Annotated in this window: 42 protein-coding genes and 3 riboswitches (2 of these 45 running past the window's edge); of the genes, 34 read left to right on the forward strand and 8 right to left on the reverse strand. The window is 66.0% G+C overall.

What is annotated here, in order from left to right; all coding sequences use genetic code 11:
• On the forward strand, positions 1–12,118 hold the 3' portion of the coding sequence (locus IVB41_RS17350) for a leukotoxin LktA family filamentous adhesin (protein WP_247433163.1). 4,208 nt of this gene lie to the left of the window's left edge; the window shows 12,118 of its 16,326 coding nt (coding positions 4,209–16,326); its start codon lies beyond the left edge, outside the window; it ends in the stop codon at positions 12,116–12,118.
• 11 nt (positions 12,119–12,129) lie between these two features.
• On the forward strand, positions 12,130–13,824 hold the full coding sequence (locus tag IVB41_RS17355) for a ShlB/FhaC/HecB family hemolysin secretion/activation protein (protein WP_247433166.1): 1,695 nt from the start codon (positions 12,130–12,132) through the stop codon (positions 13,822–13,824).
• 128 nt (positions 13,825–13,952) lie between these two features.
• On the opposite strand, the gene bluB is transcribed toward IVB41_RS17355, so the two are convergent.
• Genes bluB through cobU form a run of 3 tightly spaced genes read right to left on the reverse strand, consistent with a single transcriptional unit; the run spans position 13,953 to position 15,872 of the window.
• Positions 13,953–14,585, reverse strand: a complete 633-nt coding sequence (bluB, locus tag IVB41_RS17360) for a 5,6-dimethylbenzimidazole synthase (protein ID WP_247407776.1) — start codon at positions 14,583–14,585, stop codon at positions 13,953–13,955.
• Between the two features lie 4 nt (positions 14,586–14,589).
• Positions 14,590–15,372, reverse strand: coding sequence for an adenosylcobinamide-GDP ribazoletransferase (gene cobS / locus IVB41_RS17365; protein WP_247407778.1), 783 nt, complete (start codon positions 15,370–15,372; stop codon positions 14,590–14,592).
• Positions 15,369–15,872 carry a bifunctional adenosylcobinamide kinase/adenosylcobinamide-phosphate guanylyltransferase gene (gene cobU, locus IVB41_RS17370; RefSeq protein ID WP_247407780.1) on the reverse strand — a complete coding sequence of 168 codons (504 nt, stop codon included), beginning with the start codon at positions 15,870–15,872 and terminating at the stop codon, positions 15,369–15,371. The genes cobS and cobU overlap by 4 nt, the downstream gene beginning before the upstream one ends.
• Positions 15,873–15,993: 121 nt before the next feature.
• Between cobU and cbiB the strand changes: the two genes are divergently transcribed.
• Together cbiB and cobD are read left to right on the forward strand one after the other, a co-directional pair.
• The gene (cbiB, locus tag IVB41_RS17375) at positions 15,994–16,935 is read left to right on the forward strand and encodes an adenosylcobinamide-phosphate synthase CbiB (RefSeq protein WP_247433169.1); all 942 of its coding nucleotides are present in this window, start codon (positions 15,994–15,996) and stop codon (positions 16,933–16,935) included.
• An 11-nt stretch (positions 16,936–16,946) separates the two neighbouring features.
• On the forward strand, positions 16,947–17,909 hold the full coding sequence (gene cobD, locus IVB41_RS17380; RefSeq protein ID WP_247433173.1) for a threonine-phosphate decarboxylase CobD: 963 nt from the start codon (positions 16,947–16,949) through the stop codon (positions 17,907–17,909).
• Here cobD and IVB41_RS17385 read toward each other — a convergent pair.
• The gene (locus tag IVB41_RS17385) at positions 17,844–19,346 is read right to left on the reverse strand and encodes a cobyric acid synthase (protein ID WP_247433176.1); all 1,503 of its coding nucleotides are present in this window, start codon (positions 19,344–19,346) and stop codon (positions 17,844–17,846) included. The genes cobD and IVB41_RS17385 overlap by 66 nt on opposite strands.
• Positions 19,347–19,355: 9 nt before the next feature.
• Complete coding sequence (gene cobO / locus IVB41_RS17390; RefSeq protein WP_247288992.1) at positions 19,356–19,991, reverse strand: cob(I)yrinic acid a,c-diamide adenosyltransferase; 636 nt, start codon at positions 19,989–19,991, stop codon at positions 19,356–19,358.
• A gap of 40 nt (positions 19,992–20,031) precedes the next feature.
• Positions 20,032–20,250: riboswitch (cobalamin riboswitch) on the forward strand.
• A 94-nt stretch (positions 20,251–20,344) separates the two neighbouring features.
• On the opposite strand from cobO, the gene IVB41_RS17395 reads away from it, so the two are divergent.
• Genes IVB41_RS17395 through cobJ form a run of 7 tightly spaced genes read left to right on the forward strand, consistent with a single transcriptional unit; the run spans position 20,345 to position 28,261 of the window.
• Positions 20,345–20,728 (forward strand): DUF1636 domain-containing protein, encoded by a 384-nt coding sequence (locus tag IVB41_RS17395; protein WP_247433179.1) that lies wholly within the window; start codon positions 20,345–20,347, stop codon positions 20,726–20,728.
• Positions 20,725–21,759 carry a cobalamin biosynthesis protein CobW gene (gene cobW / locus IVB41_RS17400; protein ID WP_247433183.1) on the forward strand — a complete coding sequence of 345 codons (1,035 nt, stop codon included), beginning with the start codon at positions 20,725–20,727 and terminating at the stop codon, positions 21,757–21,759. The genes IVB41_RS17395 and cobW overlap by 4 nt, the downstream gene beginning before the upstream one ends.
• The gene (cobN, locus tag IVB41_RS17405; protein ID WP_247433188.1) at positions 21,759–25,007 is read left to right on the forward strand and encodes a cobaltochelatase subunit CobN; all 3,249 of its coding nucleotides are present in this window, start codon (positions 21,759–21,761) and stop codon (positions 25,005–25,007) included. Before cobW ends, cobN begins: the two co-directional genes overlap by 1 nt.
• Entirely contained in the window at positions 25,004–26,167 is a 1,164-nt protein-coding gene (gene cobG / locus IVB41_RS17410) for a precorrin-3B synthase (protein WP_247433191.1), read from the forward strand. The genes cobN and cobG overlap by 4 nt, the downstream gene beginning before the upstream one ends.
• Positions 26,167–26,796: a precorrin-8X methylmutase gene (locus IVB41_RS17415; RefSeq protein ID WP_247433194.1), complete on the forward strand. Its 630-nt coding sequence runs from the start codon at positions 26,167–26,169 to the stop codon at positions 26,794–26,796. The genes cobG and IVB41_RS17415 overlap by 1 nt, the downstream gene beginning before the upstream one ends.
• Before the next feature lie 2 nt (positions 26,797–26,798).
• Entirely contained in the window at positions 26,799–27,530 is a 732-nt protein-coding gene (locus tag IVB41_RS17420; protein WP_247433197.1) for a precorrin-2 C(20)-methyltransferase, read from the forward strand.
• A complete protein-coding gene (gene cobJ / locus IVB41_RS17425) occupies positions 27,527–28,261 on the forward strand; it encodes a precorrin-3B C(17)-methyltransferase (protein WP_247433200.1) in 735 nt (244 codons plus the stop codon). The genes IVB41_RS17420 and cobJ overlap by 4 nt, the downstream gene beginning before the upstream one ends.
• On the opposite strand, the gene IVB41_RS17430 is transcribed toward cobJ, so the two are convergent.
• The gene (locus IVB41_RS17430; RefSeq protein ID WP_247433204.1) at positions 28,237–28,983 is read right to left on the reverse strand and encodes a cobalt-precorrin-6A reductase; all 747 of its coding nucleotides are present in this window, start codon (positions 28,981–28,983) and stop codon (positions 28,237–28,239) included. The genes cobJ and IVB41_RS17430 overlap by 25 nt on opposite strands.
• Between IVB41_RS17430 and cbiT the strand changes: the two genes are divergently transcribed.
• From cbiT to cobT, 8 genes are all read left to right on the forward strand, one after another.
• Positions 28,982–30,163 carry a precorrin-6Y C5,15-methyltransferase (decarboxylating) subunit CbiT gene (cbiT, locus tag IVB41_RS17435; RefSeq protein ID WP_247433207.1) on the forward strand — a complete coding sequence of 394 codons (1,182 nt, stop codon included), beginning with the start codon at positions 28,982–28,984 and terminating at the stop codon, positions 30,161–30,163. The genes IVB41_RS17430 and cbiT overlap by 2 nt on opposite strands.
• Positions 30,160–30,528 (forward strand): cobalamin biosynthesis protein, encoded by a 369-nt coding sequence (locus IVB41_RS17440; RefSeq protein ID WP_247433210.1) that lies wholly within the window; start codon positions 30,160–30,162, stop codon positions 30,526–30,528. The genes cbiT and IVB41_RS17440 overlap by 4 nt, the downstream gene beginning before the upstream one ends.
• A complete protein-coding gene (gene cobM, locus IVB41_RS17445) occupies positions 30,525–31,307 on the forward strand; it encodes a precorrin-4 C(11)-methyltransferase (protein ID WP_247433212.1) in 783 nt (260 codons plus the stop codon). Before IVB41_RS17440 ends, cobM begins: the two co-directional genes overlap by 4 nt.
• The gene (locus tag IVB41_RS17450) at positions 31,307–32,617 is read left to right on the forward strand and encodes a cobyrinate a,c-diamide synthase (RefSeq protein WP_247433216.1); all 1,311 of its coding nucleotides are present in this window, start codon (positions 31,307–31,309) and stop codon (positions 32,615–32,617) included. Before cobM ends, IVB41_RS17450 begins: the two co-directional genes overlap by 1 nt.
• A complete protein-coding gene (gene cobA / locus IVB41_RS17455) occupies positions 32,614–33,345 on the forward strand; it encodes a uroporphyrinogen-III C-methyltransferase (protein ID WP_247359744.1) in 732 nt (243 codons plus the stop codon). The genes IVB41_RS17450 and cobA overlap by 4 nt, the downstream gene beginning before the upstream one ends.
• Positions 33,346–33,390: 45 nt before the next feature.
• Positions 33,391–33,611: riboswitch (cobalamin riboswitch) on the forward strand.
• Between the two features lie 36 nt (positions 33,612–33,647).
• Positions 33,648–34,325, forward strand: coding sequence for an energy-coupling factor ABC transporter permease (locus IVB41_RS17460; RefSeq protein ID WP_247433219.1), 678 nt, complete (start codon positions 33,648–33,650; stop codon positions 34,323–34,325).
• 45 nt (positions 34,326–34,370) lie between these two features.
• On the forward strand, positions 34,371–35,120 hold the full coding sequence (gene cobF / locus IVB41_RS17465; protein ID WP_247433222.1) for a precorrin-6A synthase (deacetylating): 750 nt from the start codon (positions 34,371–34,373) through the stop codon (positions 35,118–35,120).
• Between the two features lie 15 nt (positions 35,121–35,135).
• Complete coding sequence (gene cobT / locus IVB41_RS17470; protein ID WP_247433225.1) at positions 35,136–36,188, forward strand: nicotinate-nucleotide--dimethylbenzimidazole phosphoribosyltransferase; 1,053 nt, start codon at positions 35,136–35,138, stop codon at positions 36,186–36,188.
• Here the strand turns inward: cobT and IVB41_RS17475 are convergent, their stop codons facing one another.
• Positions 36,189–36,761 carry a histidine phosphatase family protein gene (locus tag IVB41_RS17475; RefSeq protein ID WP_247433228.1) on the reverse strand — a complete coding sequence of 191 codons (573 nt, stop codon included), beginning with the start codon at positions 36,759–36,761 and terminating at the stop codon, positions 36,189–36,191.
• Positions 36,762–36,833: 72 nt separating this feature from the next.
• Positions 36,834–37,036: riboswitch (cobalamin riboswitch) on the forward strand.
• Between the two features lie 116 nt (positions 37,037–37,152).
• Between IVB41_RS17475 and IVB41_RS17480 the strand changes: the two genes are divergently transcribed.
• The 7 genes from IVB41_RS17480 (at position 37,153) to IVB41_RS17510 (ending at position 48,050) form a co-directional block, all read left to right on the forward strand.
• A complete protein-coding gene (locus IVB41_RS17480; RefSeq protein WP_247433231.1) occupies positions 37,153–39,516 on the forward strand; it encodes a TonB-dependent receptor in 2,364 nt (787 codons plus the stop codon).
• Positions 39,517–39,527: 11 nt separating this feature from the next.
• Positions 39,528–40,955 (forward strand): PepSY domain-containing protein, encoded by a 1,428-nt coding sequence (locus IVB41_RS17485; protein WP_247433233.1) that lies wholly within the window; start codon positions 39,528–39,530, stop codon positions 40,953–40,955.
• 459 nt (positions 40,956–41,414) lie between these two features.
• Positions 41,415–43,424: a hydantoinase/oxoprolinase family protein gene (locus IVB41_RS17490; RefSeq protein ID WP_247433238.1), complete on the forward strand. Its 2,010-nt coding sequence runs from the start codon at positions 41,415–41,417 to the stop codon at positions 43,422–43,424.
• The gene (locus IVB41_RS17495; RefSeq protein WP_247433241.1) at positions 43,421–45,001 is read left to right on the forward strand and encodes a hydantoinase B/oxoprolinase family protein; all 1,581 of its coding nucleotides are present in this window, start codon (positions 43,421–43,423) and stop codon (positions 44,999–45,001) included. Before IVB41_RS17490 ends, IVB41_RS17495 begins: the two co-directional genes overlap by 4 nt.
• Positions 45,002–45,011: 10 nt before the next feature.
• The gene (locus tag IVB41_RS17500) at positions 45,012–46,307 is read left to right on the forward strand and encodes an aminotransferase class III-fold pyridoxal phosphate-dependent enzyme (RefSeq protein ID WP_247433244.1); all 1,296 of its coding nucleotides are present in this window, start codon (positions 45,012–45,014) and stop codon (positions 46,305–46,307) included.
• Positions 46,308–46,443: 136 nt separating this feature from the next.
• Positions 46,444–47,376 (forward strand): N-carbamoyl-D-amino-acid hydrolase, encoded by a 933-nt coding sequence (locus tag IVB41_RS17505; protein ID WP_247433248.1) that lies wholly within the window; start codon positions 46,444–46,446, stop codon positions 47,374–47,376.
• A gap of 5 nt (positions 47,377–47,381) precedes the next feature.
• Entirely contained in the window at positions 47,382–48,050 is a 669-nt protein-coding gene (locus IVB41_RS17510) for a flavin reductase family protein (protein WP_027569257.1), read from the forward strand.
• On the opposite strand, the gene IVB41_RS17515 is transcribed toward IVB41_RS17510, so the two are convergent.
• Positions 48,047–48,709 carry an aspartate/glutamate racemase family protein gene (locus IVB41_RS17515; protein WP_247289033.1) on the reverse strand — a complete coding sequence of 221 codons (663 nt, stop codon included), beginning with the start codon at positions 48,707–48,709 and terminating at the stop codon, positions 48,047–48,049. The two genes, IVB41_RS17510 and IVB41_RS17515, sit on opposite strands and share 4 nt — an antisense overlap.
• Before the next feature lie 56 nt (positions 48,710–48,765).
• On the opposite strand from IVB41_RS17515, the gene hydA reads away from it, so the two are divergent.
• The 8 genes from hydA to nikE all read left to right on the forward strand — a co-directional run.
• Entirely contained in the window at positions 48,766–50,235 is a 1,470-nt protein-coding gene (gene hydA, locus IVB41_RS17520; protein WP_247433251.1) for a dihydropyrimidinase, read from the forward strand.
• Between the two features lie 16 nt (positions 50,236–50,251).
• On the forward strand, positions 50,252–51,226 hold the full coding sequence (locus IVB41_RS17525; RefSeq protein WP_247433254.1) for an NAD(P)-dependent oxidoreductase: 975 nt from the start codon (positions 50,252–50,254) through the stop codon (positions 51,224–51,226).
• A 1-nt stretch (position 51,227) separates the two neighbouring features.
• Entirely contained in the window at positions 51,228–51,977 is a 750-nt protein-coding gene (locus tag IVB41_RS17530) for an SDR family oxidoreductase (protein WP_247433257.1), read from the forward strand.
• Complete coding sequence (locus IVB41_RS17535) at positions 51,974–53,410, forward strand: NAD(P)-binding domain-containing protein (RefSeq protein WP_247433262.1); 1,437 nt, start codon at positions 51,974–51,976, stop codon at positions 53,408–53,410. The genes IVB41_RS17530 and IVB41_RS17535 overlap by 4 nt, the downstream gene beginning before the upstream one ends.
• Before the next feature lie 120 nt (positions 53,411–53,530).
• Complete coding sequence (locus IVB41_RS17540) at positions 53,531–55,150, forward strand: ABC transporter substrate-binding protein (RefSeq protein WP_247433265.1); 1,620 nt, start codon at positions 53,531–53,533, stop codon at positions 55,148–55,150.
• A 25-nt stretch (positions 55,151–55,175) separates the two neighbouring features.
• The gene (locus IVB41_RS17545) at positions 55,176–56,210 is read left to right on the forward strand and encodes an ABC transporter permease (RefSeq protein ID WP_027569264.1); all 1,035 of its coding nucleotides are present in this window, start codon (positions 55,176–55,178) and stop codon (positions 56,208–56,210) included.
• Complete coding sequence (locus tag IVB41_RS17550; RefSeq protein ID WP_027569265.1) at positions 56,207–57,055, forward strand: ABC transporter permease; 849 nt, start codon at positions 56,207–56,209, stop codon at positions 57,053–57,055. The genes IVB41_RS17545 and IVB41_RS17550 overlap by 4 nt, the downstream gene beginning before the upstream one ends.
• Positions 57,052–57,671, forward strand: partial view of an ABC transporter ATP-binding protein gene (gene nikE, locus IVB41_RS17555; RefSeq protein WP_247433268.1) — the 5' end (the start) only. It continues 1,051 nt past the right edge of the window; only the first 620 of its 1,671 coding nucleotides appear in the window; its start codon is at positions 57,052–57,054; its stop codon lies beyond the right edge, outside the window. Before IVB41_RS17550 ends, nikE begins: the two co-directional genes overlap by 4 nt.

The raw sequence follows: 57,671 nt of genomic DNA on the forward strand, positions 1-57,671 counted from the left end.
GATCGAGGTCGATGCCTATCAGACCACGAACATCGCGATCGGTGGCGGTTCGCTCTATCTGTCGGGCGGCAAGGCCGGTGTCGGCATCGCGCTGACCTATGCGTCGATTGCCGATCCCTCGGGCGGTAATGCCACCGACGCGCATATCCGCAATACGTCGATCTCGAACTATGACAGCCTGCTGGTGCTGGCCGACAGCGCCAGCGTGATTGCGGCGGGTGCGGCCTCGGGCGGGGCAGGGAGCAACGCCAACGGACTTGCCGGGGCAATCGTCGTCGACGAGATTATGCCCACGACGACGGCGTATATCAGCAGCAGCGCGACGGTGAACATCAATGTCGGGCGCGTGACGGTGCTGGCGGACAGTGGCGCTGTGTCGGACCTCGATACGGCGCTCGGAAATCTGGTCAAGAAGTCGAATAGCGGTCATCTCGCATCGGACACGTGCACGGCCGCCGCCGGAAACGGCACGGCGAATTGCATAGATTTCAGCGCGGCGGCGCTCAACGGCGGCGCGGGTAACGGTCCGGGCGCCGGCATCGTCTCCGTTGCGGGCACCATCCAGGCCGGCAAGAACAATGTCGGCGCTTCGATGGTGTACGACACCATCGCGACGACGCATTCGGCCTATATCGCCAACGTCCGGATGTCGGCCCTCGGCACAGTCAGCGTGAATGCGGTCGACACCACGAAGATCCAGTCGGTCACGATCGGATTCGGTCTGGCGAGCGGCCAGTTTGCCGGCGTTGGCGGCATGACGATCAGCTCGATCGCCAATACTGTTTCGGCGGCTATCGGCAACAACCAGTCCGACACGACGCAATCGACCGTGACGGCCTCCAACATCTCCGTCACCGCGACCGAGAATTCCAGCATCATCGGAGCCGCCGCCGTCGCTGGGGGCTCGACGCAAGGCAGCGCCGCGGGCCTGGCGCTCGTCTACAGCAGCATTGCCAACAATGTCAGCGCCGGCGTCACCGGCTCCAAGCTGACCGCCTCGGGCAATGTCGCCGTCAACGCGAACTCGAACGCCAGCATCTCGACGGTTGCCGTGGGTATCGCGATTTCTTCGCAGATCGGCCTTGCAGGTTCGGTCGCTACCAATCTGATGGGAACCAACGTCACCGCCAGCATTGCCGGCGGGGCCGACGTCATCGCGAACAACAACGTTGCCGTGCTAGCCGGCAATAATGACAAAGCGGGTGTTTTCGCCGGCGCCGTGTCCATCAGCAAGGGCGCGGCCGGCGGCGCGGGCTCGATGGTCACGAACAAGATCACCGGCACCACCGCGGCCTATATCAGCGGGACGACGACCAAAGTGGATGCGCGCGGAACCAGCACGAGCGACGTGCTTTCGGTCAACAGCGGCACGCTCGCGCACGCGATCGATCTCGGCGGCTTCAGCGCGCCCACCGACACCACGCCCGATCTGAGCGAGACTCAGGAGAGTGTGCGCGGCCTCGCCGTCGTCGCCAGCTCGCACCAGGCCGTTGTCACCAACGTCGCCACCTTGTCCGCGGGCTCGGGCATCTCCATCATGATCAATCCGATCACCAATGTGATGAGCGGATCCACCAAGGCCTATATCGACGGCGCGGCAATCGACACGCGGCTGGCAAGTTCGACGCTGGACCCACAGATCGACGTGGCCGCCAGCAGCTTCTCCTATTCGGGCGCGTTCGGCGCCGGCGTGGTGCCGCCAACCGGGAGCGGGGGCGGCGGTGCCACCATTCTCAGCACGACGATGTCGCGTGACACCGAGGCCTACATCACCAATGCGACCGTTGGCGGCGTGCAGTCGACGAGCGCAACGGTGGGCGCCGTCACCGTGAAAGCCAATGCCGAGCAGGACGCGTCATCGATCGCGGTCGGTTTCGGCACCGGCTCGGTCGGGCTGAACGTCTTCGTCGCGACTACCGAGGCCTATGTCGACGGCGGCTCCCTCACGGCGTCGTCGCTCACGGTCAACGCCTACGACGCCACAGGTATCGCGTCGGCGAACGGCTCGGGCGCGTATGGCAGCCAGGCCGCGATCGGCGCGGCGTTCCTGGTTCAGGTCTCGGCGAACCGGACGGAGGCCTATGTCGGCGACGAGTTCCACTACCAGGGCAACGGCGCGGCGCACACGACCGCGGTCAATTTGAGCGGCGCGCTCGATGTCGAGGCAACGACGAAGAACCGCTTCCAGGCCTATTCGATCGGCGGGGCGCTTTCGACCGGCACGGCGGCGATCGCCGGCATGGCCAATATCGAGATCGCCAACAACACCACCATCGCGGGCGTCTACGACACCACGCTGCAATCGCCCACGGGCGGCGCGGCTGGCGCGGTCACCATCAACGCCACCGAAGACGTCGCGATCAAGGAGATTGCCGGCGCGCTCTCGATTGCCGCCAGCGGATCCGGCGTTGGCGTTGGCGCGGCGGCCAACGTCATCGTCTTCAAGAGCCAGACCATTGCGGAAAGCCGCAACAGCAACCTCAATTCGTCCGGCGCGATCAATGTCGGGGCGCTCAGCACCAAGGAAGTGTTGTCCTACGCGGTCACCGCCGGCATCGGCGGCAGCGTCGGCATCGGCGCAACCGTCGGCGTCATCATCGTCGGCACCAACACCGCCGATCCGGATACGCAGGGCGAGCAGACCGGCCAGCTCAACCAGGGCAACAACGGCACCCTCGCGTCGGTGAACGCTGGCACCAATTCCTCGCACGGCAGCGACGCGGTCGCGAGCGGCACCTCGGGCAATCCGGGCAACGCCAACGCAACCTCGACCTACGACGTCAGCACCGTCCTGACCGGCGGCAATGACGGCGTCACCGCCCAGATCGCGGGCGGCAATGTGACCGGCACGCAGGTCAACGTCGCCGCCACCAGCGCCAACGCGACCAAGATGTTCCTGCTCGGCGCCGGCTTTGCCAAGAATGTCGGGATCGGTGCCGGCATCGGCTACACCAGCGTCAACAGCAGCGTGCTCGCCAATCTGAGCGCGATCGTCGCGGCGCCTTCCGTGACGGTCGCGGCGCGGGTCAAGGACGCCGACACCGGCCCTTATTCGGGCAAGACCGTCGACAGCGAGGCGATCGCCGGCGGTGCAGCGCTCTACTTCGGCGCGGATGCTGCCGTGGCGGTCGGCAACGTCGCCAACACCGTGACAGCCCAGCTCGGCGGCTCCGTCACCGGCACGGGCGGCACCGGCGTCGCCGTCATGGCGATGGACAGCTCGACGCAGAGCGTGACCGCGGGCGGCGGCACCGGCGGCCTTGCGGCCATCGGGGTATCGATCGCCACCACGGGACGATCCAGTTCGGTCGCGGCAAAGGTGCTGTCGAACGCGACGGTGAACAGCTCGACCCTTGCGGTTGGCGCAGGCGAGGCTGGCGCCATGTCGGCGTCCGCGACCGCGGTCGCCGGCGGTATCGTCGCCGGTGACGGCGCAGTCGCGACGGCAAAGGAAAATTCGACTGTTCTTGCCGAGATTGGTTCCAGCGCCTCGATCACCACCTCCGCGGCCGGCGTCGGCACGCTGGTGTCGGCATCGCTCACCCCCAATCTTTCGAGCAAGGCGATTGGCGTCGCGGTCGGCGGCGGCGCCATCGGCGTATCGGTCGCGGAATCGATGGTGACGGCCACCGTCACGGCCAATGTCGGCGACAACACCACCTTCTCGGGCGGTGCGCTCGCCGTGACCGCGATGGCGCTGGTTCCGACGAGCGGCACGACGACCTACGCCTGGTCACTCGCTGGCGGCGGTGGCTCGCTGATCGGCGCACAGGGCAGCTACGCCAGGGCGTCCGAGAACGCGACGGTGAGCGCGTATGGCGGCACCGGGATTACGCTTCCCAACGCCGACGTGGTCATCACGGCCCAGAACGACAGCAGCCAATACGCCCAGGCGACCGGCCTTTCGACCGGCTTCCTGGCAGTGGGTGCGACGGTCGCCCAGACGTCGTCGAGCGCGCACACTTACGCTTATCTGGGCGCCCCCGACGATATGGATGCGACCCATCTGAATCACGCCGACTACACCGGTATCCTCCAGATCACGGCGACCGGCAAGGACATCAACGTCTCCAATGCGACGGTTGGCGCGGGTGGCACTTATGCCGGCGCTGCCGCGGTCGCGACGACCAGTTCGACCGCCGTGACCAATGCGCGGTTCGACGGCGGCGCAACGGATGACACGCTGTTCTTCGGCGGCCTCAACATCCAAGCCAAGCACACCACGAACTATGCCGCCAGCGGCGATGCCTACCAGGCGTCCACGGCCGGCGTCTCCGGAGGCAGCGCGCAGAACGTCGTCAACGCGACCACGACCGTCGACATTGGACCTCATCTGATCATCAACTCGGCCGGCGGCGACATGGTCGCCATCGCCAACGACATCGTCAACCAGGCTGGTGGCGGCGCGCGGTCGGGCTCCGGTGGCGTGTTCGCGGGTGCTGCGGCACTGAGCAACACGCATGTCACCCAGACCGTCACCACCAATATCGGCGCCGGGACGGTGCTGAGCCTCAACGGCGATCCGCGGACATCGGCGGCGGTGATCAACATCGAGGCCTACAACACGCTGAATACCAACGACACGGCGAGCCTGGCCACAGCCGCGTTCTTCGCCGGCGGCGGCGCCGAATCCAACATGACGGCGAACGCCACGCTCGCGGTCAACATCAATGCCCGCGAACTCTTCAGCGCCGGCAAGATCTATATCGGTACGGCTGCCAAGATGGCGGCGGCCAACAACGCCAATGCCAGTCTCTACGGCGCGATCGCCGGCGTCGGCGCCAGCACCAACAGCTGGGTTCATGCCAACCAGGCTGTCACCGTCGGCAACAACGCCAAGGTCGAGGCCTGGGGCCAGATCAACATCTATGCCGGCATGTCGGGCGACACCATCATCTTCAGCAGCGTTCAGGCTACCGCGACGACGGTCGTCTACAATAACACCGCCATTCCGATCTCGACGCTCTACCGCGGCACGGCCAATGCCGATGACACCACGAGCCTGACGCTCGCCAACACCTCAAGCGTGCTCGGCGTCCAGAACATTTCCCTGGGAGCGACCCAGGGTCAGGTTACGGCCTCCGGCAACGGCAGCAACTACAATCCGTATCTGGACATCTTCAGCGCCAAGAACAGCGACAACCACAGCCATACCAGCGGAACCGGCGACGTCGCACTCAATGGCCTGGTGGTAGCGGGCATCAACAACGATATCACCATTACGATCGACGTTGGTGCGGGCGCACCGACCGCGAGCACGACGAGTCCTTACTCGTCACTGCTGTCCGGCGGTTCGTCGACGCCCACCCTCGAATATGTCGCCGACGTCGATCACTTCAACCCGATGATGAGCTGGAACCACCAGGTGGTCCAGTACACCATCGTCGGCGGCTTCAATCCCTATCAGAGCGTCGTCAACCAGCTCGCCACGCTGACCGGCCTGACCGAGACGCAGATCCGCTCGCAGCTCGCGGCGGCGACGCCCGCGGCGCCCGCCACGATGTCGCCGTCCGGCACCGATCCAACCGGCGACTTCCAGCGCCAGATCAACGCGCTGATCCAGCAGGCACCGTATACCTCCGACGCCGCCGGCAATGCCTTCGCGTTCGGCGATATGCTGGTGTCCGCCGGCAACGTCTCGATCCTGGCGCAGAAGCTGACCGGAAACAGCGGCACGAACCCCGCAGCGCCGGCGGCCATCGCGCGCAGCTCGCCGATGATCAAGATCGAGAACAGGGGCCTCGACTTCATGGACCTGGCCAACCTCACGGTCACCAATATCACCGGAGGAAACATCACCTACCGCCAGATCGACCATGTCGACCCGGATTCGCACTCCAATGTGACCTTCACGGCCACGCCGAGCGCGACGCCGATCATCGACATCTCGGCCACCTACAACCGCCTGGATCCCTCCAGCGGGCTCGGCGTCGACCAGAACGGCAACCAGCTGACCCGCACGCCCGACATCTATTTCGACGGCGTCGTCAACAACGAGAACGGCCTGCTCAAGATCACCAACAATCTCGGCAGCATCGTCGCGTCGCAGTCGCTCAACGCCGCGACTGTCCAGATGGTGGCGCCCAACGGCTCGTTCGTCTTCCTCGGCGGCATCGGCAGCTTCTACACCTCCAACCACGATGTTCTCTCGCAATGGTCGGGTGTCGAATTCAAGCCGGGTGATAACGACACGCTGACGGCGGTGATGGCGGCGGCGACTTATCTCGGCGCCTATGGCGATTACGCGAACAGCCCGCATATCGGCGCGGGCGGCGGTCACCCGTATTCCTACTATTGCTGCGTCGACGGCAATAACGGCGTTCAGCAAACGGCGAGCAACAGCACCATCTTCACCGCGCGCATGCTGGATCTGTATTACGACGGCCTGTCGCTCTATTCGGCGATCTTCCTGCCGATGGGCCAGGGTGCGCCCGGCGCCGGTAACCCGAACGTCGGCGGCGTGCCTAACGCTGCTACGCTCGCGATCATGGAGGGCCCGACGGCTCAGACCATCTCCACCGCGCCGTGGGAGCGAAATACCTATACCGGGCAAGGCGTCTACAGCAACTCGACCTACGATTACACCACGACCTCGACAGACGCACAGGGCAACACCACCACCACCAACCACACGGCTACGTATTACTCGCCATTCAATTGCGCGGGGTGCTCTGCCTACTTCCAGGTCGTCAATATCCAGCCCGACGTGATCACGCCGAAGACCGCGTCTTCGAACTCAGCCGCGAACTCGAGCACGGGGACCAACCCACCGGCTAACGCGCCCTTCATCTTCGGTAAGGCGATCATCATCTCGGCGGGGGTCATCAACATCAACGGCACCATCCAGAGCGGCACGAGCAGCGATTACTCGGTCGACATCGGCGGCTCCACGTTGACCGCCATCAACGACCTCAAGAGCCGCAATGCAGGCGCGGACTTTGCCCAGGCCCAGGTCAACGCCCAGAACGGCAGCTATTACGACATCACGGCGTCTGCGACGACGGAGGCCGCCGGCGACATCAAGATCGGGGTGAAGTACAACGCTCTCACCGACCAGATCCTCGTGAACGGCGTGGTGCAGGGCTCGGGCGGCTACGTCTATCTGAACGGCAAGATCATCTCGACCTCGACCCAGGACGGTGTCTCCCAAGGCACGATCGCGGTCAAAGGTGGCGCCGGCTCGATCACGGTCAACAACACGACCGGTCTGCAGCTCGTCACCAACACCATCAATACCGGCGTCAGCGCGCCGAGCGTGATCGAGATCGTCGATCAGCTCAAGCAGCAGACGACGTGGTACGTCTACAATCCGTCCGCTGCGGGCGGCCAGCAGGTGTCGACGTATCAAACGAGCGGGGTCAATGCGAGCCACTATACCGACACGATGCTGACCGGCCTCAGCGGCACGGCAGGCATCCAGTACGCGACCAAGGCAAACATGTTCTACCAGTGGGTCGATACGGCTACGCTGGATCGTCCGACCAGCTCGACGCAGTTCGACTACGGATGGCACTACACGCCCAACTCGGCGACCGGGCAGAACTGGACCCGCACCATCAGCCTGGTTTCGGACGTGCAGCAGGCCCAGGGCGGCGGCGGCAGCACTGGCCCACAGACCTCGAACTTCCAGGAAGTCGTCACCGCAACCGGTTCCTATCACACCGGTGGCGGCAACACCCATCCCGAGAAGTGCTGCGGCACGGACAACCAATATAACTGGTACCAGAATATCTATGATCACCTGACCCTTACGCTGACCAATACGGTCAAGGCGTCGAACCCGATCAACATCTCGTTCAGCGGCGGCGGCAACAGCACGGTTCTGGTCACGTCCAACTCCGGCATCGTCGTCAACGGTCCGATCAACAACCTCTCGGGCACGACGACGGTCAGCGCCACGGGGGCCAATTCGGCTATCACCAGCGGCACGAACGCGAATAACCCGATGATATCGGGCCGGAGCGTCATTCTCTCGGCGGATGGCGGCATCGGCACGATCGGCGCGAATGGTGTTCCCGTCCAGGTGCAGGTCTATGGCGGCAGCCTGACGGCCAGTTCGATCGACCACGATATCGCGATCGCGGCCGTCGGCTCGCTTTCGATCAACCAGGTGAAGGTGAATTCGGCAGGAAGCACGCCGCAGGGCAGCGTCTTTATCTCGGCGACCGGCGACATCAACTCGGCCTCGCCCTACGACGTGGCCAACCCCGTCGTGATCGGCAAGAACGTCGAGATCAACTCCACCGCCGGCGCGATCGGCGCGACGAGCGCCGTCATCAACGGCGCGAGCACCCTGACCAATATCAATCCGCTGGTGATCCAGGCGACGGGCACGACGCAGGCCGGCGGCACCGTCGACGGCGGGGTTCTCGACAGCGCATCGGCGACCGGCACCTACATCGTGCAGTCCAAGGGCGACCTGCGTCTCGGCACGGTCCAGTCGAGCGGCGGCCCGGTGTTCCTCGAGGCGGCCGGCTCGGACGGCAACCAGGCCAGCATCCTGAACGGAAGGGGGGCGGTTGGTCTCACCCAGGCGCAGAGCCAGCATCTCCAGGACGTCTGGACCAGCCTCGACCTGCTCAGCGGCAACGCCGCCACCAACGCCGTCAACAGCTACCAGTCGATGGTGACGTCGGCCTATAACGACTACTTCCAGCTCAAGAACATCGCCTTCGCGAACGGCAGCACCTACAACCCGACTTCGGTGGGATTGACGGTGCTGCGGGCGCAGGTGGCGGCCAAGCTCGGCATCGATCCCGCAAACGTCTCGACGACGGACATGAAGGTCGAGGCCACGACGCGGTTCCTGAGGGACCAGTTCCTGCTCGGCAAGATCACGACCGACGAGCTCAAGACGTCACTGACGACATTGCTCGGCACGGCACCGACAGATCCGCTGGGGACCGTGTTCGGCAGCTCGTTGTCGTCGACGCTGTTCACGAAGCTGTTCGACGGCGTAACGACAGCCAATCAGCGCCTACCGAGCAATACGGCGCTGCAAACGGCGCTGAACACTTACAATGCGAACTACGCCTATGCGCTCGCGTCGACCGAGCGGGTCTACGGCATCATCACCGCGGGCGCGCAGTGGACGCAGAGCCAGCTCGCCTACACCGTCTCGTCGTCGGCCGTCGGCGCGGCGCCGCCGCCGATCGACGAGAACGTCGTGGCCAATGTCAGCGCCAACCAGATCATGCTCTACGCGCCGCACGGCTCGGTCGGCAATTCGGCAGCGCCTCAGACGTTCACATTCACCAGCGTCGATTCCTCGTCGCTGACGCCGGCGCAGAGGGGATTGCTCGCGACGGCCGGTCCGGGTCAGCTCACCGTCGGCGCGGTCACGGATCCGACCACCCACGTCGTGACCTATACGGTCAGCCTGTCGCAGCAGAACCTCGTCGTCGTCGACAACCCGATCGCGATCTCGGCCAAGGCGCTGACCAACATCTATCTCGGCAGCAAGAACAGCCTCACGCTCGGCGGCATCACCGCGAATTACGGCCCGATCGCGGCGGCGCAGGCCAACGGCATCGAGGTGACCGGCCGCGGCGACGTCAAGCTCGACGCCGTGACCAGCATCACCGCCGCCGCCGGCGTGACCGGTACGCCCGTGATCTCCGGCGATATCGGCAATCTGACTCTGATCGCCGAGCACGGCAATGTCGGTGCCCCCGGCGCTGCCGGAAGCAATCCCGCGACCAACGCGAACGCGATCCAGATAGCCTTTGCCGACCCGGCCAACGACCAGCTCGACCAGGTCTCGTCGGCGCAGGGCATCTATGTGAAGCAGACCACCGGCGATCTCATCCTCGGCAACATCGCCGCCGGCAATGCAATCCAGCTCGCGGCGACCGGCAGCATCTATGCCGAGTCCGGTTTCACGGATCGTACCGCGATCCATATTCTCGGCACCGATCTCGATCTGCGCGCCGGCGGCAGCATCGGCTTCAACGGCTCGACCTTCCAGCCGGTGCAGGTGAATATCTCCGGCGCCGTGACCGGCTCGGCGGGCGGCGATCTCAGCATCCTGGCGGTCACCGGCGACCTCGTGGTCGGCACCAGCGGCGCCTATGGGACGCTGACATCCGGCGGCGCACTGACGCTGAACGTTGCGCGCGGCGCGCTCACCATCAATGCCGACCTCGCCAGCGGTGGCCTGATGCAGCTCCTCGCCAACCGTGGCATGACCTTCGCGGCCGGCACCAGCGCGGCGCCGGTGGTTGCGACCAGCAGCTCCGGCGGGGTGACGCTGGTGGCCGCGACGCTGTCGATGGGAGCTTACTCCGCCATCAACGCGGCCGGCGTGATCTCCGTGACCACCACCGGCGACGCGACCATCGGCCAGCTGAATTCGTCGCTGTCCTATGCGGCGGCCTCGAATGCGCCTTCGATCATCGTCACCGCTGGCGGCGTTGCCTCGCTCGGAGCGATCATCGACAATGGCGACGGCCAGACCAAATTCGTCGCGGCCGGCTCGGGCGCCGAAGTTTCGCTGAGCGCGTCCAACGGCATCGGCAACGCGGCGAGCCGGTTCATCCTCAGTGCCGCGCGGCTGTCGGCAAGCACGAGTGCCGGCGACATCTATCTGAAGTCTCTGACCGACACCGAGGCGAGCCTGCTCTCGGCGGTCAAGGGCAGTGTGGACATCCTCGGCACCGGCGGCCTGACGCTCGACCAGGTGCTGGCAGGTACGGATGCAGGCGCGAGCGGCACCTTCAGCGCCGTCGCGAACAACGGCAGCATCGTCATCGGCACCGCCGACAGCAGCGGCTCGCAGACGGTCCACGCCACCCAGAACGTGACGTTCAAGTCGCTCGCGGCCACCGGCTACAGCGGCGACGTCGGCAACATCAATGTCACGGCCGACAACGGCTTCATCCTGGCGCAGACGGTGATGTCGGGCGGCGTGCCGACGCTGGGCTCGGTCTCGGCCAACGGCTCGGCAAGGCTGATCGCGGCGGGCACCAACACCGGTCATAACCTCACGGCCGCGACCGGCACCGCGGTCCTGAGCGGCACCGTGGTTCATTGGGATAATCTCACGGCCGGCGGCACACTCGACGTCACCGCGACTGCCGGGGGGATTACCGTTGGCACCGCTATCAGCGGCGGCACACAGACCTTGCACGCCGTCAACGACATCGTCTTCAGCCAGCTCACCACGACAGGCATCCCGGGCGACGCTGGCGACCTCAACGTCAAGTCCGACACCGGCTCGCTCCGTGGCGGATCGATCGCGGCCAGCGGAGATACGCATTTCGATGTGGCCGGATCGGTCTCGCTCGACCGGGTCAGCGGTAATGTGATCAAGCTGACTTCATCGGGCGACCTGACCATCGATTGGGTCAGCGTGGTCAAGGAGCTCGATCTCGCCGCCGATACCATCAACGTCAAGGGCGAGCAGGTCCGCTCGAACCCCTCGGTTCCGCTGATCATGAACATCACCGGCCATAACGGCGGCGTCGCGACTTCGGCCAATATCTCGATCGATCCGGACAGCATCATCATCAACCAGTTCAAGGTGGTGGACGCGAACTTCTGGACTGATGCGCACGCGGTCGCGATCCTGAACGGCTATGTCCCAGGCCAGTTGATGCTGACCACGGCAACCCAGCAGGTGCTGCTCAACAACCGTACGCCCGCGCCGTCCAACTGGCCGTCGCTCCAACTCTACCAGCCGGGTGGCGTGTTCACGATGAGCCAGGTCGGGAATGCCAATGTCAGCAACGCCTATGTGGTGTTCTACACCGGCAACGTCTCCGCGACCGTCACCAATTACGGGCCGACCCACACCTGCTGCAACGACTTCACCGGAGCCAGCATGGTGCGCAACATCTCGGTCGACGGCGAGGGCACCGAGAACATCGAGACCTGGCTCGCGAAGAGGGACGGGGGAACGTTCTACCTGCTCGGTCTCTCCGGCAAGGCGCGGCTCGATGCGCTGCTGACGCCGCGGCCGGTCGAGACCATCGGCTCTGGTCCCGCCGTCAACGTCGAGGGACTGAGCGACATGCGCAAGCTGCGCCGGCAGGGTCAGCGCGTGGGACGCGCCGGCTGGAAAGACGCGGCGATTGAGGCGGCGAAGCCGGCCATCGGCCGTCTCGCACAGGCATGGTAACGGGACTCGGGATGCGGATTTGGGGGGCAGCGTTAGGGATTGGGCTAGCAGCTAGCTGGATCGCTCCTGCGCGCGCGCAGGTGCCCTCGATCAATCCCGGCGTGATCCAGAACGACGTCGACCGGCAACGCCGGCAGCTCGAACAGCAGAGCGCGCCGCCCAAGCTCAACGGGCCGGCGGTGATTGGCGGCGAGCGGGAGAAGTCCCAGCTCCTGAAGCCGGGCGGGCCGAAATTCCGCCTGCGCAAGGTCGAGTTCGACGCCTCCAAGTTCATCACGCCGGCCGAGCTCGATGAGATCGCGAAGAAGTACGTCGGCACGAACGTCGACATCGCCTCGCTGCTGCAGCTCGTCGCCGACATCAACGCCATCTATACCGAGCGCGGCATCGTCACGGGCATCGCGACGCTGCCCGAGCAGAATGCCAAGGGCGGCATCGTCCGCGTCAAGCTGACCGAAGGCCGGCTGCAGAAGACGACCATCGAGGGCAACAAACAGACCCGCACCGAATACATCCTTCAGCGCGTGAAGGAGCCCGAAGGCGAGGTCCTCGACGTTCCCAAACTCAATCGCGACGTGATCTGGTTCAACCGAACCAACGACGTGCAGATCAAGGCGCTGCTGCAGCCCGGCACGAGCTTCGGCCTGACCGATCTCCAGTTCGCCGTGATCGAGCCTCCGGTCGACACCTTGCAGCTCTTCACCGACAACCAGGGCGCGGAAAACACCGGGCGTTGGGAGGGTGGGGCCTTCTACAAGCGCCACGGCCTGTTCGGCGTCGACGACCGCCTGACCTTCTACGGCGTTCGTTCCGACGGCAATCTCAACGGCAATGTCGCCTACAGCATCCCGGTCAATCCCTGGGGCGGCCGCGCCGGCGTCAGCTATACCGAAGGCAAGATCAAGATCATCCAGGGACCGTTCGTCGCGCTCGACGTCACCGGACGCTCGAGCCAGGCCGCGGTCAATTTCAGCCAGCCGGTCTGGGTGACGCAGAACTGGCTGGTGCTGCTCAACGCCGCGGAGACCGAGGGCAAGACGGTCAGCCGCTTCGCCACCGTCGCCGTGACTCAGGATCATTACGACAAGGCCACGGCGGGCCTCTCGGTGACCAATTCCGGCAACACCTATTCGATCACGGTCTCGCCGGCGGTGAACTACATCACGTGGCAAGACCACGTGCTCGGCAATAATCGCACGTTCAACACCTATACCGGCTCGATGTTCGCGACCAGCGCCGCAGGGCCTGCAAATTTCAGCACCAATGTGCTGGCGAGCTGGCAGTACACACAGGAGAAGCTGCTGCCGGGCGACCAGATCTTCTCGATCGGCGGTCCGACCACCGTGCGCGGTTATCCCTCCAACTCGGCGTCCGGCGACAGCGGCTATTATTTCAACGCCGAGCTGCACTACAATTGGTCGCAATGGCTCAGGGGTTTCGACACCTACATCTTCACCGACTGGGGTGCGGTGTATTCGACGTTCCCCGGGATCACCGAGTTGGGCTCGGTCGGCATCGGCTTCTCCTGGACCTACGCCTCGTTCATGACGTTCGAGGCGAACTACGCGACGCCGCTGAAGATGGCGGTCTCGACCCAGAACCATTACGAGGCTTATGGCCGTGTCATCTTCCGGCCGTTGTTGATGTTCCAGAAGCAGGAAAGCACTGCGCCTGTCGCGGCAGTGGCCGGCAGGAGCAAGTCGTAGCTGAAGCTCTCTCCGTCGTCTTTGCGAGGAGCTCTTGCGACGAAGCAATCCAGACTGCTTCGGCGGCAAGATTCTGGATTGCTTCGCTGCGCTCGCAATGACAGGCGATGGACTGCGATGCGGTCTGATTAACGCCGCAACGTAAATTCTTCCGCGCCGCGCCGCTGCTCCCACTTCGCCTGTTCCAGCTCGGGCCGGTCGCATTCGACCTCCGGATAGCCGATGCAGAGATAGGCGATGAACTTCCAGGTGTCCGGGACGTCGAGACTAGCGTGGATGCGATCTGGATGGAGGATCGATACCCAGCCAAGCCCGATGCCCTCGGCGCGCGCGGCGAGCCACATCGCGGTGATCGCCGCGACCACGGAATATTCCGTCGTCTCCGGCATTGTCGCGCGGCCGAGGCCGTGACCGATGTCGCTGGCCTTGTCCGCGAACACGGCGAGGTGGCCGGGGGCCTGTTCGAGACCCGACAGTTTCAGCGTCGCATAGCGCGCGGCGCGCTCACCGGCATAGGCATTCAACGCGTCGGCGTTGCACGCTTTGAAGTCGTCGATCACGGCGCGACGCCGTGCGGCGTCGTCAACGATGACGAAGCGCCAGGGCTGGCTGAGGCCGACCGAGGGTGAGAGACAGGCCGTCTCGATCAGGCGATCGATGGCGCCGTCCGGCAGCGGGTCGGTGCGAAAGCGGCGCACGTCGCGGCGCCACACGAACAGCTCGCGCAAGTGCTGGCGGAAGGTGTCGTCGAACTCGACCATTGCGTCAGCCTCCGATCTGGACAGCTGCGGCAACCAGCAGGATCAGGATCTCGCCGGCCTGCTCGAACGCGCCGAGGATGTCGCCGGTCTGCCCGCCGATCTGGCGGATGGCAAGTCGCGCCAGCATCAGGCCGGCGAGGGAGAGCAGGATCAGGCTCACCAGCGCCTTGCCCGGCCCAAGCGCGAGCACGAGCGCGAGGATCCCAACAGCGAATGCGATCGCAACGCTGCGGCCCGGCGGTGATCCCGCACTCGCCGACAGGCCGTCAGATCGCGCAGGCGCGACCTGCGACATGAAGGCCGGCAAGCCCGCGCGGGCCGCAGTATGCGCAGCGCACAGCGCAAGCGCGACCGCCCACGGATTGGCGATCGCCGCGAGCGCGCTCCAGCGCAGGCCGAACGACAGGATCAGCGCGCAGACGCCATAGGTGCCGATCCGGCTGTCGCGCATGATCTCGAGCTTGCGCTCGCGCGTGCGGCCGCCGCCAAGCCCGTCTGCAGTATCGGCAAGACCGTCCTCGTGCAGCGCGCCGGTGACGAGGGCCGTCGCGGCCAGCGCGAGCAGGGCGGCGAGGCTCGATGTCAGTCCGAACCGGCTGGAAATCGCATAAACCAAAGCGCCGGCAAGGCCGACCACCAGTCCCGCAACGGGAAGCGCCCAGGTCGCGCGCGCGATGGCGCCGTCGCCGGCTGGCTCCGACGATGCCACCGGCAGGATCGTGACAAAGGACGCCGCGATCCTGAGATCGGCGATGAGATCCCGCAGAAGCTCGGCGCGCGGCATCATTTCAGTTTCATCGGCAGGCCGGCGACGACGAACTCGACCTCGTCGGCGACATCAGCGATGGTCTGGTTCATGATCCCGGCGGCGTCGCGAAAGCTGCGCGCCAGCGCGTTGTCGGGCACGATACCGAGGCCGACTTCATTGGTGACAAGGACGACGGGGCTCTTCAGGCGGAGCAGGGCGGCGGCGAGCTCGCTCACCTCGCGCTCCCAGTCGCGCTCCGCATGCAAGAGGTTGGAGAGCCACAGCGTCAGGCAGTCGACCAGCCTTGCGCCGCCGCCATCAGTTGCGAGCAGCGACTCGACGAGATCGAGCGGCACTTCGCGTTCGATCCAGTCGGTTCCGCGGCGCGCGCGATGTATGGCAATACGCGTCTCCATTTCCGCATCGAGCGCCTCGGCCGTTGCGACATAGACCGGCTGCCCGGGAAAGGCGCGCGTGCGCGTTTCCGCACGTTTGCTCTTGCCGGACCGTGCTCCGCCGGTGATCAAAATGACGGCCATGAAGTCTCCTGTCGGCCAGCACTAATCACCAAACTTGGGCAAAGACAAAGCCGAAATCCGCCGGCCGGGGGCTTGCGCTCCGGCTGGGGTTTGCGCAACAGGGGCGGGACAGGAGGCGTGCGTGGGTTTTGCCGGTGCGATGGTCGTGGCGATGGCGGTGGATGCCCTGTTGGGCTGGCCGGCGTGGTTGTTCGCGCGGATCGGCCATCCCGTCACCTGGCTGGGCCAGCTGATCTCTGCCATCGACAGCGCCTGGAATCGGCCGTCCGATCCGCCGGCATTTCGCCGCGCCGCCGGCATCGCTGGCGCGCTCCTGGTGATCGCGCTCTCCGTCGCGCTCGGCTGGGCAGTTCAGTCCTTGCTTCCCTTGGGCTGGATCCAGATCGTGCTGGTCGGCGTCCTCGCCTGGCCGCTGGTCGCGCTGCGCTCCTTGCACGACCACGTTGCTGCCGTCGCAAATCCCATGCGGGCCGGTGACATTGCCGGCGCCCGAGACGCGGTCTCGCGCATCGTTGGCCGCGATCCCCTGACGCTCGACGAGGCCGGCATCGCGCGCGCGGCGATCGAGAGCCTCGCCGAGAATGCGTCCGACGGCATCGTCGCACCGGTGTTCTGGGGCGCGCTGTTCGGTCTGCCCGGCATTTTGGGCTACAAGGCGATCAACACGCTGGACTCCATGATCGGCCATCGCTCCGAACGGCACGAAGCCTTCGGCTGGGCCGCGGCGCGCATCGACGATGTCGCCAATTTCATTCCGGCGCGGCTGACCGGATTTCTGTTCGTGCTGCTGGCGCCCCAGCGATCAGAGGCGCTGTCGTGCATGACGCGGGACGCACGCCGTCATCGTTCGCCCAATGCCGGCTGGCCGGAAGCCGCCATGGCGGGTGCGCTCGGCGTGCGGCTCAGCGGTCCGCGGATCTATCACGGCAGCACCACCAACGAGCCCTGGTTGAATGAAGGTGCGCGCGATCCGCTTGCCGCCGACATCGATCGGGGATTGACGGTTTACCGTCGCGCCATGCTGCTGCTCGCCGGCCTCCTTGCGATCCTGGCCTTCGCGTGAAAGAACAGCGCATGCGCGAGCACGGTGGAAATCTCGATCAGGCCCAGCAGCGCTTCGGCGGTCGCGCAGAAGACTGGATCGATCTGTCGACCGGGATCAACCGCCTGCCTTATCCCGTGGGCGAGGTGAGCTCGCGCGCGTGGAGCGCGTTGCCGTCGCGCGCCGAGATCGAGGCTCTGCATCGGGCGGCGCGGCACGCTTACCGCACGAGCGCGGCGGTTGTCGCGCTTGGCGGCGCACAGGCCGCAATTCAATTGCTGCCGCAACTCGCACCACCCGGCCGCGCGCGCATCCTCGCGCCGACCTACAATGAATATGCCGGGGTCCTCTCGGCCGCGGGCTGGGAGGTCCAGGAGGTCGGGGAGCTCGAGGCGCTGGTCGGCGCCGACCTCGCCATTGTCGTCAATCCCAACAATCCCGACGGCCGATGCCACTCACCAAGGGATTTGCTGGCGCTGCTGCCGCGCGTGGGCCGTCTCGTCATCGACGAGAGTTTTGCCGATGTGGCCCCGCAGCTATCGCTTGCATCCGAGGACCGGCCGGGGCTGCTGATCCTGCGCTCCTTCGGAAAGTTTTACGGCCTTGCCGGCCTGCGGCTCGGCTTCGCGCTCGGCAATTCGTCCGACATCGCCAAGCTTGCGGCGATGTCGGGACCTTGGCCGGTCTCGGGAGCGGCAATCGCGATCGGTTGCCGCGCTCTGCATGACGATGCCTGGGCCGAGGCCACGTCCGTGCGGCTCGCGCGTGACTGCGCTCGCCTCGATGGCATGGTGCAGGCGGAAGCCTGGACGGTCATTGGCGGGACGCAGCTGTTTCGTCTCTACGCGACGCCTGACGCGCTTGCCGCGCAGGAGAAGCTGGCGCGTCGCCATATCTGGTCGCGCGTGTTCGCGCGAGAGCCGACATGGCTACGCCTCGGACTTCCGGGCGGCGAACCCGAATGGACGCGCCTGGCCGAGGCTCTGGCGCGCTAGCGCGAGCAGGCCTTCGACGTCGAGATGGCCTTCGATGTGATCGGCAAGGGCATCGAGCGCGCTCTCGACCCTGGCGTGATAGGGCTCGTCGCCGGCAGGAATGTCGAGCTTCGCCAAGAACGCCTTGCGGAACTCATCGGACGTGAACAGGCCATGCAGATAGCTGCCCTGCACGCGTCCGTCGCGCGAGATCGCGCCCTCCGGTTCGCCGTTCAGCTTTGCGAATGGCCGCGCGCGATCCGGACCATCGGTGCGACCGATGTGGATTTCATAAGCCTCAATCGGCTGATCTGTCGCGGCGTGCACGGCCGCAACGCGCGTCAGCGTCTTCTCCGAGCTCATCACCGTTTCCACATCCAGAAGCCCGAGACCCGGAGTGTCGCCGGCGGGGCCCTCGATTCCATCGGGATCGGTGACGCTGCGTCCCAGCATCTGATAGCCGCCGCAGAGGCCGAGCACTTGGCCGCCTCTGCGGTGATGCGCCAGAAGATCGATGTCCCAGCCTTGGGCGCGCAGAAAGGCGAGATCGCCGCGGGTGGATTTCGAGCCGGGGATGATGACGAGCCTGACGTCGCCGGGAATGGCCTCGCCCGGCCGCACCATCACGAGATCGACGCCAGGCTCGAGCTTGAGCGGATCGAGATCGTCGAAATTGGCAATCCGCGACAGCGCGAGACAGGCGATCTTGCATTGGCCCGGCTTGCGCGCATCGCTCAGGCCCAGCGCATCCTCGGCCGGCAGCTCGCCGGCGCGCGCGAACCAGGGCAGCACGCCAAAGCCGCGCCATGCGGTCTTTTTTTCGATCAGCTTATAGCCATCGTCGAACAGCGTGGGATCGCCGCGGAACTTGTTGATGACAAATCCCTGGATCATCGCGGCATCATCCGGGTCGATCACCGCCTTGATGCCGACGAGTTGCGCGATGACACCACCGCGGTCGATGTCGCCGACCAGCACGACCGGCACATCGGCCTTGCGCGCAAAACCCATATTGGCGATGTCGGCGTTGCGCAGGTTCACCTCGGCCGGACTGCCGGCGCCTTCCACCAGCACGAGATCGGCGCGCGCCTTCAGCCGCTCGAAGCTCTCCAGCACAGCGCCCATCAATGACGGTTTCATCGCCGCATATTCACGCGCACGCGCGGTCGCGATGCGTTTTCCCTGCACGATCACCTGCGCGCCGACATCCGTCTCGGGCTTGAGCAGCACCGGGTTCATGTCGGTGTGCGGCTCGACGCCGGCGGCGAGCGCCTGGAGCGCCTGGGCGCGGCCGATCTCGCCGCCGTCGACCGTGACAGCCGCATTGTTCGACATGTTCTGTGGCTTGAACGGGAGCACGCGCAGGCCGCGTCGCACAAAGGCGCGCGCGAGGCCGGCGACGATGAGCGACTTGCCCACGTCCGAGCCGGCCCCCTGGATCATCAATGCGCGCGCCATCGCGAGTTCTTAGAACTCGACGCCGGCTTGCGCCTTGATGCCGGAGCGGAAGGGATGTTTGACCAGCGTCATCTCGGTGACGAGATCGGCGATCTCGATCAGCTCGTCCTTGGCGTTGCGTCCGGTGAGCACGACATGCGTCATCGGCGGCTTCTGCGTCGTGAGGAATTCGACGACCTCCGCGATGTCGAGATAGTCGTAGCGCAGCGCGATGTTGATCTCGTCGAGCACGACCATGCGGAGATTATGGTCGAGGATCAGTTCCTTGGCCTTCTCCCAGCCGGCGCGGGCGGCGGCGATGTCGCGGGCGCGGTCCTGCGTCTCCCAGGTAAAGCCTTCGCCCATGGCGTGGAATTGGCAGAGGTCGCCGAAATGGCCCGTGAGCATGCGGCGCTCGCCGGTATCCCAGGCGCCCTTGATGAACTGCACGACCGCGCAGGGGAAGCCGTGGGCGACACAGCGGACGATCATGCCGAAGGCGGAGGAGGACTTGCCCTTGCCAGCGCCGGTGTGGACGATGATGAGGCCCTTTTCGCCGCTCTTGGTCGCCATGATCTTGTCGCGGGCGACCTTCTTCTTCGCCATTTTCGAGGCGTGACGGGCGTCGGTTTGGTCGCCCGTCTGGGTATCCGGTTCTGACGTCATCGGACGGGGTCCTTCGGCTTGACAAGAGGCGGTCGGGGGCAAATGGTGACCCGGCGTTGGTTCCTGTCCTACGACAGGCGAAGAGGGAATGCGATAGGGTCCGAATCGGCAAGATTTGGTTCCAAAATGCAGCCGCCCCCGCGACCGTGACCGGAGAGATGCCCGAAGCCACTGATCCCCTGGGGATCGGGAAGGCGGGGATCGAAGGGGAAACCCTGCTCCGGAAGCCGGGAGACCTGCCAGCGTGGACGATTTTGGACCGGCGGACGGGGTGTTCCGCGACGGGGAAACGGGCCTTCGCAAGAACGGTTCGTGGGCCTCTTCGCTTCCCGCTGTTTATTCTGGAAGAAGCGATGGCCGTCACACTTCATGTCTGCATTACCTGCCGCGCCGGCGAGACACTTGGCGAGGGCGAGACGACGCCCGGCAAACGCCTGCATGGTGCGATCCTCGAGGCCGGCGTGCCCGATGGCGTCAGCGTGGTTCCGGTCGAATGCCTGTCTGCATGCAACCAGGGTTGCTCGGTCGCGCTCAGCGCGCCCGGCCGCTGGTCCTATGTCTATGGCCGTCTGTCGGATGCGAATGCCAGCGACGTGGTCGCGGGCGCCGCGGCCTACGCGGCCGCACCCGATGGCCTCGTGGCCTGGCGCAGCCGCCCGGAGATCTTCCGCAAGCAATCGCTTGCCCGCATTCCCCCCATTCTCCCCTTGGCCGTCGTGCCGGAGGCCGCCGAATGAATTCGCTCGCAAAAGTCCCCGTCACGGTCGTCACGGGCTTTCTCGGCTCCGGCAAGACCACGCTGATCCAGCATCTGCTTGCCAACGCTAACGGCAGAAAGCTCGCGGTGCTCGTCAACGAGTTCGGCAGCGAGGGCGTCGATGGCGAGATTCTGAAATCCTGCGCCGATGCGAATTGCCCGGAAGAGAACATCATCGAGCTCGCCAATGGCTGCATCTGCTGCACCGTCGCGGACGATTTCATTCCGACCATGGAGAAGCTGCTGTCGCGGCCGGTGCGGCCCGATCATATCCTGATCGAGACTTCGGGCCTGGCACTGCCGAAGCCGCTGCTCAAGGCATTCGACTGGCCGGAGATCCGTTCGCGCATTACGGTCGATGGTGTGATCGCGCTTGCCGACGCCGAAGCTGTCGCCGCCGGCCGTTTCGCGCCCGACCCAATTGCGGTCGAGGCGCAGCGCGCGGCGGACGGCAATCTCGACCATGAGACGCCGCTGTCGGAAGTGTTCGAGGACCAGATCGCCTGCGCCGACATCGTGCTGCTGACCAAGGCCGATCTTGCGGGTGCGGCAGGGCTCGAAGCAGCCAAAGCGGCGATCACCGCCGAGATGTCGCGCCGCGTGCCGATGCTGGCGATTACCGACGGCGCGATCGACGCGCGCGTCATCCTCGGCCTCGGCGCTGCCGCCGAGAACGATCTCGCCGCGCGTCCCTCGCATCACGACGGCGAAGAGGATCATGAGCACGACGATTTTGCGTCTGTCGTGATTGACCTTCCCGAGGTCACCGACATCGACGCGCTGGTTGCATCCGTTCAGCGTCTGGCGCGCGAACAGAATGTGCTGCGCGTCAAGGGTTACATCGCGGTGGAAGGCAAGCCGATGCGCCTCTTGCTGCAGGCGGTCGGCGAGCGCGTACGCCACCAGTTCGACAAGCCCTGGGGCGCGGGCGCGAGGCAATCAAAGCTGGTCGTGATCGGCGAGCATGGCGATATCGACGAGGCCGCGATCAAAGCGGGACTTGGTGTCTGATGCACGTCGTCTTCCGCGAGAGCCGCGGTCTCGAGGAGACCGCGATACCAAGGGACATCGGCCAGGACCCGGCCGATCTCGTGGTGCTCTCGTATTCGGATTCCGATCTTGCCACATTCGCGGCCGGCTGGCGTCGTGGCCGCGACAGCCTGCCGTCGCTACGGCTCGTCAATCTCGCAGAACTCCGTCATCCGCTCTCGGTCGACACCTATATCGAGCGCACGCTTGCGCAGGCGCGCGGCATCCTCGTCCGCCTGATCGGCGGGGAATCCTACTGGTCGTATGGGCTCGGGGCCCTGCAGCAACTGGCGAAGGAGCGCGGCATCGTGCTGGCCGTGCTGCCGGCCGACGGCCGCGACGACACGCGTCTGGATGCGTATTCGACCCTGCCGGTCTCGACGCTGCGGCGGCTCAAGGTGCTCTGCGACACCGGCGGCCCCGTCGCAGCGCAAGCCGCGATCGCGCAGCTTGCGCTGGCTTCGGGCCTCTATGCCGGCCCCGTGATCGGCGAGACGACCGTGCCCGAGATGGGCTTTTACGATCCGGCGCGCGGTGTCATTGCCGCGCCGGCGTCGGGTGAGGGCAGGCCGCGAGCGCTCGTGGCCTTCTATCGCTCCTATCTCACCGCTGCCGACACTGGCCCGGTCGATGCCCTGATCGCCGCATTGCGCGAGAAGGGGTTCGACGCGCATGGTGTGTTCGTCACCTCGTTGAAAGCCGCGGGGGTCGCGGATTGGTTGCGCGAGTATCTGGCGCAAAATCCTCCGGCCGCGATCGTCAATGCGACGGCGTTCTCGGCGATGGGCGACGACGGCACGACGCCGTTCGATGCCGCATCCTGCCCGGTATTCCAGGTCGCGCTCTCCACGGCACGCCGCGAGGACTGGGCGGGTTCGCTCCGCGGCCTCTCGCCCGGCGACCTCGCGATGCATGTGGTGCTGCCCGAGGTGGACGGCCGCCTGTTTGCGGGCGTGGTGAGCTTCAAATCGGCAGCGATGCGCGATCCCGATTTGCAATTTTCGCATCTGGCACACAGGCCGGACGAGGAGCGCGTGAAGGCCGTGGCCGCGCGCGTTGCGGCCTGGCGTTGCCTTGCGGAGAAGCCGGTCGCCGAAAAGCGGATGGCACTCGTGCTCTCGAACTATCCGGGCCGTCCGCATCAGATTGCGCATGCGGTGGGTCTCGATGCGCTGGCGTCGGTCGACGCATTGGTGTCCGACCTCTCGGAGGCCGGCTTCGATGTTGCGCCGGTCCATGGACTGGGCGAGACGCTGCTCGAGCGGACCTTGAGCGGGAGCGTCGCCGATTACCGTGCTGCGCTGTCGCGCCTTCCGCAAGGCTTGCAGGATGATCTCGCGCAAGCCTGGGGCGCGCCGGAGACCGATCCCGGTTGCCGCGACGGCTCATTCCATTTCGCCGCGATTCCATGCGGCCGGTCGATCATCGCGGTTCAGCCGGAGCGTGGCGATGCGACCATGCGCGATGCGGACTATCACGATCTCGCGCGCACGCCGCGCCATGCCTATGTCGCGTTCTATCTCTGGCTCCGGCAGCAGCGCTGTGATGCCGTCGTGCACATGGGCGCGCACGGCACGCTGGAATGGCTGCCCGGAAAATCGGTGGCGCTGTCGCAGGCGTGCTGGCCGGAAGCCCTGATTGGCGATCTGCCCGTCATCTATCCCTTCATCGTCAACGATCCCGGCGAGGCCGCGCAGGCCAAGCGGCGCCTGGGTGCTGTCACGGTCGGCCATCTGCCGCCGCAGCTCGCAGCATCAGCGGTGCCGGACGGGTTGCGCAGGCTCGAACAGCTCCTCGACGAGTACTCGACGGCCGATGGCCTCGATCCGGGCCGCCGCCAGCGTTTGATCGCCGCGATCCGCGACGAGGCACGCGCGGCAGGCCTCGAAGACGATCTTGGCCTCGATGCAACGGCGGCGCCCGCTGAAGCGATCCCGCGGATCGACCGTTTCGTCTGCGATCTCAAGGAAAGCCAGTTCGGCGACGGCCTGCATGTGTTCGGCCGCGGCCCCTGCGGTGACGCGGAGCGCGACGCTTTGCGGGCCGCGCTTGCAGGACAGCGCGTCGCGCCGGGGCCGTCAGGCTCACCCTATCGCGGCCGCCAGGACGTGCTGCCCACGGGACGCAACCTTTTCGCCGTCGATCCGCGCGCGGTGCCGACGCCGTCGGCGCATGCCCAAGGCATCAAGCTCGCGGAAGAGCTGCTGCGCCGCCATCTGCAGGATCATGGCGACTGGCCGAAGAGCCTTGTCGTCGATCTCTGGGGCTCGGCGACGATGCGCACCGCAGGCGAGGAGTTTGCCATGGCGCTGCATCTGGCCGGCCTCGCACCGCGCTGGGATCATGCTTCCGGCCGTGTGACCGGCTACGACATCATCGCGCCTGCCGAGCTTGGCCGGCCCCGCATCGACGTCACCCTGCGCGTCTCGGGCCTGTTTCGCGACGTCTTCTCAAGCCTTGCGCAATTGTTCGAGGCGGCAGCCGAGGCGCTGTCGGCTCGCGAGGACGAGGGCGACGAGAATCCCTATCGCCATCGCACATCGCGCGTGTTCGCGCCGCGCCCCGGACAATACGGCGTCGGCCTCTCGGCAATCCCGGACGCCTTCACGCCCGAGACGCGCGAAGCCGCCGGCGAAGCCTGGCTCTCGGCATCGTCATGGGCGTTTTCGGCCGATGGCGAGATCAGGCTCGATCGTGCCGGTATCGAGAAGCGGCTCGCATCCGCCGATGCTTTCGTGCACGTGCAGGATTTGCCGGAAACCGATCTTCTGCTCGCGGCCGACTATGCCGCGCATGAGGCCGGCATTGCGGCCGCCGCGGCACATCTCGGTGCGGCAGGGCCATCGCTCTATCATCTCGATGCGACGCGCCCCGAGCAGCCGCATGCGCGTACGCTGACCGAGGAAATCTCCCGTGTGGTCCGCGCACGCGCGGCCAATCCGGCCTGGATCGCCGGCATGATGCGCCACGGTTTTCGCGGAGCGGCCGAGATCACCGCAACGCTCGAGCACATGGCGGCCTTCGCGCATCTGGCCGGCGCCGTGCCGCCGCATCTGTTCGACCTCTACTACGATTCGACACTCGGCACCGACGACGTCCGGGCCTTCATGGCGCGCGAAAATCCGGCGGCGCTGGCGGCGATGGAGACGTGTTTCACGCGCCTGCATGAAGCCTCGCTCTGGCGAACGCGCCGCAATTCGATCGCGGCTGCGCTGCGGGAGGCGTCATGAGCGCTTCCGTGGTCAAGGGCTGGTGTCCCGGCGCGCTGCGCCCGATGCAATCGGGCGACGGGCTCGTGGTCCGCGTGCGTCCGTTCGGCGGACGACTCGACGCGGCCCAGATCTCCGGACTGGCCCATCTTGCCGAGCGCCATGGCAACGGCCTGGTCGACGTGACCAGCCGGGCCAATCTCCAGATCAGGGGCGTCAACGAGACCAGCCACAGGCTGCTACTCGACGGGCTTGCGCAACTGGCGCTGCTCGACCCGGATGCTGAGACCGAATCCCGTCGCAACATCCTTGTGACGCCGTTCTGGCGTGCCGGCGACGCGACCCAATCGCTCGCCGCCGAGCTCGAGGAGGCGCTCGCCGACAGCTCGCTCGAACTTCCAACCAAGTTCGGCTTCGCCGTCGACGACGGCACCTCACGCGTGCTTGCGGGCGATTCCGCGGACGTGCGGATCGAGCGCGATTATTCCGGCGCACTGCTGGTCCGGGCTGATGGCGACAAACTCGGCCGCTCCGTCGCGCGTGGCGAGGCCGTGACCACCGCGCTCGCATTCGCCGACTGGTTCGTGATCTCAGGCGGCGCCAGAGGCGGGCGAGGGCGGATGGCGGCGCATCTTGCCACTGGCGCAATCCTGCCGGAGGCATTGCGCGGCGAGGCCGAGCCGGCGCCGATCATGGCGGCGGCGCGTCCCGGCCTCTATTCGCAAGGTGCGATGGTCGGCGTCGCCTTCGGGCAGATGGCGCATGCAACGCTCAACCAGTTCGCCGGTTGCGGACATGCGCTGCGCATGACGCCATGGCGGATGGTTTTGAGCGAGGGCAAGCGCGCGATGCCGGGCGTGACCGGTCTTATCACCGAGGCCTACGACCCTGCGCTGCGCGTCATCGCTTGCAGCGGTGCGCCACGCTGTCGCGAGGCGCATGCCGATACCCGCGGCCTTGCCGCGGCCCTGGCCCCGAACATCGGCGCGGCCGCACGGCTCCACGTCTCCGGCTGTGCCAAGGGTTGCGCCCATTCCGGTCCCGCCGCCATCACTCTGGTTGCGACCAGCGCCGGCTTCGACCTCGTGCGTGCCGGGTCGACGCGCGATGAGCCCATCCTGCGGGGGTTGAACCGCGACGACATCGTCAGAGATCCCTCCATCCTGATGGGAGGACACTGATGCCGCACATTTACGAGACCGACGGCGCAGCGATCTACCGGCAGTCCTTTGCGACCATCCGCGCTGAAGCTGATCTTGCGCACTTCACGCCGGACGAGGAGCAGGTGGTGGTGCGGATGATCCATGCCGCCGGCATGGTCGGCCTGGAGGCGCATATCCGCTTCACATCAGGCATGGCGGTCGCCGCCCGCGCGGCGTTGCAGAAGGGCGCACCGATCCTGTGCGACGCGCGCATGGTCTCCGAAGGAATTACGCGCGCGCGGCTTCCCGCCGCCAACGCCGTCATCTGCACGCTGGGCGACGAGACCGTTCCCGCGCTCGCGCAGTCCATGCGCAACACCCGTTCGGCTGCGGCCCTGGAGCTGTGGCGGCCGCATCTCGACGGCGCGGTCGTGGCGATCGGCAATGCGCCGACCGCGTTGTTTCATCTCCTCAACATGCTGGAGGACCGGAGCTGCCCGCGGCCCGCGGCGATCATCGGCTGTCCCGTCGGCTTTGTCGGCGCGGCCGAATCCAAGGCTGCGCTGATGGCCGATCCGAAGGTGCCGGCGCTCACGGTCGAGGGCCGCCTCGGCGGTTCCGCGATCACGGTCGCCGCCGTGAACGCGCTGGCGAGCCGGAGCGAATAGCGATGGGACGCATCATTTGCTGCGGTCTCGGCCCCGGTGATCCCGATTTGATGAGCGTGCGCGCGGACCGGACGGTGCGTGGCGCCAGGCATGTCGCCTATTTCCGCAAGAAGGGCCGGGCCGGCCAGGCGCGCCGCATCGTCGAGGGCATGTTGGCTGCCGACGTCACCGAATATCCGATGGAATATCCTGTTACGACCGAGATCGCCTTCGACACGCCTGAATATGTCCAGCTGCTTGCCGGCTTCCACGACGAATGGGCGGAGCGACTGGCGCGGCTGGCGCGCGCGGTCGACGTCGTCGTGCTCTGCGAGGGCGATCCTTACTTCTACGGCTCCTTCATGCATCTGCACACGCGCCTGCAGGGCCGCGTCGAGATCGAGGTGATCGCCGGCATTCCCGGCATGGTCGGCTGCTGGAATGGCGTGGGACAGCCGATCGCGCTCGGTGATGACGTGACGACGGTGCTCATGGGCACGCTCGCCGAGGCCGAGCTCGAGCGCCGCATGCGCGATTCCGATGCGCTCGTGATCATGAAGACCGGGCGCAATCTGGCAAAGGTCCGCCGCGCGCTCGCTGCCGCCGGACGGCTGGACGACGCCTGGCTGGTCGAGCGCGGCACCATGCCCGGCGAGCGCGTGGTGCGGCTCGCGGAGATCGATGCCGCCGACTGCCCCTATTTCGCGATCGTGCTCGTGCACGGCAAGGGCCGGCATCCGGACGCCGCCGAATGACGGGCACGCTGACCATCGCGGGCCTCGGGCCGGGCAGCGATGCGCTGGTGACGCCCGAGGTCTCCTCCGCGCTTGCCGCCGCGACCGACATTCTGGGCTACGCGCCCTATGTCGCGCGCGTGCCGCCGCGATCGGGACTCAAACTGCATCCCACCGACAATCGCGAAGAGCTGCAGCGCGCGAGCGAAGCGCTGCGGCTCGCGGCCGAAGGCGGACAAGTCGTCATCGTGTCCTCGGGCGACCCCGGCGTCTTCGCGATGGCCTCTGCCGTGTTCGAGGCGCTCGAACAGGCGCCGCAATGGCAGGAGCTGCCGATCCGCGTGCTGCCCGGCATCACTGCGATGCTGGCGGCTGCCGCGCGCGCCGGCGCGCCGCTCGGCCACGATTTCTGTGCGATCAATCTCTCCGACAATCTCAAGCCGTGGGCGGTGATCGAGAAGCGCCTGCGGCTCGCCGCGGAAGCCGATTTTGCCATTGCGATGTATAATCCGCGCTCGGCGAGCCGGCCGGAGGGTTTTGGCCGTGCGCTCGCGGTGCTGAACGAAGCCAGCTGCGGCGAACGGCTCGTGATCTTCGCGCGCGCGATCAGCGCCGCCGATGAAAAGATCGAGACCGTCAGGCTGAACGAAGCGACACCTGAAATGGCCGACATGCGCACGCTGGTGATCGTGGGCAACTCGCAGACACGCCGCGTCGGCCGCTGGGTCTATGCGCCGAGGCAGGTGCGATGACTGAGCCATTGCATGATCTCGGCCACGCCCTCGACCCGCAATCTTTCCGGCAGTTGCGGTCGTGCGATCATGATCACCGGCAGGCCGAGTACCCGCGCAGCGTCGATCTTGGCGCGCGCGCCGTCGCCGCCCGAATTGCGGGCGACGATCCGGGTGATGCTGCGTTTGCGCATCATCTCCAGCTCGCGCTCAAGCGTGAATGGCCCACGCGACACGATCACGTCCGCGGCAAAGGGCAGGGGCGCATCGGGCGGATCGACGAATCTCAGCGTGTAGGCGTGCTGCGGCTTGGTCGCGAACGGTGCGATGTGCTGGCGGCCGATCGCGAGGAACACATTTGCCGCCGCCTCGGGCAGTGCGGCGACCGCGGCGTTGACATCAGGTATTTCGATCCAGTTGTCGCCGGGCGCTTTGGTCCAGGGCGCCCGCTCCAGAGCGATCAGCGGCGTCCCGGTTTCCGCGCATGCCGCGACCGCATTGCGGCTCATCTCGGCGGCAAAGGGATGGGTCGAGTCGATCACGTGCGTGATCTCTTCCCGACGAATGTAATCGGCAAGACCGCCGACGCCGCCAAAACCGCCGATACGCGTCGGCAACGGCTGACCGGCGGGCGCGCGGGTGCGGCCGCCATAGGAATACACAGCGTCAATGCCGGCGCGCGCGATCTCCGCCGCGAGCAGGCTCGCGTCGGCCGTTCCGCCCAGAATGAGGGCGCGCGTCATGGCTGATCCCTGGCTGACCATCATCGGTATCGGCGAAGATGGCCTTGCCGGGCTGCCCGAGGCAAGCCGAAAGGCGCTCGATGTTGCCGAAACCGTGTTTGGCGGTGAACGGCATCTTGCGCTTGCCGGCGTGACCGGGCGCGGCCGTCCATGGCCGGTGCCGTTCGATGCAGATGTCGTGTTGAGCTGCCGCGGCCGCCCGACGGCGGTGCTCGCCTCCGGCGATCCGTTTTGGTACGGCGCCGGCGCGAACCTCGCCGAAAGGCTGGGCGCCGGCGAGTGGATTGCGCATTCCGCGCCGTCAACGTTTTCGTTCGCCGCCGCGCGACTGGGCTGGCGCCTCGAAGCAATTGCTTGTCTCGGTCTCCACGCCGCGCCATTCGAGCGTCTCGTGCCGCATCTGGCGCGAGGCGCACGCATCATTTGCCTCGTGCGCGACGCGAAGGCGGCAGGCGATCTCGCGAAATGGCTGACGGCGCGCGGATGGGGTGCCTCGACATTCTGGACACTCACCGCGCTTGGCGGGCCGCGAGAAATTATCAACGAGCATCGCGCCGACAGTTTTGCAGGCGATCTTGCCGGGAGCCTGGTGACGGTGGCGGTGGAGGCGAGAGGAGCGCAGGGCCTTCCCCGTAGATCGGGACTATCGGACGAACTCTTCGTCCATGACGGCCAGATCACCAAGCGTCCGATCCGTGCGCTCGCGCTCTCGGCGTTGGCGCCGCGTCCCGGTGAACGGCTGTGGGACATTGGCGCGGGCTCGGGTTCGATCTCGGTCGAGTGGACGCTGTGCGGCGGCACCGCGATCTCCGTCGAGGCGCGCGAGGATCGCGCCGCCAACATTCGCAGCAATGCAGCGGCGTTCGGGTTGGCACATCGGATCACAGTCATCACGGGAAAAGCGCCTGGAGCCCTTGCCGCGCTGGACGCACCTGATGCCGTCTTCATCGGCGGCGGTCTCGACATCGCGATGTTCGACGCGGTCTGGTCGCGGCTCTCGCCCGGTACGCGGCTGGTCGCGCATTCAGTAACGTTGGAAACGGAAGCGCTGCTGGGTGAGCTGCACCGGCGCCACGGCGGCGAACTGATGCGCGTGGAGATTGCGCACGCCGCTTCCCTCGGCCGCTACCGGTCCTGGGAGGCGGCGCGGCCCGTGGTGCAATGGAGCGCAGTCCGATGAAGGTCGCCGGGCTCGGATTCAAAAAGGATGTCACGCTGGCCTCGCTGCGCGAGGTGCTGATGGCGGCCGGTGGTCCCGAAGGCCTCGCAGCAGTGGCGACGGTCAGCGACAAGGCCGGCGCGGAGGTTCTGAAGCAGCTCGCGCGCGAATGCGGCGTGCCGATCAAGGCGGTCGCCGCCGAAATGTTGGCCGGCATCGACACGCCGACGCAGTCAAACCTCATCGCGAAAAAGTTCGGGACGGGATCAGTCGCCGAAGCGGCAGCGCTTGCGGTAGCTGGACCTGGCGCGCGATTGATCGCGACGCGGGTGGTCTCGCAGGATCGCACCGCGACCGCGGCGATCGCGGAAGGAGACGGCGCATGACGGTGCATTTCATCGGCGCGGGGCCGGGCGCCCCTGATTTGCTGACATTGCGCGGCCGCGACCTCATCGCCGCCTGTCCGGTCTGTCTCTATGCCGGCTCGCTTGTCCCCGAAGGCGTGCTGGCGCATTGCCCGCCCGGCGCGCGGATCGTCAACACCGCGCCGCTGTCGCTCGACGAGATCATCGCGGAGATCGCCGCCGCGCAAGCGGACGGCAAGGACGTTGCGCGGCTGCATTCCGGCGATCTCTCGATCTGGTCGGCGATGGGCGAGCAGCTCCGCCGCCTGCGCACGCTCGACATTCCCTACACGGTCACCCCCGGCGTTCCCTCTTTCTCAGCCGCCGCGGCTGCGCTGGAGGCCGAGCTGACGCTGCCCGGCCTTGCCCAGACGGTGGTGCTGACGCGCACGCCGGGCCGCGCCAGTGCGATGCCCGAAGGCGAGAAGCTCGCCGCCTTCGCCGCTACCGGCGCGGTTCTCGCGATCCATCTGTCGATTCATCTGCTCGACAAGGTCGTCGGCGAGCTGACGCCGCATTATGGCGCGGATTGTCCGGTCGCGATCGTCTGGCGCGCGAGCTGGCCCGACCAGCGCATCATCCGCGCCACGCTCGCAACACTCGACGTTGCCGTCGGCAGCGAGATGGAGCGCACCGCGCTCATCCTGGTCGGCAAGACGCTGGGCTCGGCGGTTTTTTCCGAGAGCCGTCTCTATGCAGCTGACTATGACCGCCGCTATCGCCCCGTGGGCGCCGAGCCGCGCTTTCCGGAGGTGTCCTGATGGCGGCAGGGCTCGTCATCTCCGCGCCGGCCTCGGGCGTCGGCAAGACCACGCTGACGCTTGCGCTCGCGCGCGCCTGGCGCAACAGCGGATTGCGGGTGCAGTGCTTCAAGAGCGGCCCCGATTACATCGATCCCGCGTTTCATGCGGCCGCTACGGGACGCGCCTCGGTCAACGTCGACAGCTGGGCGATGGGTCGCGGGACAATCTCGCATCTCGTCAGTCGCGGCATTGACGCCGATGTCGTGCTGGCCGAAGGCTCGATGGGCCTGTTCGACGGCGTTGCCGCGCGCGGCGTCTGCGGCACGGGAGCGACCGCCGATATCGCAGAGATGCTGGACTGGCCGGTGCTGCTGGTGATCGATCCCTCGGGACAGGCACAAACTGCGGCGGCAATCGCGGCGGGCCTTCGCGACTACCGTCCCGGTGTGCGCCTTGCGGGCGTCGTGCTCAATCGCGTTGCCAGCCCGCGCCATGAAGCCCTCGTGCGGCGTGCGCTGCTGGACGCCGGCATCGCCGTGTTCGGCGCGCTGCCGCGCCATGCCGAGATCAGCCTGCCGAAGCGGCATCTCGGCCTGGTGCAGGCCGAGGAGCAGGCGGAAATCGGCAAACTCATCGACGAGGCCGCACGCTTCGTCGCCGAGCATGTCGATCTCGACGCGGTGCTGCGTTCGGCTGCCACCTGGTCGCCGCAACCTGCCGCAAGCGGCGTGAACGTGACGCCGCCCGGCCAGCGCATTGCGCTTGCCCGTGACGCCGCGTTCTCCTTCGTCTATCCGCATATGCTGGAAGCGTGGCGCGCGGCGGGTGCGGAGATCTCGACATTCTCGCCACTGGCGGACGAGGGCCCTGATCCGAGCGCCGATGTGTGCTGGCTGCCTGGCGGCTATCCCGAGCTGCAGGCCGGCAAGATCGCGGCCAATGCGCGCTTCCGCAGCGGATTGCGGGCCTTCGCGGAAACGCGCCCGGTGCATGGCGAATGCGGAGGCTATATGGTGCTGGGCACCGCTTTGACCGATGCCGACGGCATCCGCCACGAGATGACGGGCCTGCTCGGCCTGGAGACGAGTTTTGCCAAGCGCCGCATGCATCTGGGCTATCGTCTGGCCGAGCTCGCCGCGCCGATGCCGGGTCATCAGGCGGGTGCACGCCTGCGTGGCCATGAATTCCACTATTCGACGATCGTCGCGCAACCCGATACGCCGCTGGCGGTCGTGCACGACGCGACAGGCGCCGTCATCGCCGAGACCGGCTCGCGGCGGGGACAAGCCACCGGCACGTTCTTCCACCTGATCGCGGAGGACCGGTGAGCGGTTTTGTGTCCTTTGTCTCCGCCGGGCCCGGCGATCCCGAGCTGCTCACGCTCAAGGGTGCCGCGCGCCTGCGCGAGGCCGACGTCGTGCTCTATGACGATCTTGCTTCGGGCGCGATCCTCGATCTGGCCCGGCCCGGCGCCAATCTCGTCGCGGTGGGAAAGCGGGCGGGACGGGCCTCGACCAAGCAGCACCACGTCAACCGCCTGCTGGTCGACTACGCCGTGACAGGCGCGCGCGTGGTGCGATTGAAGTCGGGCGATGCCGGCATCTTTGGCCGGCTCGAGGAGGAGCTCGAGACGCTGCGTGAAGCGGGCATCGGCTACGAGATCATTCCCGGCGTCACGTCGGCCTGTGTCGCCGCCGCGCAAGCCGGCATTCCGCTGACCCGGCGTCACACCTCGCGCCGCGTGCAGTTCGTGACCGGGGCAGACGTCACCGGCGAGCTGCCGCCAGACCTCAATTGGGCGGCGTTGGCCGATCCGGAGGCGACGACCGTAGTCTATATGGGCCGGCGGACGTTTCCGGCGCTTGTCGTCAAATTGATCGAGCACGGGCTCGCCCCAACCACGCCGGCGTTGTTTGCCGAATCGCTCGGCCGTCCCGATGAGCGACTGGTCCGCACCACCATTTCGGAACTTGCCGAGCAGCTTGCGCGGGGCGGAGCGGCCTCCACGGCGGCCGTCATCCTGTTCGGCGCGCTGGCGGGGGATTATCCGTCATGACGGTCTCGGCCGCCCTTCGCCCCTTGACGCCCGGCTGGCGAAAGGGGCACACAGGAGACGCATGGTGCTCGACGCGGCGCAAAGCGCCGGAGCAGAATCGGGAATGGGGATGGGCGGACCCAGTTGCGGCGCCCAAAACCCCAGCCGCCCCCGCGACTGTAAGCGGTGAGGGACTTCGATCAGCCATTGGGCCGCAAGGTTCGGGAAGGCCGGAGACTCCCAGTGAACCGCGAACCAGGAGACCGGCCGTGCACGTTTTGAGGCCAAGGCCGTCGGGTGTGACGGCAAGAAGGATCTGAGCCATGCATATCGAACCCGGACTAGTCTCGGACGCCAAGCTCGTGCTGAGTTACGCAACCGGCATCGCCGTTGGCGGCGTTGCCTTGAAGCTCGCGGTCGAGACCGTGCGCGAGCAGGGCATCACGTCGTTCGCGGCGCGCACGCTCGCCACCACCGGCCTCGTGTTCGTCTTCTTCGAGATCCTGCCGCACTTCCCGGTCGGCGTCTCCGAAGTGCACTTCATCCTCGGCTCGACCTTGTTCCTGCTGTTTGGAGCTGCGCCTGCGGCCTTCGGCCTCGCGTTCGGCCTGCTGTTCCAAGGCATCTTCTTCGAGCCGCCCGACCTGCCGCAATATGGCATGAACGTCACCACGCTGCTGGTGCCGCTGTTCGGGATCCAGGCAATCGCCACGCGGATCATTTCGAGCAACACGGCCTATGTCGATCTGAAGTACCGCCAGGCGCTGGCGCTTTCGACGACCTATCAGGCGGGTGTCATCGCCTGGGTGGCGTTCTGGGCGATTTATGGCTCCGGCTTCGGCGCGACCAACCTCGCCAACATTGCGACCTTCGCGGCATCCTATGCGCTCGTTATCGTGATCGAGCCGCTCGCCGATCTCGGCGTGCTGGCGCTGGCGAAGTCGCTGCGCGGCGTCACCGCGGCCGCCCTCGTCACTCCGCGTTTGCACAACGCGGCCTAGAGACAAGCGAATGGGCGGCCGTTATGGCCGCCCTTCGCAGCTACGATGCTCACGCTCTCCCTGATAGGCATCGGTTGCGGCGATCCCGAGCAGCTCACGCGCGCCGCGATCACGGCCATCAACGCGGCCGATCTCGTCCTGATCCCGCGCAAGGGGACCGCAAAATCCGATCTCGCCGATCTCAGGCGGACGATCTGCGCCGATGTGCTCACCAGTGACACGACGCGCATCGCCGAGTTCGATCTGCCCGTCCGCGACGCCGCTGAAGCGGACTATCGCAAGGGCGTCGACGATTGGCACGATGCCGTCGCCGCTGTCTGGTCGCAGACGATCGGGGACCATCTCGAAGGCGAGGGCAAGGTCGCGCTGTTGATCTGGGGCGATCCCTCGCTTTACGACTCCTCGCTGCGCATTGCGCGGCGGCTCAATCCCTCGCCCAAGATCGAGGTCGTGCCCGGCATCACCTCGATCCAGGCGCTGTGCGCGGCGCATGCGATGCCGCTCAACGACATCGGCGAGCCGTTTCTGGTCACGACCGGACGCCGCTTGCGCGATGGCGGTTGGCCGGCAGGTGTCGATACCGTGGTGGTGATGCTCGACGGCGGCACGGCGTTCCAGTCGCTTGATCCGGCGGGCCTGCACATCTGGTGGGGGGCCTATCTCGGCATGCCCGATCAGATCGTGATGTCCGGCGCGCTGGCCGAGATCGGCCCGCGCATCGTCGCCGTGCGGCAAGAGGCGCGCGAACGGCACGGTTGGATCATGGACAGTTACATCCTCAAGCGCGGGCTGTGAGGCAAGCGAGGCAGCATGCTCCCCGAATGGGTCACCCAACAATGCCCCGACATCTCCGCAGTCCACCGCGAGGCGGCGGTGGCGCGGCAGGCGCAACTGACGAAACCGACCGGCGCGCTCGGCCGGCTCGAGCAGCTCGCAATCGAGCTTGCGGGTCTGCAAGCGACCGAGCAACCGCGCGCGGCGCGGGTGCCGATCATCATCTTCGCCGGCGATCACGGTATCGTCGCGCAGGGCGTCTCGGCCTATCCGCAGGAAGTGACCATCGCGATGCTGGCGAACTTCGCCTCCGGCGGTGCCGCGATCTCGGTGCTCGCGCGTGAGCTGGGCTCCAGCCTGGAGGTTGTCGACGCTGGCACGCTGGCGCAGGAGGAGATGGCTGGAATCGTGACCGACAAGCCGCGCAGCGGCACGCGCGATTTCAGCATCGAAGCCGCGCTCACCCCCGCAGAGCTGGCATTTGCGTTCGAAGCCGGCCGACGTGCGGTGACGCGCGCGCAGGCCGGGCAGCCCGATCTTCTGATCTTCGGCGAGATGGGCATCGGCAACACCACGACGTCGGCTGCGATTGCGGCGAGCCTGCTCGGCGTGAGCGCTGAGGAGATCGCGGGCAGCGGTACCGGCATCGACGCGGCCGGCCGTGTGCACAAGGCGCGGGTGATCGACGCTGCGATTGCACGCCATGGCATTGCGGGCACTTCGCCGGAAAAGATCCTGTGCGCCGTCGGCGGTCTCGAAATCGCGGCCATCTGCGGTGCAATTATCGCGGCTGCCCAGCGCCGCATCCCCGTGTTGATCGACGGCTTCATCGTGTCGGTGGCGGCGCTGGCGGCGGCGCGGCTCAACCCCTCGTGCCAGCCGTTCCTGCTGGCCTCGCACCAGTCGGCGGAGCAGGGCCATCGGCTGGTGCTGCGCGCGCTGAATGTGCAACCGCTGATCAGCCTCGATCTCAGGCTCGGCGAAGGATCGGGCGCGGCCATCGCGCTGCCGCTGGTGCGCTCGGCCTGTGCGCTCCACAACGGCATGGCGACCTTTGCGCAGGCCAATGTGCCTGATCGTCCGGCCTGATCAAATCGTCCGCTGATTGACGTAGACGACGCGCCAGCCGGTCGCGAGCCGGTCGATCCTGGTCAGCGACAGCGGATCGATCACGAAGCGCAGGGCAGCTTGTGGTGTCAGATCGAGCGCGATGCACAGCGCCGCGCGGATCGTGCCGGAATGCACGACGAGCGTTGCGGTCCCGGCACCGACCCTCGACAGACCCAGCCGGACCCGCGCGACCTGATCCTCAAAGCTTTCGCCGCCCGGCGGCCGTCCGCGCGCCGGATCGCTCCAGAACTGTGCATAGGCCTCGCCGCCGGTCGCGGCGAGTTCGTCATGCCGACGGCCGGTCCAGTCGCCAAAGTCTTGCTCGCTGAATTCGTCCACCTGCAGCGGCTCGAGCCCCAGCGCGCGGGCTGTCTCGACCGTGCGCCGCGACGGGCTGGCATAGCTCGCGGCGCCGCGCGGCAGGCGCTGCCGCAGCGCCTCCAGCTGCGCGCGAGCGCCGAGATCGGCCGGTGCGTCGGCCGCATGGATCGTCCCCGTGACGCCATCGACGGGCGCGTGCCGTATCAGCCAAAGGAAGGTCTCGCCTTCCATGCTTATCTCCAAGGAAACTGGTCGTTGTGGCAATAACGCCGCAACTGGCACATTGACTCTGTCTGGATCGTAATCCTAGATGCTCGCGACGGTTTCCCCGAGAGGGGATGAAAAGGGAATGCGGTGCGGGGACATTGTCCCCAATGCCGTGGCTGCCCCCGCAACTGTAAGCGGCGAATCTTGCATCACATGCCACTGGGTATCTCGGTCCCGGGAAGGCGACGCAAGGTAGTGACCCGCGAGCCAGGAGACCTGCCGTCAGCCGTGGTCACACGCGAAGATGTCGGTCGGGGAGTACAGACATTCGGCTTCATCGGAAGGCTTATGAGCCGGAAGATGGGACCTTGGTTCGCGGTGACGTGCCACTGACGTCACACCGAGGTCCAAGACCGTGTATTCCCTTTGTATCGTAGGACCACGCCGTTTCCTACTGGCATGCGCCGCTCTCACATCTTTCATCGCCATCGACATGCCAGCGGCCTTGGCGCAGCAGGCCCGCGAGCCACTGCCGCCCGTCGAGGTGTCGGCGCCACAATCCCGCAGGCAGGCCAGCCCGGCCGGACGCGACGCGCAGAGCTCACGCCGCGCAGCAGCGCGCCGGCCGGAGACTGCATCCGCAGTGCCCAAGCCTGTCGTGCCGACTGCGGCAGCACAGACGCCGCTCAATACCAATGCCGTCGCCGAAAGCGCCTCGCGCCTTGGCCTGACCGTTCGCGAAACGCCCGCGACCGTGGAGGTGATCTCGGCCGCAACCATGCGCGAGCAGGGCTATCGCACCGTGTCCGACGTCGCGCAGGGCGCGGTGGGCGTCACAGCCGGCGACAATCCGGCGGAGCCCTCGGCTTTCTCCATGCGCGGCTTCACCAACAGCCAGATCAACACGCTCTACAACGGCATCAAGATCGGCCCGCAGAACATGACCTCGCGGATCACCGACACGGCCAATCTGGAGGCTGTCGAATTCCTGAAGGGGCCGGCCTCGCTAATGTCGGGCGAGGGCGCCGCCGGCGGCGCAATCAACTTCGTCACCAAGCAACCGCACACCGGTCCGATCCGGAACGAGGCGGATTTCTCCTGGGATTCGCTGAACTCGTTCCGGGCGCATTACGGATCGGGCGGCAGCACCAATGTGCAGGGACTCGACTACCGCTTCGACGTCAGTCGTTCCTCGCTCAACGGCTTTGCCGACGACACCAACACCAAGACGCTCGACGTCTCGGGCCAGCTCAACTACCGCATCTCCGACAGCCTCAAGGTTTGGGGCGCGATCGAATACCGCGAGGATCGCTCGAAAGCCTATTGGGGTGCGCCGCTGGTGCCGATTGCCTTCAGTGGTTCGCACGCGACGACGGGAATCGTGTCCGGCAATTATTTCAACAAGACTGATCTCGGTGCGGTCACGATCGATGACCGCACCTTCAACACGAACTACAACGTCCTCGACAATCTCAACGTCGCGCAGGAGGTGTGGTTGCGCGGCGGTTTCGAGCTGAAGCTCGCGCCAGACCTGACGCTGAAAAGCCAGGCCTATGGTTATGGCGCAGAGCGCACATGGTTCAACAATGAGGTCGAGGCGTTCAATGCCAGTTCGGGCCTCCCTAACTCGAACATGGTGGATCGCGAGCGTTTCTACGTCGCGCACAGCCAACGCTTGGTCGGAAACATCACCGACCTGATCTGGGATGCGAATATCGCCGGCTTTGTCAACCGCTTGGTCACGACGCTTTCCTCAAGCTACCTTGATTTCGTGAGGCCGGGCGCCGCAAATTTTCCCGATGATTCCGTCTCGCTGGTCAATCCCGATCGCGGCTATTACGGCTTGCTCACGACTAAGCAGCAGACCGCGCGGATCGACAACGCGGCGCTGTCGTTCGAGGACCGGTTGAAGTTGACACGGACCTTTGCGCTAGTCGGTGGCCTCCGCGTCGAGCATATCGGGCTCGACCGCAACTCGACCGACAAGACCGGGCTTGTGAACGCTGGTTTTCCGTTCTCGCAATCCTGGGTCCCGACGACGGGCCGTATCGGCTACACGTGGGAAGCCGTTCCGGGCCTGACCTTCTTCAGCCAATATGCGACCGGCGCGGAGATCGCAGCCAACAACATCTTCCTGCTCAATCCGACCGATCCGCTCAACCTGACCACCGCGCGCACCTACGAGACTGGCGTCAAGCACCTGTTCTGGGACAACCGGGCGGAGTGGTCGTTCTCGGCCTATGACATCTTGCGCAAGAACGTCTATGCGGCGGCAGGCGGCATGCAGCTCAACCTCGCCGGGCGGCAGGAGTCGAAGGGCGTCGAGCTTGCCGCCTCGGTGCGTCCGATCGAGCCGCTGCGCCTCTGGGGCAACATCGCCTATGTCGACGCCCGCTATGCCGATTACGATTTCGTCGGCGGCTCGTTCTCCGGCAATACGCCGCCGAACGTGCCGCGCGTCGTCGCCAATGCCGGCGCGTCGTACCGGTTCTTCGCGCCCTGGGCGGTCGAGCTCGGCATCACCGGCCGCCACGTCGGCGACCGCTACAACGCCGATGCCAACACCGTGACGCTGAAGGCCTATACCGTGGCCGATGTCTACGCCTTCGTCGACATCCCCAAGACCGTATTCAACGCGGTCGATCAGGCCCGCCTGACATTCCGGGTGCGCAACATCGCCGACAAGCGTTACGCGATCTGGGGCGATCCGTTCTATCCCGATCAGATCCTGCTGGGCGCGCCCAGGACCTACGAAATTTCGGCCGCGTTCAAATGGTAGGACGCTGACCGATGATGCGCGCGATCGTCCTGCTGCATCGATGGCTGGGGATCGCGTTCTGCCTGCTGTTCGCGATGTGGTTCGCGACGGGAATCGTGATGCACTTCGTTCCGTTTCCGTCCCTGACGGAAGCGGAACGCTTTGCCGGCCTCGTGCCGCTGGATCGCGTTGAGATGACGATCGCGGTCGCCGATGCCGTTGCCGCGAGCGCGATCGCGGATGCGACGCGCGTTCGCCTGATCCAGCGCAGCGACGGACCAGTCTATGTCGTTTCGGGGCCATCGCGCGCAGGCGCAGTCCTCGCCGCCCACGGGGTCGACGCGTCGGTCTCGTCTTCCGAGGTCGCGCTGGCCATCGCGCGAGACCACGCACGCAGCCGCGGGCTCGATGCCGCGCGGGCCGCGATCGTTGCGCGCTCGGACTACGACCAATGGAGCGTGCCGAACGGCTTTGACCGCCATCGGCCCTTGTTTCGTGTTGCCTTGGGCGACTCCGCTGGAACGGAAGTCTATGTCTCCTCGCTCAGCGGCGAGATCGTCCTGGATACGACGCGCAGCGAGCGGACCTGGAATCTCATCGGCAGTGTGCTGCACTGGATCTATCCAACAGTTCTGCGAAGCAATTGGTCGTTGTGGGATCGCGTGGTCTGGACCTTGTCGCTGCTGGCGCTGATCGCAGCTTTGCTTGGCGCTGTGCTCGGACTTGGGCGGATCAAACCTCGAAGCGGTCTAATCGGATCGCCCTATCGTGGCTGGCATGCCCTGCATCATCTCATCGGCCTCGCGGCCATGGTGTTCGTACTGAGCTGGATTTTCAGTGGCTGGCTCTCCATGGATCATGGGCGGCTGTTCTCGCGTGGGCAATTGACCTCGGCTGAATCCAGCGTGATGAACGCTTCACCGAACTGGGCGGCGGCTGCATCGCTCGATTGGCAGCCTGTATCGCCGTCGACCCGCGAGATCGAATGGTTTGCCTTCAACGGCACTCTCTATCGGCGGGACCGGACGGGCCTTGCCGGCCAGACCTTGATCAAGGCAGGCGACGCGCCCCGCGATGGACCAACGGGATCTCTGGATGTGCAGGAGGTCCAGGGGCTGACCGCGCGCCTTGCGGCCGGCTGCAGCGGTCCGTCCGTACTTGCCGACAACGACGACTATCCCGCGCGGTCCAATGTCCCGGGCGCCCCGGTCTACCGCTCGTACTGCGGTGACCTCTGGTTCGACATCGAAGGCGCCGATGGCAATTTGCTGCAAAGGCTGGATTCGTCGCGGCGGGCTTATCGCTGGTTCTACGGCGCGCTGCACACGCTGGATTTTCCGGTCCTGCTGACGCGTCCGTTGCTGCGCGACGGCTTGGTCGTCGGGCTCTGCACCCTCGGCCTTCTGTTCTCCATCACGGGCATCGTCATCGGCTGGCGCCGCTTGGTCGCGATGCGTTGAGCGGCAAAACCACTGCTTACTGATCGTACAATAAAGAGAGGCTGAGCCGACTGCCATGCATAGCTCGTGAGCAATCGCACGGCCCGTAGCGCCGGTCGATCGCCTGCAAATTAGACAGTCCGTGCGCGGCGTGTGGATTGCAGTGCAGCGGATGTCGCGTTTCGTTCGGGAAAACTCGTGGTGCGCCGCACTTATCTCGCGTGGAACGATCCGCACTGGCCTGCACTCCCCGCGGGCAGCGCTGCCCTAAAATGTGCCTTGGCGCGCCGCGCCGGTCGCGGGCTGCTCCAGTGCGTTGCGACAACTCTGACCTATCCCGAGCCCATCGCTCTGTCGCACGCTCGCAAGCGGTGGCATGACAGGGGATGACGATGAGCGCTCTCGGCTTGGGATTGTACTTCGCGACGGATGGGAACCACCCGCCCTCCGGTTCGAATGTCGTCCGCAGCTGACCCACACATGAGCGCTGACGAAAATCACTGGGAAGTCGGCACCGATATCGGCGGCACCTTCACCGATATCATCGCGATCCGACACTCCCCCGCGGAGGCGCGGATCGCGAAAGTGCCGTCGCGCCCGCAGGCTCCAGTTCAGGCGATGCTGGAGGCGATCGAGGCGGTGGGCCTGCGCAAGAGCGAGGTCAAGCGCTTCGTCCACGGCACCACGCGTGTGACCAACGCAATCGTCGAGGGACGGCTGCCGAAAGTGGCGCTGGTCGCGACCGAAGGCTTTGCCGACGTGCTGGAGATCGCGCGCTATCGCCGCCGCGATCTCTACCGTCTCGACATCCCGCCGAAATCGCCGCCGCTGGTGCCGCCGGAACGATGTTTTGGGCTTGCCGAGCGCCTCGACCACGAGGGGCAGGTACTGAAGGCGCTGGATGAGGCGGAGATCGAGCGCCTGGTGGCGTGGCTGAAAACAACCGGCGTGCAGAGCGTCGCGGTCGCGCTGCTTCATGCCTACGCCAATCCGGTGCACGAGAAGGTGCTCGGCGAGCGGCTCAAGGGCGTCGTTGCCCACGTCTCGCTGTCGCACGAGGTCAATCCCGAGGCGCGCGAATACGAGCGGACTTCGGCAACCGTGTTCAACGCGGCTGCCATGCCGATCGCGGTGGAATATCTCAGCGAGCTGGAGCAGCGGCTGCCGATCGGCGCCGGCCTGCAGGTGTTTCATTCGGCCGGTGCCATGGTCCCGATCTCGGCCGTGAAGCGGCGGCCGCTGGTGATGGCGATGTCCGGTCCGGCGGCCGGCGTCGCGGCATCGGTCAGCATCGCACGTCAGCTCGGCACATCGCGGATGCTGACGTTCGACATGGGCGGCACCACGACCGACGTCTGCCTGATCGTCGACGGCCAGGCCGAGATGACCGACGGCCGCATGCTCGGTGACAAGCCGCTGCGTCAGCCGATGCTTGCGGTTCATTCCATCGGGGCGGGCGGCGGATCGATCGTGCGCAATGGTCCCGGTGGCCTGACCGTCGGACCGGAAAGCGCCGGCTCCGAGCCCGGACCGGCCTGCTACGGCCGCGGCGGTACCGAGCCGACTATCACCGACGCTAACGCCGTGCTCGGCTATCTCAATCCCGAAACCAGGCTCGGCGACCGGATCGGAATCAATATCAAGGCAGCCAGTGATGTCATCGCGCCGATCGCGCGCACTCTGGGGCTGAGCCTGACCGAAACCGCGCTCGGCATCATCAAGGTCGCGAATGCGACAATGGCGCGTGCGCTCCGCCGCGTCACCGTGGAGCGCGGCATCGACGGGCGCGACTGCACGCTGCTCGCCTTTGGCGGTGGTGGCCCGATGCATGCCGCGGGCCTTGCCGATCTCTACGGGATTGCCGAGGTGGTCGTTCCCAGCGCGTCGAGTGCGTTTTCGGCACTGGGCTGTCTCACTGCCGATTTCAGCTTCCTCCAGCAGCAAACCTTGCGTGCTGCACTTGACGGCATCGACCTCGCCCGCGTGTCGGAGCGGATCGGGGTGCTGATTGATGATGCCTCGGCGCCGCTCATCGCCAACGGCGTTGCCACGACTGAAATTCGGGTCGAACTGGTGGCCTTGATGCGCTACGCGGCGCAGAACGACGCCATTCCGGTGCCGTTCGCGCGACCGCTCGACATTATCAGGCTGAAGAAGGACTTTCTGGCCCGGCACCACGAGCTGTTCGGCTATGCGACGGGCGAGAGCTGCGTCATCGAATCCGTGCGGGTGCAGGCACGCCGTCCATCGACGACCGTCGTGAGCCGGCCGGCCATCGCGGTCAGAACGGTCTCCAAAGGCGAGCGCATCTGCTCGTTCGATGGCTTTCACGACATCGCCGCAAGCATCATCGACCGTGCCTCGCTGACCGAAATCGTCAGCGGGCCGGCCATCATTGAAGACGCATGGTCGACCGTGGTGGTCCCGCCCGGCTGGCAGGCGAGGCCTGATGTTTCAGGCAATCTGTTCCTGAGGCGGGGGGCCGCATGAAGCTCGATCCGTTCGTCGTCGAGGTCATCAGGCACGGGCTCTCGGCCGCGGCCGAGGAGATGAGCCTGGTGATGACGCGCTCGGCGCGCTCGCCGCTGCTGCGTGAGGCCGGCGACCTGTCGTCGGCGATCACGGACGCCCGCGGCGACCTGGTCGGGCAGGGGCGCGACATCCCGATCCATCTCGGCGCGATGGCCTACACGGTCCTCGAATTGCTGAAGGTGGTGCCGCGCGACAGCCTGAACGACGGCGACGCACTGATCTACAATGTGGGCCCGCTCGGCGGCAATCATCTCAACGACGTCAAGGTCGTGCGGCCCGTCTTCGTCGACGGCGAGATCGTGGCGTTCGCGGTCAGCCTCGCGCATTGGCCCGATATTGGCGGCACCTGGCCCGGCAGCTATTTTGCGAAAGCCATCGACACCTTCCAGGAGGCGATGCGCATTCCGCCGGTTCTGATCGCCACGGCGGCCGGCGTCAATACGCCGATCGTGCAGCTGCTCAAGGCCAATGTTCGGGATCCCGAATCCTGCGAGGGCGATCTTCTCGCTCAGATCGCCGCAACGAAAGCCGGTGAGAAGCGCATCGTCGAGCTCTGCCGCGAGCACGGCAAGGCGGTCTTCACGGCGGCGCAGTCGCGCCTGCACGATCTCTCCGAAATCGAGATGCGTGAGGCGTTGCGCGATCTGCCGGATGGCGTCTACGAGGGCGAGGACTATCTGGACGACGGCGGCGTCAACGACGCGCCTGCGCGCATTCATGTCAAGATCACCATTGCAGGCGACGAAGCGACCTTCGACCTCTCGGGAAGCTGCGACCGCGTCTCGAATTTCTGCAACACCACGCCGTTCATGGCGCGTTCGGCGGTGGCCTATGCCGCGCGCATCATGAGCGGGCGCGACATGAACCAGAACGCGGGCGCGTTGCGGCCGCTGACCATCATCACGCGCCCGGGCTCGATCCTGGAGCCGGGCTGGAATGCCTCGGTTGCGGCCGGCAACCACGAGACCTCGATGCGCATCGTCGATGCGATTATTCGGGCCATGCAGGACACTATTCCGGAGCGCCTATCGGCCGGCGGAGCGACCACGGCGGGTGTCCTCTTCTTCGCCGAGCCGCGACAGAACGGTTCATGGAAGATGCTCTACGAGGTCCACGGCGGTGGCGAGGGCGCGCGGCATGATCGGGCCGGCATCTCGGCGACGCGGGTGCATCTGTCCAACACCTCGAACACGCCGGTCGAGGTGATCGAGGCGAATTACGCGATCCAAATCGAGCAGCAAGCCATTCGCCGGCAGTCCGGCGGCACGGGCGCCCATCGCGGCGGGGACGGCGTCATTCGTAGCTATCGCATCCTGGCGCCGTCGATGCATCTGACCACCTGCATCGAGCGCATGGTGATGGCGCCGTTCGGCATGCAGGGCGGCGAACCCGGCAAGGCCTGCCGCATCTCGCTGATCCGGCAGGGCGCGAACGTCGCGATCGACGGCAAGTCGAACCTGGTGCTGCAGCAAGGCGATCTCGTCACGATCGAGACGTGCGGCGGCGGTGGCTACGGCGTCGAGGCTGCGGAATGAAGGGATTGCGATGAGTAGATTGTTGCGAACCGGGCTGAATGCCGGCGACAGCGCGCCCATGGCCGTGGTCGGCGGCGAGGGCGTTTATTTCCATCTGTCCGATGGTCGCAAGCTCATCGACGGCAGCAACACCGGCGGCGGCCTCGGACATCGTCATTCCGCGATGGTGGAGGCGATCCGCCGCGCCGCGGATACGCCCGTCGTGAACGAGGGGTGGACCTGGGTCGGCCGTGAGCAGGCCGCTGACGATTTGATGGCCACCGCGTTCAGAGGCGAAGAGGATTGGGTCGGCGCGGTGCGCTTCTGCATCAGCGGCAGCGAGGCCAACGACATGGCGCTGTCGCTGTGCCAGGCGTTGACGCAGCGGTCCGCGCTGGCGACGCGCGAACGCGCCTATCACGGCATTACGGGCCTGTCGCGCAGCATGACGGTGCAGCCGCAATGGCATGGCGGCCTTGCGGTGCACTCAGGCGGCTCAAAGCTGCCGGCGCCGATGGCGCCGGTGCGGATATTGCCGGCGCCGCAGGGCGCGATCTACGGCGCGCCGGCCAACAATGCTCCCCCCAGCGAATATCTGGCCGATGCCACGCGCCTGCTTTCGGATACCGCAGCGACGATCATCGACTACACCCAAGGCGGCATCTACTACGACGGCGCGTATCAGGACGAGGTGGCGCGGTGCGCGCGGCAGGCTGGCTCCTACTGGATCGCCGACGAAGTGGTGACCGGCGCCGGCCGCGCCGGGCGCTGGTTCGCCTTCCAGGGCGCCGAAAGCCGTCCTGACATCGTGACACTCGGAAAATCGCTCGGTGGCGGCGCGGCGGCGGTTGCCGCGGTCGTGGTATCGAAAGACATCGTCGAACGGCTCAAGGGCACGAGCTGGCAGAATTACGGCACGCTGCGCGGGCATCCCATCAGCATGGCTGCCGTCAGCGCCTATCTGAAGGTCGTCAACGATGACAAGATTTTGGAGCACGTGAGGGGCCTCGAAAAGCTTTTCACCCGCCGCCTTCTCGCCATCGCGCAGAAACATCCGAGCGTGCGGCGCGTGGCGGGGCAGGGGCTGCACTGGACCGTGGAGCTGCACGGGCCGGACTGGCGCTCTTGGCACGCCGACACCACCGAGGTGCCAATCGCCTCGCGCGTCGCGGAGCGGGCGCTGGAGGCGGGCGCCGTGATCGGGACCAGCGGCGAGCAGACTTCGCTGTTCCTCGCGCCGCCACTGGTGATCTCCGAGCATGAGGCCGGGCAGCTTCTGGATGCACTCGACCACGGTCTCGATGTTGCGGATGACGAGCAGACATGAGGTTAGATCGTGCAACGCACACTGTGCCGATCGGCAGGCACAGGCTGGAAAGTCCGGGCGATGCTGCGTTATGCTGCTCGCGCCGGCACGTGATTGAAACTTTATCTTCACACAAGACATCACCAGGAATTCGCTGATGCGTATCGTCAATGTTGCCGCCGGCCAGATGGGCCCGATCCAGAAAGCCGACAGCCGCGAGGCCGTGGTCAAGCGCATGATCGCGCTGATGGATGAGGCCAAAAGCAAGGGCGCCGACCTGATCGTCTATCCGGAACTGGCGCTCACGACCTTCTTCCCGCGCTGGTATGCGGAGGACCGGGCTGAGTTCGACAATTGGTTCGAGCGCGAGATGCCGAACGCGGCGACGAAACCGCTGTTCGAGCGCGCGGCGCAGCACCAGATGGCGATGAATTTCGGCTATGCGGAGCTGACGCCGGACGGGCATCATTTCAACACTGCTGTTCTCACCGACAAATCCGGCAAGATCGTCGGCAAATATCGAAAGATCCATCTGCCGGGCCATGTGGAATACGACACGAAGCGCTCGCACCAGCATCTGGAGAAGCGCTATTTCGAGCCGGGTGATCTCGGCTTCAATGTCTGGCGCGAGCTCGGCGGCATCATTGGCATGGCCATCTGCAACGACCGGCGTTGGCCCGAGACCTATCGCGTCATGGGCTTGCAAGGCGTCGAGATGGTGCTGATCGGCTACAACACGCCGTCCGTTAATGCGGAGAGGAGCGATGAGGGCGTCGAGAAACGCCTTTTCCACAACCGCCTCTCGGCGCAGGCCGGCGCCTATCAGAACGCGACCTGGGTCGTCGCGGTGGCCAAGGCCGGTAACGAGGACGGACACCCGCTGTTCGGCGGCAGCCTGATCGTCGATCCCAATGGCGAAATCGTCGCCGAAGCGAAGACGGAGGAGGACGAACTGCTGGTCCATCCTTGCGACCTCGATGCCACCACCTTCGGCAAGACCACGATCTTCAATTTCGCGCAGCACCGCCGCACCGAGCATTACGGCCTGATCACCAGCCGTACCGGCGCGGTGCCGCCGCCGGAGACGTGACGTCGATGACTGGCCAGAGCACATCCGGCATATCCTTGCGCGAGCTCGATCCGCGCGACCGCTACAAGCTGCTCTGCGGCGTGGTGGTGCCGCGGCCGATTGCGCTGGTGACGACGCTCGATGCCAACGGGGCGGTCAACGCCGCGCCGTTCAGCTTCTTCAACGTGTTTTCGGAGAGTCCGGCGCTGATCGTGCTCGGTCTCCAGCACAAGCCGGATCACAGCCCGAAGGACACCACCCGCAACATCCATCGCGACGGCGAGTTCGTCGTTCACATGGTTGATGAGGCGCTCTCCGCGGCGATGAACGACTGCGCGGTCGATTTCCCGTCCGGTGACAGCGAGGTCGCCGCGGCAGGGCTGGCGACGCTTCCCTCTGTAGACGTGAAGGTGCCGCGCCTCGCCGCGGCACCCTTTGCGCTCGAATGCCGGCGCCATGTCGCGCTGACCTTCTCGCCCGATCGCGAACTGCTGGTCGGCGAGGTCCTCCGGGTTCACGCCCGCGAGGGCCTCGTCGACGAGGCCAATATGTATGTCGACCTCGACGCCTACCGGCCGATCGGTCGCATGTTCGGCAATCTCTACACGACGCAGAGGGATACGTTTGCGCTTGTCCGCGAGAGCCACGCGCAATGGCTCGCGCGGCAGGACGCCAAAGAGCTGAAGGACGCCTAGTGGTTCGAGAACTGCACGCTACCCAGCGCCATGGTGACCGCCGCCTGTGTCGGGTCGATCACGGCAATGCCGAGCGCGTCTTCGAGGGGACGACGATGGCGGGCCATGCCGGCGCAGCCCATCACGATGGCACGGGCGCCGTCCTCGTCGCGCAGCGCGCGGCCGACGTCGATCATCCTGGCCAGCGTGCCTTCGCCCGAGGCGGTTTCGGCGACGCTCATGTTGAGCGGCCGCTCGCCGGCGAGGCGTTCGGTCAGTCCCATCTGCCTGAGATAGCGCATGTGACGCGGGATCGAGCGCTGGGCGATCGCGATGACGCCAAAGGTTTCGGCTCGCGCCAGCGCGGTCAGCACGCCGCATTCGGCGATGCCGAACACCGGGCGGTCGGTGCCTTCGCGACAGACCTGAAGCCCGGGATCGCTGTAGCAGGCGATGACAAAGGCAGCCGAGCTGTTGTCGCCCTCGACCAGCCGGCGCAGCGGCATGGCGACGCCATCGACATCGGCCTGGCTCTCAATGCCGAACGGACCCTCGGCCAGCGTCTGGCAGACCACCTCCGGCCCGCCCTCGAAACCGAGCGGCTTCAGCGCGTCCTCCAGCCCCTGCGTGACCGCAGGGTTGGAGTTCGGATTGATGACGAGGATGCGCGGTCGGGACATGCTGGTCTTCCTGCAAAATTTCGATCACTTGGCTTGAGCCTATCATGGAGTGCCTCATGACTGAACCCACTTACGACCTGATCATTCGCGGTGGGCGCGTCGCGACGACGACCGACGTCTTTGAAGCCGACGTTGCCATCTCCGGCGAGACCATCGCCGCCATCGGGCGCAGGCTTCCGCCGGCGAAGCGCGAGATCGACGCGCGCGGGAAGCTCGTTCTGCCCGGCGGCGTCGACAGCCATGCCCATATCGAGCAATTGTCCGCTGCCGGCATCATGAACGCCGACACCTTTGAGAGCGCGACCGTCTCGGCCGCCTTTGGCGGTACGACCACGGTGATCCCGTTTGCCGCCCAGCATGTCGGCATGAAGCTGCCGCAGGTGGTGGAGGATTATCACGCCCTCGCCAAGAAGGGCGCCGTGATCGACTACGCTTTTCACATGATCATCGCCGACGCGACCAGGGAAACGGTCGAGGAGCACATTCCGGCGCTGGTGAAGCAGGGGCACGCGTCGATCAAGATCTTCATGACCTACGACCGGCTCAAGGTCGACGACGAGCCGCTGCTGGACATCCTACTTGCCGCGCGCCAATCCGGCGCGATGCTGTGCGCCCATGCCGAAAACCACGGCATCATCGCCTGGATGGTGAAGCGCCTGCTCGCGCGCGGCTACACGATGCCGAAATACCACGCCGTCAGCCACGCGCGGGTATCGGAGGCGGAGGCCTTTACCCGGCTGATCGGCATGGCAGCGCTGATCGATCAGCCGATCATGATCTTCCATGTCTCGACCGCCGAGGGCGCCAAGGTCATCCGCGACGCGCGCGGGCAGGGGTTGAAGGTGTTTGCCGAGACCTGTCCGCAATATCTGTTCCTGACCGCCGCCGATCTCGACAAGCCGGGTGCCGAGGGCGCCAAGTGGATGTGCAGTCCGCCGCCGCGGACGCATGCCGATCAGGAGGCGCTGTGGCAGGCTCTGTCGCTCGGCGATCTCCAGACCATCTCGTCGGATCACGCGCCTTATCGTTACGACGAGACCGGCAAGCTGCGCGCCGGACCCAATCCCAATTTCAAGCAGGTCGCGAACGGCCTGCCGGGACTGGAGCTGCGCCTGCCGCTGCTGTTCGACGCGATGGTGTCGAAAGGACGGCTGGGCCTGGAAAAGTTCGTGGAGCTGACTTCGACGGCGCCGGCCAAGATCTACAATCTGCATCCGCGCAAGGGCTCGATCGCGGTCGGCGCCAATGCCGATATCGCGATCTGGGATCCCGATCGCGAGACCGTGATCGCCGACGAGATGATGCACGACCTCGCCGGCTACACGCCGTTTGCGGGACGGAAGCTGAAGGGCTGGCCCGTGTCAGTGCTGTCGCGTGGCCGGGTGATCATCGACGGTAACAAGTGCCTCGCGAGCGCCGGCAGCGGCCAGTTCCTGGCACGCAGCGGGGGCGAGGCGGCCAAGCCGACGGGACGGCTCGTCGCCGACATGGATCCGGAGCGGAATTTCGGGGCAAAACTGCTGTGACGGCGGATCGCGCGCGATGAAGATCGTCATCTTCGGCGGCACCGGCTTTGTCGGCCTCAATGTTGCGGAGGCGCTGCTGGCGCGTGGGCACGAAGTGACGCTGTATGACCGTGCAGAGTTGCCGCCATCCGCGCGGCGGTCTCTTGCCGACTGCGGCGCACGGCTCAGAGCCGTGCAGGGCGATGTCACCGACGCAGCAGCCATCGACGCCCTCATCGCCGAAGGCGTTGATGCGATCGTGCTTGGAGCTGCGATCACCGCCGGTGACGAATTGGAGAGAGCATCGACCGCGCGCGTTCTCGAGATCAACGTGATGGCCCAGATCCCGATCCTGCTCTCCGCGATCCGGCATGGCGTGCGCCGGGTCGTCAATCTCTCCTCGGCATCGGCCTACGGCGCCACGGGTGCGCGGGTCGAGATTCTCGGCGAGGACACGCCTTGCGATCCGGTCTCGTTTTACGCCATCAGCAAGTTCACCTCGGAGCGATCGGTTGCGCGTCATGCCGAGCTCTTCGGCGGCGATTTCCTGAGCGTACGGCTGAGCGCCCTGTTCGGGCCGTGGGAGCGACCGAGCTCCGTACGCGACACGCCAAGCCTCCAGTTCCAGATTCTGGCGGCATTCGCTCGCGGCGAGCCGGCGGTCATGCCCGAAGTGGGCATGCGGGACTGGATCTACGCGCCGGATGCGGCCGAGGCCGTCGCACTGCTGATCGAAGCCGAGCGGCCGCGTCACCGGCTCTACAACATCTCCCGCGGAGGGCTTTGGCCTGCGCTGCAATGGGGCGAGGCCTATGCAGCGTTGCATCCCGGCCTGCAATGCCGGCTCGCGGCTCCCGGTGAGAAAACCGTCATCAAGCTGCATGGGGCCTATCGCGCGCCGCTGTCGGTGAACCGGATGGCGGATGAATTTGGCTGGCGGGCGAAGTTCGGCTGCGCCGAGTCGGCGGCAGCGATGAGCGCCTGGTTGACGCAGCACAAGGAGTGGATCTGAGATGCGGCTGCAGGGGCGCACGGCCATCATTACGGGCGCAGGTTCGGGTATCGGCCGCGCCAGCGCGAAGCTGTTTGCAGAGGAGGGCGCGCAGCTCGCTCTGGTCGACCGCGATGCCGCGGGCCTTCAGGAAACGGTGAGCCTGGTGGATGGAGCGACGGCGCATGTCGGTGACGTCGGCGACGCCAGCTTTGCCGAGACCGTCGTCGGAGACGTCATGGCACGGCACGGCCGGCTCGACATTCTCATGACCGCGGCTGGCTTCTCCTGCGGCGGCACGGTCCTGACCACCGATCCGGCAGACTGGGACGCGGTGTTCCGCACCAATGTCGGCGGCACCTGGCTGTGGGCGCGGGCGGCCGTGCCGCAGATGCAGCGGCAGAAGAGCGGTTCGATCATCACGCTGGCATCGCAGCTTGCGATTGCCGGCGGCAAGGGCAACAGCGCCTATATCGCGGCCAAGGGTGCGATTATCAGCCTGACGCGGACGATGGCGATGGACTTTGCGACCGACGGCATTCGCGTCAACGCGATTGCACCCGGCGCGATCGACACGCCGATGCTTCGCCGCAGCTTCGCCCGTCATACCAATTCAGACGAGGTGCGCGAGGCTTCCCGCGACCGCCATGCCATGAAGCGGTTCGGCCAGGCCGACGAGATCGCGCAGACCGCGCTGCATCTCGCCAGCGATGCGTCCTCATTTACAACCGGCACCGTGATGGTGGTCGACGGAGGCTGGCTCGCGGCATGAGTGATGCGCTGACAGAGCTGGAAGTGAACGTTCGCGCCGATCTCGCGCGGATCGCGCATCCCGGTGCCGCCTGGCTCGAACCGAAGGCGGGGCCGGGCGGCAAGCCGGCGCTGGATGTACTCGTGATCGGCGCCGGCCAATCCGGCATCGCCATCGGCTTCGGCCTGATGCGCTCCCGCGTCGGCAACATCCTGCTGCTGGACAAGGCCGAGGAGGGGATGGAAGGCCCCTGGCTCACCTATGCCCGCATGCCGACGCTGCGCAGCCCGAAAGATTATACAGGACCCGACCTCGATCTTCCGAGCCTGACCTACCAGTCCTGGCACGAAGCCCGCTTCGGCAAGGACAGCTGGCAGACGCTGAACCTGATCCTGAGAGAGCACTGGGCTGAGTATCTGCTCTGGCTACGGCGCACGATCGGCTTGCCCGTGAGCAACGGGAGCGAGCTTCTGGAAATCCGGCCAGCGGCGGGCGATTTGCTCGCCGCACGCGTGAAACGTGGCGGCGGTATCGAGACGCTCCATGCGCGCAAGATCGTGCTGGCGACCGGGCAGGAGGGAATGGGGAACTGGATGATCCCCGAGCCGCTGCGCGAACTGCCGGCCGACTCGGTCGCAACCGCCGCCGACGATATCGATTTCGAAAACCTCCGCGGCAAGCGCGTCGCCGTGATCGGCGCCGGCGCATCTGCCTTCGACAATGCGGCAACCGCACTGGAGGCGGGCGCGGCGGAGGTGCATCTGCTGTGTCGTCGGGCGCAGATCCAGCTGATCCAGCCCTATCGCTGGCTGACTTTTCGCGGCTTCCTCCGCCATCTCAGCGATCTCGACGATGCCTGGCGCTGGCGCTTCATGCGTACCATCCTCGACATGCGCGAAGGCTTTCCGCAGCCGACCTATGATCGCTGCGCGCGCCATGCCAATTTCACATTGCACGAGGGCGCGCCGCTTGAGGCCGCGCGCGAGACTGGCAAGGGCATCGAATTGCAGACGCCGCGCGGCGTCATCGCAGCGGATTTCGTCATCTGCGGCACCGGCATCGACATGGATTTTTCCGGACGTGGCGAGCTGCGCACATTTGCCGGCAATATCGCAACCTGGGCCGACCGCTACGAGCCCCCGGAGAGCGAACGCAACGCGCGGCTCGGCCGCTTTCCCTATCTCGCCGACGATTACGCCTTCACCGAACGTATCGCGGGCGAAACGCCGTGGATCTCGAATATCCATCTCTTCGCCATCGCCTCCACCATGAGTTTTGGTCCGTCGGGATCGTCGATCAACGCGATGACGACCGCAGTGCCGAAGCTGGTCAATGGCCTGACGCGCGGCATGTTCCGCGCCGATGTCGAACGGCACTGGGCCTCGCTCCGCGCCTACGACGTGCCGCAGGCCGTGGTCACGCGGCCGGCGCGAAACATGGAGGAATCGCGATGATCGTCCATGCGCCGCCGCGACAAAGCGTCCACAAGAGCGCATCATGAGACTGGCGCGCAACTTGCTTCTTTCTTAACCTGTCCTGTCGGCGTTCTTGTCGAAAATTTTTGGGGAAAACCAATGCGTTTTGTGTCTTTCAGGTCGGCATCCTCCGTGCTCGCCACCACCGCGTTGTTGCTCGTCGCCACGGCGCCGTCGCAAGCACAGACCAGGGCCGAGACGTTGCGCTATGTCACCGGCGCATCCGTCAACACGCTCGATCCCAACATCCCGGGCTCGACGCGCGAATCCTTCGCGCTGAGCATGAGCACCTATGACCGGCTGGTGGCGTTCGGCCGCAAGCAACTCAACGGCAAATGGGTGTTCGATCTCGACAAGATCACCGGCGAGCTCGCCGAATCCTACGACGTCAGTCCGGACGGACTGAAGCTGACGTTCCGTCTGCGCAAGGATGCCAAGTTCCAGGACGGCTCGCCCGTGACCGCCGAGGACGTCAAATGGTCGCTGGATCGCTGCGTCACCGCGCCAATCCTCGGCAAGGCACAATTGCTGACGGGATCGTTGACGTCGGCCGACCAGTTCAAGGTGATCGATCCCCTCACGATCGAAGTGACGCTGCCGAAGCCCGACAAGCTCGCGCTACCGAATCTCGCCACGGTCTACCCGCTGATCATCAACTCGAAGGTCGCCAAGGAGCACGCGACCCCGGAAGATCCCTGGGCCACCGCCTGGCTGAAGGAGCACACCGCCGGCAGCGGTGCCTATGTCATCGAGAGCTTCAAGCCCGGCGAGCAGGTGATCATCAAGCGCAACGAGGACTGGAACCGCGGCTCGCCCGACAAGCCGGCGTTCTTCAAGCGCGTGATCGTGCAGTCCGTGCCGGAGCCCGCGACCCGCGCCAACCTTGTCGAGCGCGGCGACGCCGATCTCGTCGTCGATCTCCAGGCCAGCGACGTGCAATCGCTCGAGGCCAAGGGCAAGCTCAAGGTGATCTCGACGCCGCAATACAATTCGATCACCTTCGTCTCGATGAACAATCAGATCCCGCCCTTCGACAACGTCAACGTGCGCCGCGCCGTCGCGTTCGCGCTGCCCTATGAGGACATGTTCAAGGCTGCCCTGTTCGGCCGCGGAGCTCCGCTGTTCGGTGCGACTTGGCCGGATGGCAAGCCGCTGAACGGCATCTATCCGTTCCAAGCGCCGGTGAAGACCGATCTCGACAAAGCGAGGGAATATTTGAAGGCCGCCGGGCTCCCGGAGGGTTTTTCGACCACCTTCAGCTTCAATGTCGGCCAGGCCTCGACTGCGGAGCCGATGGCGGCTCTCGTGAAGGAATCGCTTGCCAAGATCGGGATCAAGGTCGACATCCAGAAGCTGCCGGACGCGCAGATGTCGACGCAGATCAACGAGAAGAAGCTGCCCTTGTTCACGGAAGGCATCGTCGCCTGGCTGCCCTCGACCGATTACTTCTACCGCAACTTCTACACCGGCAATCAGCGCTGGAACTACAGCTCGATCAACAATCCGGAGCTGGCGACTATCGCGCAGGAAGCGCGCTTCGAGCCCGATAAGGCCAAGTACGAGGAAGCCGGCCGCAAGCTCAATGCGATCCATTTCAGCGAGATGCCTCAGATTCCGCTGTGGCAGCCGAACCAGGACGCTGTGATGGCCTCGTCGATCGAGGGCTACACCTACGAATTCCACCGTCAGGTCGACTATCGCGACGTCAGCCGCAAGTGATCTCGACATGCAAGGGCTCTGAAAGGTGATGACCGGTTTTGGTGCGACGGTGGTGCGGGCGGGAAGGCGGCTTCTGTCGTCGCTGCCGGCGTTGTTCGGCGTGCTGGTCTTCACCTTTCTGCTGATGCGGGTCCTCCCCGGAGATCCCGCGGTGTTCTTCGCCTCGGGGCCCAACGCCGGCAAGGAGGAGATCGAGCAGATCCGCAAGCAGATGGGGCTCGACAAGTCGGTGCCGGAGCAGCTCGTGTTCTATCTCTCCGACATCGGCCGCGGCAATCTCGGCCGCTCCATGATGACGGGGCAGCCGGTCCTGAAGGACCTTCGCGAACGGCTGCCGGCCTCGCTCGAACTGACGTTCACGGCGTTGCTGATCGCATTGATTGCGGCGGTGCCGCTCGGCGTGGTCGCAGCCTTGAAACCGGGATCGCTGGTCGATCACGGCGTGCGGCTGTTCTGCGCGCTCGGCGTCTGCGTGCCGACCTTCGTCTCGGGCCTGCTGCTGATCTATGTGTTCTACTATCTGCTCGGTCTTGCGCCTGATCCGACCGGGCGGATCGACGTCTTCACCTCGCTGCCGCCGCAGCGCACCGGGTTCCTGTCGATCGACTTCCTGCTCGCGGGAGACATCGAGGGCTGGTGGGCGACCTGCAAGCAGCTGATCCTGCCCGCGCTGAGCATGGCCCTGTTCGTCATCGCGCCGCTGGCGCGGATCACCCGTGCCTCGATGCTGGTCTCGCTCGGCAGCGATTTCGTGCGCACCGCGCGCTCGGTCGGATTGTCCTGGCAGAAGGTCGTCGTCACCTATGCGCTCCGCAATGCGATCCTGCCCGTCATCACCATTGCCGGCATCGTGTTCTCGACCATGCTTGGCGCGAATGTCCTCGTGGAGAAGGTGTTCTCCTGGCCGGGCGTTGCCTCCTACGCGCTCGATGCGCTGCTGTCGTCCGACTATGCGCCGGTGCAGGGTTTCGTGCTGCTGATGGCTGGCATCTTCGTGCTGGTCAATCTCGTCGTCGACATCTGCTACGGCATCGCCGATCCCAGGGTGTCGATCGGATGACCAGCGCAACCCTCCGCCATTCGGTCTGGATTTTGCGCGGCAATCCGCTGACCGGTGTCGCCGCGGCCGGTGTCCTGCTGTTTGTCCTGGTCGCGATCTTTGGACCGTGGCTGGTGCCCTATGATCCCATCGTCTCCAACGTCTCGGAGGCCTTGCAGCCGCCGAGCGCGGCACACCTTGCCGGCACCGACCAGCTCGGGCGCGACGTGTTCAGCCGCCTCGTCGTTGCGGCCCGCCTCGACCTTGCCATCGCAGTCTCGGCGGTCGGCATCTCCTTCGTGATCGGCGCTGTCGTCGGCTCCTTCTGCGGCTATGCCGGCGGCAGGCTCGACCGTTCGGTCGGCCGCTTCGTCGACGTTATGATGGCCTTTCCGCTGTTTGTGCTGGCGATGGCGATGGTTGCGGCTCTCGGCAACCGGATCGAGAACATCGTGATTGCAACCGCGATCATCAATCTTCCGTTCTACATCCGCTTCGCCCGTGCCGAGGTCAACGTCCGGCGCAATGTCGGCTGGGTGGAGGCGGCGCGTTCCTGCGGCGAGAGCCACTTCTCGGTGGTGCTGCGCTTCCTGCTGCCGAACATCCTGCCGGCGATGGCGGTGCAAATCTCGCTCAATCTCGGCTGGGCGATCCTGAACGCTGCCGGTCTTTCCTTCATCGGCCTTGGCGTCAAGCCGCCGACACCGGAATGGGGCATCATGGTCGCGGAGGGTGCTCGCTTCATCTCGACGGGGCGGTGGTGGCTGGTGGCCTTTCCGGGCCTCGCGTTGATGATGGCCGTGCTGTGCTTCAACCTCCTCGGTGACGGGATGCGGGACATTCTCGATCCGCGCATGCGCACATGAGCGGGGAATTGCTCAGGATCGACGATCTCCACGTCGCATTCTCGACGCGACGCGGGATGGTGGAGGCCGTGCGCGGCGTGACGCTCAAGGTTGAGGCCGGCGAGATGCTCGGCCTCGTCGGCGAAAGCGGATCGGGCAAGTCGGTCACCGGATTTGCGACGACGCGGCTGCTGGATGCGGCCGGCCGCGTCACCGCGGGCAAGATACTGTTTCGCGGCCAGGACGTGACAAAACTCAGGGGTGATGATCTCCGGCAGCTCCAGGGCGCCGCGATGTCGATGATCTTCCAGAACCCGCGGGCGGCGCTCAATCCGATCCGCGCGATCGGCCTGCAGATCGCCGACGCGATCCTCACGCACAAGCGGATATCGAAGGACGCCGCCCGCGCCGAGGCGCTGGAGCTGTTGCGCGCCGTCCAGATCCGCGACCCCGAGACGCGGATGAACGCCTATCCGCACGAACTCTCCGGCGGCATGTGCCAGCGCGTCATGATCGCGATAGCGATCTCCTGCAATCCCGCGCTCTTGATCGCCGACGAGCCGACGACCGGACTCGACGTCACCACGCAGAAGGTGGTTATGGACCTCCTGGCGGAGATTGCCGCCGCACGCGGCAT

Origin of the sequence: Bradyrhizobium sp. 44 (assembly GCF_023073095.1) — a bacterium.
GTDB lineage: Bacteria > Pseudomonadota > Alphaproteobacteria > Rhizobiales > Xanthobacteraceae > Bradyrhizobium.

What these genes read in the sequence shown, in the direction of transcription:
- IVB41_RS17500 (WP_247433244.1), top strand. Translation starts at nt 45,012, where the DNA reads ATGAGTAGATTGTTGCGAACCGGGCTGAATGCCGGCGACAGCGCGCCC.
- IVB41_RS17485 (WP_247433233.1), top strand. Translation starts at nt 39,528, where the DNA reads ATGATGCGCGCGATCGTCCTGCTGCATCGATGGCTGGGGATCGCGTTC.
- cobD (WP_247433173.1), top strand. Translation starts at nt 16,947, where the DNA reads ATGCGCGAGCACGGTGGAAATCTCGATCAGGCCCAGCAGCGCTTCGGC.
- IVB41_RS17510 (WP_027569257.1), top strand. Translation starts at nt 47,382, where the DNA reads ATGACTGGCCAGAGCACATCCGGCATATCCTTGCGCGAGCTCGATCCG.
- cobS (WP_247407778.1), bottom strand. Translation starts at nt 15,372, where the DNA reads ATGATGCCGCGCGCCGAGCTTCTGCGGGATCTCATCGCCGATCTCAGG.
- cobF (WP_247433222.1), top strand. Translation starts at nt 34,371, where the DNA reads ATGCTCACGCTCTCCCTGATAGGCATCGGTTGCGGCGATCCCGAGCAG.
- IVB41_RS17385 (WP_247433176.1), bottom strand. Translation starts at nt 19,346, where the DNA reads ATGGCGCGCGCATTGATGATCCAGGGGGCCGGCTCGGACGTGGGCAAG.
- hydA (WP_247433251.1), top strand. Translation starts at nt 48,766, where the DNA reads ATGACTGAACCCACTTACGACCTGATCATTCGCGGTGGGCGCGTCGCG.
- IVB41_RS17515 (WP_247289033.1), bottom strand. Translation starts at nt 48,709, where the DNA reads ATGTCCCGACCGCGCATCCTCGTCATCAATCCGAACTCCAACCCTGCG.
- cobT (WP_247433225.1), top strand. Translation starts at nt 35,136, where the DNA reads ATGCTCCCCGAATGGGTCACCCAACAATGCCCCGACATCTCCGCAGTC.
- IVB41_RS17535 (WP_247433262.1), top strand. Translation starts at nt 51,974, where the DNA reads ATGAGTGATGCGCTGACAGAGCTGGAAGTGAACGTTCGCGCCGATCTC.
- IVB41_RS17420 (WP_247433197.1), top strand. Translation starts at nt 26,799, where the DNA reads ATGGGACGCATCATTTGCTGCGGTCTCGGCCCCGGTGATCCCGATTTG.
- bluB (WP_247407776.1), bottom strand. Translation starts at nt 14,585, where the DNA reads ATGGTCGAGTTCGACGACACCTTCCGCCAGCACTTGCGCGAGCTGTTC.
- IVB41_RS17440 (WP_247433210.1), top strand. Translation starts at nt 30,160, where the DNA reads ATGAAGGTCGCCGGGCTCGGATTCAAAAAGGATGTCACGCTGGCCTCG.
- cobG (WP_247433191.1), top strand. Translation starts at nt 25,004, where the DNA reads ATGAGCGCTTCCGTGGTCAAGGGCTGGTGTCCCGGCGCGCTGCGCCCG.
- cobM (WP_247433212.1), top strand. Translation starts at nt 30,525, where the DNA reads ATGACGGTGCATTTCATCGGCGCGGGGCCGGGCGCCCCTGATTTGCTG.
- cobU (WP_247407780.1), bottom strand. Translation starts at nt 15,872, where the DNA reads ATGGCCGTCATTTTGATCACCGGCGGAGCACGGTCCGGCAAGAGCAAA.
- cbiT (WP_247433207.1), top strand. Translation starts at nt 28,982, where the DNA reads ATGGCTGATCCCTGGCTGACCATCATCGGTATCGGCGAAGATGGCCTT.
- IVB41_RS17505 (WP_247433248.1), top strand. Translation starts at nt 46,444, where the DNA reads ATGCGTATCGTCAATGTTGCCGCCGGCCAGATGGGCCCGATCCAGAAA.
- IVB41_RS17530 (WP_247433257.1), top strand. Translation starts at nt 51,228, where the DNA reads ATGCGGCTGCAGGGGCGCACGGCCATCATTACGGGCGCAGGTTCGGGT.
- IVB41_RS17460 (WP_247433219.1), top strand. Translation starts at nt 33,648, where the DNA reads ATGCATATCGAACCCGGACTAGTCTCGGACGCCAAGCTCGTGCTGAGT.
- IVB41_RS17430 (WP_247433204.1), bottom strand. Translation starts at nt 28,983, where the DNA reads ATGACGCGCGCCCTCATTCTGGGCGGAACGGCCGACGCGAGCCTGCTC.
- cobN (WP_247433188.1), top strand. Translation starts at nt 21,759, where the DNA reads ATGCACGTCGTCTTCCGCGAGAGCCGCGGTCTCGAGGAGACCGCGATA.
- IVB41_RS17550 (WP_027569265.1), top strand. Translation starts at nt 56,207, where the DNA reads ATGACCAGCGCAACCCTCCGCCATTCGGTCTGGATTTTGCGCGGCAAT.
- cobJ (WP_247433200.1), top strand. Translation starts at nt 27,527, where the DNA reads ATGACGGGCACGCTGACCATCGCGGGCCTCGGGCCGGGCAGCGATGCG.
- IVB41_RS17540 (WP_247433265.1), top strand. Translation starts at nt 53,531, where the DNA reads ATGCGTTTTGTGTCTTTCAGGTCGGCATCCTCCGTGCTCGCCACCACC.
- IVB41_RS17395 (WP_247433179.1), top strand. Translation starts at nt 20,345, where the DNA reads ATGGCCGTCACACTTCATGTCTGCATTACCTGCCGCGCCGGCGAGACA.
- IVB41_RS17415 (WP_247433194.1), top strand. Translation starts at nt 26,167, where the DNA reads ATGCCGCACATTTACGAGACCGACGGCGCAGCGATCTACCGGCAGTCC.
- IVB41_RS17490 (WP_247433238.1), top strand. Translation starts at nt 41,415, where the DNA reads ATGAGCGCTGACGAAAATCACTGGGAAGTCGGCACCGATATCGGCGGC.
- IVB41_RS17450 (WP_247433216.1), top strand. Translation starts at nt 31,307, where the DNA reads ATGGCGGCAGGGCTCGTCATCTCCGCGCCGGCCTCGGGCGTCGGCAAG.
- IVB41_RS17525 (WP_247433254.1), top strand. Translation starts at nt 50,252, where the DNA reads ATGAAGATCGTCATCTTCGGCGGCACCGGCTTTGTCGGCCTCAATGTT.
- cobW (WP_247433183.1), top strand. Translation starts at nt 20,725, where the DNA reads ATGAATTCGCTCGCAAAAGTCCCCGTCACGGTCGTCACGGGCTTTCTC.
- IVB41_RS17475 (WP_247433228.1), bottom strand. Translation starts at nt 36,761, where the DNA reads ATGGAAGGCGAGACCTTCCTTTGGCTGATACGGCACGCGCCCGTCGAT.
- IVB41_RS17355 (WP_247433166.1), top strand. Translation starts at nt 12,130, where the DNA reads ATGCGGATTTGGGGGGCAGCGTTAGGGATTGGGCTAGCAGCTAGCTGG.
- cobO (WP_247288992.1), bottom strand. Translation starts at nt 19,991, where the DNA reads ATGACGTCAGAACCGGATACCCAGACGGGCGACCAAACCGACGCCCGT.
- IVB41_RS17495 (WP_247433241.1), top strand. Translation starts at nt 43,421, where the DNA reads ATGAAGCTCGATCCGTTCGTCGTCGAGGTCATCAGGCACGGGCTCTCG.